This window comes from Paenibacillus sp. FW126-R14 (assembly GCF_058789495.1).
Window position 1 is genome coordinate 1 of sequence record NZ_JBYTBS010000051.1, and the last position, 52,245, is coordinate 52,245.

The 52,245-nt window shown below is 46.2% G+C and carries 55 protein-coding genes and 1 tRNA gene; 42 read left to right on the top strand and 14 right to left on the bottom strand.

Annotated elements, in window-relative coordinates; translation table 11 throughout:
• Positions 1–368: 368 nt before the first annotated feature.
• From AC3WRW_RS25295 to dnaA, 8 genes are all read right to left on the bottom strand, one after another.
• Complete coding sequence (locus AC3WRW_RS25295; RefSeq protein WP_492549012.1) at positions 369–1,436, bottom strand: HD-GYP domain-containing protein; 1,068 nt, start codon at positions 1,434–1,436, stop codon at positions 369–371.
• Positions 1,437–1,519: 83 nt separating this feature from the next.
• Entirely contained in the window at positions 1,520–4,006 is a 2,487-nt protein-coding gene (gene gyrA, locus AC3WRW_RS25300) for a DNA gyrase subunit A (RefSeq protein ID WP_492549013.1), read from the bottom strand.
• Between the two features lie 46 nt (positions 4,007–4,052).
• A complete protein-coding gene (gyrB, locus tag AC3WRW_RS25305) occupies positions 4,053–5,969 on the bottom strand; it encodes a DNA topoisomerase (ATP-hydrolyzing) subunit B (RefSeq protein WP_492549014.1) in 1,917 nt (638 codons plus the stop codon).
• Between the two features lie 68 nt (positions 5,970–6,037).
• Positions 6,038–6,286 (bottom strand): extracellular matrix regulator RemB, encoded by a 249-nt coding sequence (remB, locus tag AC3WRW_RS25310; protein ID WP_127454100.1) that lies wholly within the window; start codon positions 6,284–6,286, stop codon positions 6,038–6,040.
• A 5-nt stretch (positions 6,287–6,291) separates the two neighbouring features.
• Entirely contained in the window at positions 6,292–7,410 is a 1,119-nt protein-coding gene (recF, locus tag AC3WRW_RS25315; RefSeq protein ID WP_492549015.1) for a DNA replication/repair protein RecF, read from the bottom strand.
• 28 nt (positions 7,411–7,438) lie between these two features.
• Positions 7,439–7,654 (bottom strand): S4 domain-containing protein YaaA, encoded by a 216-nt coding sequence (yaaA, locus tag AC3WRW_RS25320; RefSeq protein ID WP_127454096.1) that lies wholly within the window; start codon positions 7,652–7,654, stop codon positions 7,439–7,441.
• Between the two features lie 14 nt (positions 7,655–7,668).
• On the bottom strand, positions 7,669–8,811 hold the full coding sequence (gene dnaN / locus AC3WRW_RS25325) for a DNA polymerase III subunit beta (protein ID WP_492549016.1): 1,143 nt from the start codon (positions 8,809–8,811) through the stop codon (positions 7,669–7,671).
• A gap of 178 nt (positions 8,812–8,989) precedes the next feature.
• Positions 8,990–10,354: a chromosomal replication initiator protein DnaA gene (gene dnaA / locus AC3WRW_RS25330; protein ID WP_492549017.1), complete on the bottom strand. Its 1,365-nt coding sequence runs from the start codon at positions 10,352–10,354 to the stop codon at positions 8,990–8,992.
• Between the two features lie 636 nt (positions 10,355–10,990).
• Between dnaA and rpmH the strand changes: the two genes are divergently transcribed.
• The 12 genes from rpmH to AC3WRW_RS25390 all read left to right on the top strand — a co-directional run bounded on the left by rpmH (position 10,991) and on the right by AC3WRW_RS25390 (position 21,824).
• Positions 10,991–11,125, top strand: coding sequence for a 50S ribosomal protein L34 (gene rpmH / locus AC3WRW_RS25335; RefSeq protein WP_028557239.1), 135 nt, complete (start codon positions 10,991–10,993; stop codon positions 11,123–11,125).
• Between the two features lie 140 nt (positions 11,126–11,265).
• On the top strand, positions 11,266–11,625 hold the full coding sequence (gene rnpA, locus AC3WRW_RS25340) for a ribonuclease P protein component (RefSeq protein ID WP_492549018.1): 360 nt from the start codon (positions 11,266–11,268) through the stop codon (positions 11,623–11,625).
• A 71-nt stretch (positions 11,626–11,696) separates the two neighbouring features.
• A complete protein-coding gene (gene yidC, locus AC3WRW_RS25345; RefSeq protein ID WP_492549019.1) occupies positions 11,697–12,470 on the top strand; it encodes a membrane protein insertase YidC in 774 nt (257 codons plus the stop codon).
• The gene (jag, locus tag AC3WRW_RS25350; RefSeq protein ID WP_171685566.1) at positions 12,467–13,084 is read left to right on the top strand and encodes an RNA-binding cell elongation regulator Jag/EloR; all 618 of its coding nucleotides are present in this window, start codon (positions 12,467–12,469) and stop codon (positions 13,082–13,084) included. Before yidC ends, jag begins: the two co-directional genes overlap by 4 nt.
• A gap of 71 nt (positions 13,085–13,155) precedes the next feature.
• Positions 13,156–14,532: a tRNA uridine-5-carboxymethylaminomethyl(34) synthesis GTPase MnmE gene (gene mnmE / locus AC3WRW_RS25355; protein WP_492549020.1), complete on the top strand. Its 1,377-nt coding sequence runs from the start codon at positions 13,156–13,158 to the stop codon at positions 14,530–14,532.
• A gap of 48 nt (positions 14,533–14,580) precedes the next feature.
• Entirely contained in the window at positions 14,581–16,470 is a 1,890-nt protein-coding gene (gene mnmG / locus AC3WRW_RS25360; RefSeq protein WP_492549021.1) for a tRNA uridine-5-carboxymethylaminomethyl(34) synthesis enzyme MnmG, read from the top strand.
• Positions 16,471–16,473: 3 nt separating this feature from the next.
• The gene (rsmG, locus tag AC3WRW_RS25365; protein ID WP_492549022.1) at positions 16,474–17,202 is read left to right on the top strand and encodes a 16S rRNA (guanine(527)-N(7))-methyltransferase RsmG; all 729 of its coding nucleotides are present in this window, start codon (positions 16,474–16,476) and stop codon (positions 17,200–17,202) included.
• Between the two features lie 240 nt (positions 17,203–17,442).
• Positions 17,443–18,258, top strand: a complete 816-nt coding sequence (gene noc, locus AC3WRW_RS25370) for a nucleoid occlusion protein (protein WP_492549023.1) — start codon at positions 17,443–17,445, stop codon at positions 18,256–18,258.
• A 168-nt stretch (positions 18,259–18,426) separates the two neighbouring features.
• Positions 18,427–19,185, top strand: a complete 759-nt coding sequence (locus AC3WRW_RS25375) for a ParA family protein (RefSeq protein WP_127454079.1) — start codon at positions 18,427–18,429, stop codon at positions 19,183–19,185.
• Positions 19,182–20,054: a ParB/RepB/Spo0J family partition protein gene (locus AC3WRW_RS25380; protein ID WP_492549024.1), complete on the top strand. Its 873-nt coding sequence runs from the start codon at positions 19,182–19,184 to the stop codon at positions 20,052–20,054. Before AC3WRW_RS25375 ends, AC3WRW_RS25380 begins: the two co-directional genes overlap by 4 nt.
• A 102-nt stretch (positions 20,055–20,156) precedes the next feature.
• Positions 20,157–21,317 (top strand): aminotransferase class V-fold PLP-dependent enzyme, encoded by a 1,161-nt coding sequence (locus AC3WRW_RS25385; RefSeq protein ID WP_492549025.1) that lies wholly within the window; start codon positions 20,157–20,159, stop codon positions 21,315–21,317.
• 15 nt (positions 21,318–21,332) lie between these two features.
• The gene (locus AC3WRW_RS25390) at positions 21,333–21,824 is read left to right on the top strand and encodes a DUF4446 family protein (protein WP_492549026.1); all 492 of its coding nucleotides are present in this window, start codon (positions 21,333–21,335) and stop codon (positions 21,822–21,824) included.
• On the opposite strand, the gene yyaC is transcribed toward AC3WRW_RS25390, so the two are convergent.
• The gene (yyaC, locus tag AC3WRW_RS25395) at positions 21,799–22,422 is read right to left on the bottom strand and encodes a spore protease YyaC (RefSeq protein ID WP_492549027.1); all 624 of its coding nucleotides are present in this window, start codon (positions 22,420–22,422) and stop codon (positions 21,799–21,801) included. The genes AC3WRW_RS25390 and yyaC overlap by 26 nt on opposite strands.
• Before the next feature lie 98 nt (positions 22,423–22,520).
• On the opposite strand from yyaC, the gene AC3WRW_RS25400 reads away from it, so the two are divergent.
• The 5 genes from AC3WRW_RS25400 (at position 22,521) to AC3WRW_RS25420 (ending at position 24,669) form a co-directional block, all read left to right on the top strand.
• Positions 22,521–22,757: a putative Se/S carrier protein gene (locus AC3WRW_RS25400; protein WP_492549056.1), complete on the top strand. Its 237-nt coding sequence runs from the start codon at positions 22,521–22,523 to the stop codon at positions 22,755–22,757.
• Positions 22,758–22,773: 16 nt separating this feature from the next.
• Positions 22,774–23,616: a mechanosensitive ion channel family protein gene (locus AC3WRW_RS25405; RefSeq protein WP_492549028.1), complete on the top strand. Its 843-nt coding sequence runs from the start codon at positions 22,774–22,776 to the stop codon at positions 23,614–23,616.
• An 18-nt stretch (positions 23,617–23,634) separates the two neighbouring features.
• The gene (locus tag AC3WRW_RS25410) at positions 23,635–23,850 is read left to right on the top strand and encodes a DUF951 domain-containing protein (protein WP_171685556.1); all 216 of its coding nucleotides are present in this window, start codon (positions 23,635–23,637) and stop codon (positions 23,848–23,850) included.
• A gap of 71 nt (positions 23,851–23,921) precedes the next feature.
• Positions 23,922–24,009 (top strand) — tRNA-Ser (locus AC3WRW_RS25415).
• A gap of 225 nt (positions 24,010–24,234) precedes the next feature.
• Positions 24,235–24,669, top strand: coding sequence for a hypothetical protein (locus AC3WRW_RS25420; protein WP_492549029.1), 435 nt, complete (start codon positions 24,235–24,237; stop codon positions 24,667–24,669).
• A 42-nt stretch (positions 24,670–24,711) separates the two neighbouring features.
• Here AC3WRW_RS25420 and AC3WRW_RS25425 read toward each other — a convergent pair whose 3' ends face one another.
• Positions 24,712–26,082, bottom strand: a complete 1,371-nt coding sequence (locus tag AC3WRW_RS25425) for a right-handed parallel beta-helix repeat-containing protein (protein WP_492549030.1) — start codon at positions 26,080–26,082, stop codon at positions 24,712–24,714.
• 195 nt (positions 26,083–26,277) lie between these two features.
• Between AC3WRW_RS25425 and AC3WRW_RS25430 the strand changes: the two genes are divergently transcribed.
• The 5 genes from AC3WRW_RS25430 to AC3WRW_RS25450 all read left to right on the top strand — a co-directional run bounded on the left by AC3WRW_RS25430 (position 26,278) and on the right by AC3WRW_RS25450 (position 31,203).
• Entirely contained in the window at positions 26,278–27,519 is a 1,242-nt protein-coding gene (locus AC3WRW_RS25430) for a hypothetical protein (RefSeq protein ID WP_492549031.1), read from the top strand.
• Positions 27,520–27,596: 77 nt separating this feature from the next.
• On the top strand, positions 27,597–28,310 hold the full coding sequence (locus AC3WRW_RS25435) for an ABC transporter ATP-binding protein (protein WP_492549057.1): 714 nt from the start codon (positions 27,597–27,599) through the stop codon (positions 28,308–28,310).
• Complete coding sequence (locus AC3WRW_RS25440) at positions 28,297–29,049, top strand: ABC transporter permease (protein ID WP_492549032.1); 753 nt, start codon at positions 28,297–28,299, stop codon at positions 29,047–29,049. Before AC3WRW_RS25435 ends, AC3WRW_RS25440 begins: the two co-directional genes overlap by 14 nt.
• Before the next feature lie 13 nt (positions 29,050–29,062).
• Complete coding sequence (locus AC3WRW_RS25445; RefSeq protein WP_492549033.1) at positions 29,063–30,490, top strand: sensor histidine kinase; 1,428 nt, start codon at positions 29,063–29,065, stop codon at positions 30,488–30,490.
• A gap of 17 nt (positions 30,491–30,507) precedes the next feature.
• On the top strand, positions 30,508–31,203 hold the full coding sequence (locus tag AC3WRW_RS25450; RefSeq protein WP_492549034.1) for a response regulator transcription factor: 696 nt from the start codon (positions 30,508–30,510) through the stop codon (positions 31,201–31,203).
• Positions 31,204–31,269: 66 nt separating this feature from the next.
• Here AC3WRW_RS25450 and AC3WRW_RS25455 read toward each other — a convergent pair whose 3' ends face one another.
• A complete protein-coding gene (locus AC3WRW_RS25455) occupies positions 31,270–31,542 on the bottom strand; it encodes a hypothetical protein (RefSeq protein WP_492549035.1) in 273 nt (90 codons plus the stop codon).
• A gap of 16 nt (positions 31,543–31,558) precedes the next feature.
• Complete coding sequence (locus AC3WRW_RS25460) at positions 31,559–31,741, bottom strand: YjzC family protein (protein ID WP_492549036.1); 183 nt, start codon at positions 31,739–31,741, stop codon at positions 31,559–31,561.
• Positions 31,742–31,972: 231 nt separating this feature from the next.
• Here AC3WRW_RS25460 and rpsF point away from each other — a divergent pair, with 231 nt between their 5' ends.
• From rpsF to AC3WRW_RS25515, 11 genes are all read left to right on the top strand, one after another.
• Complete coding sequence (rpsF, locus tag AC3WRW_RS25465) at positions 31,973–32,260, top strand: 30S ribosomal protein S6 (protein WP_492549037.1); 288 nt, start codon at positions 31,973–31,975, stop codon at positions 32,258–32,260.
• Positions 32,261–32,295: 35 nt separating this feature from the next.
• Positions 32,296–32,775, top strand: a complete 480-nt coding sequence (gene ssb, locus AC3WRW_RS25470) for a single-stranded DNA-binding protein (protein WP_492549038.1) — start codon at positions 32,296–32,298, stop codon at positions 32,773–32,775.
• Between the two features lie 23 nt (positions 32,776–32,798).
• The gene (gene rpsR / locus AC3WRW_RS25475) at positions 32,799–33,086 is read left to right on the top strand and encodes a 30S ribosomal protein S18 (protein WP_029196139.1); all 288 of its coding nucleotides are present in this window, start codon (positions 32,799–32,801) and stop codon (positions 33,084–33,086) included.
• Between the two features lie 77 nt (positions 33,087–33,163).
• Positions 33,164–33,502, top strand: coding sequence for a cupin domain-containing protein (locus AC3WRW_RS25480; RefSeq protein ID WP_492549039.1), 339 nt, complete (start codon positions 33,164–33,166; stop codon positions 33,500–33,502).
• 74 nt (positions 33,503–33,576) lie between these two features.
• The gene (locus AC3WRW_RS25485; RefSeq protein ID WP_167054924.1) at positions 33,577–33,888 is read left to right on the top strand and encodes a MazG-like family protein; all 312 of its coding nucleotides are present in this window, start codon (positions 33,577–33,579) and stop codon (positions 33,886–33,888) included.
• Positions 33,889–33,894: 6 nt separating this feature from the next.
• Entirely contained in the window at positions 33,895–34,809 is a 915-nt protein-coding gene (locus AC3WRW_RS25490; RefSeq protein ID WP_492549040.1) for a DUF2232 domain-containing protein, read from the top strand.
• A gap of 18 nt (positions 34,810–34,827) precedes the next feature.
• Positions 34,828–36,792, top strand: a complete 1,965-nt coding sequence (locus AC3WRW_RS25495; RefSeq protein WP_492549041.1) for a DHH family phosphoesterase — start codon at positions 34,828–34,830, stop codon at positions 36,790–36,792.
• The gene (rplI, locus tag AC3WRW_RS25500; RefSeq protein ID WP_492549042.1) at positions 36,789–37,238 is read left to right on the top strand and encodes a 50S ribosomal protein L9; all 450 of its coding nucleotides are present in this window, start codon (positions 36,789–36,791) and stop codon (positions 37,236–37,238) included. Before AC3WRW_RS25495 ends, rplI begins: the two co-directional genes overlap by 4 nt.
• A 104-nt stretch (positions 37,239–37,342) precedes the next feature.
• Entirely contained in the window at positions 37,343–38,707 is a 1,365-nt protein-coding gene (dnaB, locus tag AC3WRW_RS25505) for a replicative DNA helicase (protein ID WP_492549043.1), read from the top strand.
• Positions 38,708–39,308: 601 nt separating this feature from the next.
• Positions 39,309–40,595, top strand: a complete 1,287-nt coding sequence (locus tag AC3WRW_RS25510) for an adenylosuccinate synthase (RefSeq protein ID WP_492549044.1) — start codon at positions 39,309–39,311, stop codon at positions 40,593–40,595.
• Positions 40,596–40,728: 133 nt separating this feature from the next.
• Positions 40,729–41,358 (top strand): hypothetical protein, encoded by a 630-nt coding sequence (locus AC3WRW_RS25515; RefSeq protein ID WP_492549045.1) that lies wholly within the window; start codon positions 40,729–40,731, stop codon positions 41,356–41,358.
• 24 nt (positions 41,359–41,382) lie between these two features.
• On the opposite strand, the gene AC3WRW_RS25520 is transcribed toward AC3WRW_RS25515, so the two are convergent.
• Positions 41,383–41,646 (bottom strand): hypothetical protein, encoded by a 264-nt coding sequence (locus tag AC3WRW_RS25520; RefSeq protein ID WP_492549046.1) that lies wholly within the window; start codon positions 41,644–41,646, stop codon positions 41,383–41,385.
• A gap of 342 nt (positions 41,647–41,988) precedes the next feature.
• On the opposite strand from AC3WRW_RS25520, the gene AC3WRW_RS25525 reads away from it, so the two are divergent.
• The 6 genes from AC3WRW_RS25525 to AC3WRW_RS25550 all read left to right on the top strand — a co-directional run bounded on the left by AC3WRW_RS25525 (position 41,989) and on the right by AC3WRW_RS25550 (position 49,203).
• Positions 41,989–43,464, top strand: coding sequence for a peptidoglycan DD-metalloendopeptidase family protein (locus tag AC3WRW_RS25525; RefSeq protein WP_492549047.1), 1,476 nt, complete (start codon positions 41,989–41,991; stop codon positions 43,462–43,464).
• Between the two features lie 135 nt (positions 43,465–43,599).
• Complete coding sequence (gene yycF, locus AC3WRW_RS25530; RefSeq protein WP_167054906.1) at positions 43,600–44,319, top strand: response regulator YycF; 720 nt, start codon at positions 43,600–43,602, stop codon at positions 44,317–44,319.
• A gap of 2 nt (positions 44,320–44,321) precedes the next feature.
• Entirely contained in the window at positions 44,322–46,154 is a 1,833-nt protein-coding gene (gene walK / locus AC3WRW_RS25535) for a cell wall metabolism sensor histidine kinase WalK (RefSeq protein WP_492549048.1), read from the top strand.
• Positions 46,151–47,440 carry a YycH family regulatory protein gene (locus AC3WRW_RS25540; protein WP_492549049.1) on the top strand — a complete coding sequence of 430 codons (1,290 nt, stop codon included), beginning with the start codon at positions 46,151–46,153 and terminating at the stop codon, positions 47,438–47,440. The genes walK and AC3WRW_RS25540 overlap by 4 nt, the downstream gene beginning before the upstream one ends.
• Before the next feature lie 41 nt (positions 47,441–47,481).
• Complete coding sequence (gene yycI / locus AC3WRW_RS25545) at positions 47,482–48,321, top strand: two-component system regulatory protein YycI (RefSeq protein ID WP_492549050.1); 840 nt, start codon at positions 47,482–47,484, stop codon at positions 48,319–48,321.
• A gap of 81 nt (positions 48,322–48,402) precedes the next feature.
• On the top strand, positions 48,403–49,203 hold the full coding sequence (locus AC3WRW_RS25550; protein WP_492549051.1) for an MBL fold metallo-hydrolase: 801 nt from the start codon (positions 48,403–48,405) through the stop codon (positions 49,201–49,203).
• Here AC3WRW_RS25550 and AC3WRW_RS25555 read toward each other — a convergent pair.
• The gene (locus tag AC3WRW_RS25555; RefSeq protein ID WP_492549052.1) at positions 49,172–49,384 is read right to left on the bottom strand and encodes a hypothetical protein; all 213 of its coding nucleotides are present in this window, start codon (positions 49,382–49,384) and stop codon (positions 49,172–49,174) included. The genes AC3WRW_RS25550 and AC3WRW_RS25555 overlap by 32 nt on opposite strands.
• 176 nt (positions 49,385–49,560) lie before the next feature.
• On the opposite strand from AC3WRW_RS25555, the gene AC3WRW_RS25560 reads away from it, so the two are divergent.
• The 3 genes from AC3WRW_RS25560 (at position 49,561) to rlmH (ending at position 51,612) form a co-directional block, all read left to right on the top strand.
• Entirely contained in the window at positions 49,561–50,781 is a 1,221-nt protein-coding gene (locus tag AC3WRW_RS25560; RefSeq protein ID WP_492549053.1) for a S1C family serine protease, read from the top strand.
• 31 nt (positions 50,782–50,812) lie between these two features.
• The gene (locus tag AC3WRW_RS25565; protein WP_492549054.1) at positions 50,813–50,980 is read left to right on the top strand and encodes a CxxH/CxxC protein; all 168 of its coding nucleotides are present in this window, start codon (positions 50,813–50,815) and stop codon (positions 50,978–50,980) included.
• A gap of 152 nt (positions 50,981–51,132) precedes the next feature.
• Positions 51,133–51,612, top strand: a complete 480-nt coding sequence (gene rlmH / locus AC3WRW_RS25570) for a 23S rRNA (pseudouridine(1915)-N(3))-methyltransferase RlmH (protein ID WP_492549055.1) — start codon at positions 51,133–51,135, stop codon at positions 51,610–51,612.
• Positions 51,613–52,245 lie beyond the last annotated feature (633 nt).

Genomic DNA, 52,245 nt, shown 5'->3' on the forward strand with positions numbered 1-52,245 from the left:
CAGCGTTCGTCCTGAGCCAGGATCAAACTCTCCATAAAAGAAAAGCTGACTTGCTCATTTGACTTGCTAGCGAGATTTTACAATCTCTTTTATAGTCGATTACTCGACTGTGCTTACTCACTCGTTGTTCAGTTTTCAAAGATCAATGTCTTTCTTATCAATCGCTCGCCTCTCAAAGGCGACTTGATTAATATACCACATCAGCCTATTCGATTGCAAGAACTTTTTTTAAGTTTCTTTCGTTCTTTCGTTCGACCGCCGAAGCGACAAGGAGTAATATAGCAAATCCAGAAAAAGAATGCAAGCTTTTTATTCATATTTTTTTGAGATAAAGAAAAACCCGCCATTTTCAGCGGGTTCCTGGCATTTTATACATGTCCGATTACATCCTGAATAAATAAGCTTCTCTCTACAACCAGATTGACAATCGTTCCATTTACGTTCACCCAAGGCCTTGTCGGATGTGAGCGATCCGAGAATACGATCTCTCCGACACGATTATCGCTGAGCTTAACCAATGTTCCATTGCTAATTTGTGTAGACTTGTTTATAAACACCTGGACCAAGGTGGGGTCAACTTTACCGAATGACTCCGTGAAGAGCTGCTCTAGAACTAGATAAGGAGACATCGCTGTTTTGTGGAAGCGTTCGTTGGTCATCGCATTATAAATGTCCGCGATCGCCACGATTTTCGCATACATGTGGATCTTATCGCCTTTCACTCCTAGCGGGTAACCGGAGCCATCCTCACGTTCGTGATGCTGAACGGCTGTTAATTTAACACCCTCGTTGATACCAGAAATATTTTTGAGGATTTGATACCCTATTAGCGTATGCTGTTTAATCTCCTCCATCTCAGACGGCACTAATCGGCCCTTTTTCTCCAGAATGGACGCATCCACTTTGGAAATGCCAATGTCATGCAGGAGGCCGGCTAATGCAATTTGCATTAGATCCTTCTGAGGGAGACCATGCCATCTGGCCAAAGAATAGGAGGTCAAGCTAACCATAATGCTTTTGTGATAAATGTAATCTTGCAGATTGCGGTTTTTGGGAGTAAAAGTAAGTACTTTATAAGTATCGATATGCTGAATAAGTGCTTCTAGTCCGTTACGAATATCTAGGATCGGTAATGTTTGTCCGCCATTGGCAAGTAAGAAAACGCGTTTAAGCAGCTTTAACATATTCTGATACTCAACATAAAAAGGAGGAACGGAATCTGCCTCTTTCGCCTTCGTATCCTCGGTGGCCGCCTCCGGCTCAATGCCGTTCTTCGATTCGATAAAAACAGAAGGGATGAGAAATGCTTTTAGAATCTCAATATCTCTTTCATTGATGACCTTCCCTTTGTAAAAAAGGACATTTCCCAACTTCGTTACTACATGATCGCCTAGTTTTTCACCATATTTTAATTGAGAAACGGCTACTGTCGGCACAATCGCTCACTCACCTTACTTTATCTTATACATGCTATTGTAAAGTAAAAGGGATGGGTTTGTAAGCCCATCCCTGCAATTTATTATTCGGTATCCGTAGATTCCGTTTCTTCCCAATCGCCGTCTTCTTCATTCTCGGACTGCTCTTCATTCTTCTGCACCCGAGCCAAGGTTCCAACTTCATCGTCTTCGCGAATATTGATGAGGCGTACGCCTTGCGTATTACGGCCCATCACTGAGATACCATCCATACTTGTCCGAATAACCGTACCGGAAGCCGTAATGATCATAAGATCCTCGTCTTCCTGCACGACTTTAAGGCCAACGACAGGACCGTTCTTATCCGTGATGTTTAAGGTTTTAATCCCTTTACCGCCGCGTGATTGGATACGGTACTCGGAAACAGGCGTTCGCTTACCGAAGCCTTTGGACGTTACAATCAATACGCTATTATCCTCATGAACAACGTCCATATCGATAACAGCATCCTCCTCATCGAGCTGGATACCTTTTACCCCGGTAGCCGATCTGCCCATGGAACGTACATCTTGTTCAGGGAAATGGATCGACATGCCGAACTTGGTCCCCATGATGATGCCTTGATTGCCGTCTGTTAACTTCACGCCAATGAGATCGTCGTCATCGCGCAAATTAATAGCGATTAGACCGCCTTTGCGAATATTCGAATAATCGTCAATCGGCGTTTTCTTCACGACACCCTGTTTCGTTGCGAAGAACAGATACTGATCCGTTTCGAAGCTTTCAACCGGAATCACCGCATTGATCGTCTCGCCTTGCTCGATTTGAATCAAGTTAATTATCGGTGTGCCTCGTGCAGTTCGGCTCAAATCCGGAATCTCATAAGCTTTCAACCGGTACACTTTCCCTTTATTCGTAAAGAACATCAGGTAATGATGCGTGTTGGTTACGAACAAGTGTTCCACGAAGTCATCGTCTTTGGTTCCCATGCCGACAATACCGCGTCCTCCGCGCTTCTGGTTCTTATACGTAGTTACAGGCAGCCGCTTAATGTAGCCGGTATGCGTAATCGTAATTACGACATCTTCACGCGGGATAAGGTCTTCATCTTCGATGCTTTCCTCGCCAATCGTGATTTCGGAACGACGATCGTCGCCGAATTTCTCTTTGATTTCATTGAGCTCTTCGCTAATGATGGCCAGAATCAGCTGCTCATCGGCAAGAATCGCTTTGAGTTCGGCGATTTTCTTCATGAGCTCCGCATATTCTGCCTCAATCTTCTCACGCTCTAAACCGGTTAAGCGCTGCAGGCGCATGTCCAGAATAGCTTGAGCTTGATCATAGCTCAAGTTAAACGTGTTCATGAGGCCATCTCTAGCTTCTTCCGTTGTTCGGGAAGCACGAATCAATGCAATCACTTGATCCAGGTGATCAAGTGCAATCCGCAAGCCTTCCAAGATATGAGCGCGCGCTTCTGCTTTGCGCAAATCATACTCGGTTCTGCGGCGAATCACTTCTTGTTGGTGCTTGAGATAGTACTGCAGCATCTCGCGCAGATTCAGTACTCTTGGTTGGCCGTTAACAAGCGCCAGCATAATAATACCGAAGTTAGACTGCATCGCCGTCTGTTTAAACAAGTTATTCAGAACGACATTCGGGTTCACGTCACGGCGCAGCTCGATGACGACGCGCATTCCGTTGCGGTCGGACTCGTCGCGAAGATCCGTGATGCCATCGATCTTTTTCTCGCGAACGAGCTCTGCTATTTTCTCAACCAGTCTTGCTTTATTCACTTGATAAGGCAGTTCATTGACGATGATTCTAGCCTTGTTGTTATTTTCTTCAATAACGGTTCTTGCCCGCATGGTGACGGAGCCTCTGCCTGTGGAGTAGGCTTGTCTAATTCCTTCACGGCCCAAAATAAATCCGGCAGTCGGGAAATCCGGCCCTTTGATGGCTTGCATCAAATCCATAGGTGTAACATCCGGATTTTGAATCAGCATCTGGATACCGTCGATGACTTCTCGAAGGTTATGAGGCGGAATGTTCGTTGCCATCCCTACCGCAATACCAGAACTTCCGTTCACGAGCAAGTTCGGAAAACGTGACGGGAGAACAACAGGTTCTTGTTCTTCACCGTCGTAGTTAGGCGCATAATCAATCGTCTCTTTATTGATATCGCGAAGAAGCTCCATCGCGATTTTGGACAAGCGAGCTTCCGTGTAACGCATGGCTGCTGCCATATCGCCATCGATCGACCCAAAGTTACCGTGGCCATCAACGAGCATGTAACGAAGGGAGAAGTCTTGCGCCATACGAACCATCGTTTCATAAACGGCCGAATCTCCATGAGGATGATACTTACCGATAACTTCGCCGACGATTCTCGCGGATTTCTTATATGGTTTATCTGGAGACATGCCTAGCTCAGACATCGCATAGAGGATACGGCGATGAACCGGCTTCAGACCGTCTCTTACATCTGGCAGTGCGCGACTGACAATGATACTCATCGCATAGTCCAAGAAAGAGGTGCGCATTTCGGTAGAAATGTCAATTTCTTTGACTTGCGAATGTAATTCTTCGCTCATGAATGTTCCTCCTGAAAGCTTACATCGTCAACAACGTCTGTGTCGTTTAGATATCTAGATTTTTCACGTAAATAGCGTGTTCCTCGATGAAATCTCTTCTAGGTTCTACGTTATCTCCCATCAAAGAGTCAAAGAGCGTATCCGCTTCAATCGCATCTTCGATCGTCACTTGCAGCAACGTACGGCTCTCCGGATCCATTGTGGTTTCCCATAATTGCTCCGGATTCATTTCACCAAGTCCTTTGTAACGCTGTACATTGACTTTGGCTCCTTCGCCAAACTCTTGCATGATCGCTTCTCTTTGCTTTTCGTTGTAGGCATAACGTACGGTTTTATTTCTCTCCAATTTGAAAAGAGGAGGCTGTGCAATATATACATAACCGGATTCAATCAGCTTTTTCATGTATCTGTAGAAGAACGTAAGAAGGAGTGTACGAATATGCGCTCCGTCAACGTCGGCATCTGTCATGATAATAATTTTGTGATAACGGGCCTTATTGATATCGAAATCATCGCTGATCCCTGTACCAAAAGCCGTAATCATCGCCCGAATCTCCGTATTGGATAAAATCCGATCTAATCTGGCTTTCTCAACGTTCAAAATTTTTCCGCGAAGAGGAAGAATCGCTTGGAAGTGACGATCACGTCCTTGCTTAGCCGATCCACCCGCAGAGTCACCTTCTACGATGTAAATCTCACTGATGGAAGCATCTTTGGATGAACAATCGGCGAGCTTACCTGGCAGAGCGCTGACTTCCAGCGCACTTTTGCGTCGAGTCAATTCTCTCGCTTTACGGGCTGCTTCTCTGGCTCTTGCCGCCTGAATCCCTTTTTCGAGAATGCGCTTCGCCGTCGCTGGATTCTCTTCCATGAAGGTTTGCAGCTTCTCGGCAAATAGCGATTCAACAATACCACGGACTTCGCTGTTACCTAGTTTTGTTTTCGTTTGCCCCTCGAATTGCGGCTCTGGAATCTTCACGGAAATAATCGCCGCAAGTCCTTCGCGGACATCATCCCCTGAAAGGTTAGAATCGCTTTCTTTCAGTGCGTTCGATTTCCGCGCATAATCGTTCAAAATCCGCGTAAGCGCGCTTTTGAAGCCGGATTCGTGCGTACCGCCCTCATGCGTATTAATGTTATTGGCGAAAGAGTAAATGTTTTCTGTATAGCTATCGTTGTACTGAAGAGCGATCTCGATAGAGATGTTATCCTTGGAACCCTCTACGTAGATTGGCACCTCATTAACGACTTCGCGGTTGCGATTCAAGTGTTGAACGAAGGAAATAATACCGCCTTCGTACATATGGGTTGTTGCCGTGTCCGTACGCTCATCGATTAAGTTGATCTCGATTCCTTTGTTCAGGAATGCAAGCTCACGAATACGGGATTGGAGAATATCATAGTCATACTCCGTCGTCTCTTTGAAAATCTCAGGATCCGGTTGGAACGTGACCGTCGTCCCCGTTTCTTCCGTCTCCCCAACCACTTTCACATCATATTGCGGTGTTCCGCGGCGGTATTCTTGTTGATGAATTTGGCCTTTGTTCTTTACTTTCACAGTTAAGTGCTCAGACAGCGCATTAACTACGGAAATACCTACACCGTGCAGACCCCCGGATACTTTATAACCGGAGTCCTCGCCACCGAATTTACCGCCCGCATGCAGAACGGTGAGTACGACTTCAAGCGTTGGACGTTTGAGCTTCGCATTTTCCCCGACCGGAATCCCACGTCCGTTATCAACGACGGTAATACTATTATTTTTATGAACAATTACATCGATTTTCGTACAGAACCCGGCAAGCGCCTCGTCAATACTGTTATCGACAACTTCCCAAACGAGATGGTGAAGTCCACGGGCACTGGTTGAACCAATATACATACCCGGTCTTTTGCGAACGGCTTCTAACCCTTCCAAAACCTGAATCTGACTGTCATCGTACGCATTTTGATTCACAGACATGTTAATCTCCACCTGCTTTTTTATAGTGAGATAAACCTCTTATACTCTTTTATGTGAACAACAAAAGGTTAGTTCGTTAACAAAAGATGCGCTCTTTTCTTGAGCGTGGTAGAGGAGATCGGGGAATAATACACCTTGCTCTTCGTAACGACGAGCGATTTGCATTCTTCTTCACCGATTTTTTCTGTTTTCTTATCCTTAACAGCTTGTTGAATGAATTGTTTCGATATTTTGGAAGATTTCTCTATCGAGATATCGAATATAGCAATCAGTTCGGAAGCTCTAATAATTTTTTCTCCACCCAAATGAATAAACATGCTCCTCAGCTCCTGCCACTTACATTTCCTTTCAAAACATGAAACACGGAAGCATGGTTCAGCTGGTCCAAATGGACACTCTCTAGACCCGTCGTGGTAATAAACGTTTGGACTTTTTCCTGGAATGTGCGGATCAACTGCGTCTGCCTATATTCATCAAGCTCTGAAAGCACATCATCAAGCAATAAAAGAGGATATTCGCCAACTTCCTCATGGATGAGTTCAATCTCCGCCAGCTTAAGAGAGAGTGCAGTGGTTCGCTGCTGCCCCTGAGAGCCGTAGGTTTGGACTTCTTTGTCGTTGATGTAAAAAAGAAGATCGTCACGATGAGGGCCCACAAGTGTAACGCCTCTTCGGAATTCCTGATCTCTGACCAATGATAACTTTATCATAAATTGGTTTAATAAAACAGATTCATCTTCAAATGGCTCTATGTCAAAAGAAGGGGAATAGCGAATGAGCAGCTCCTCGCTGTCATTTGTAATTCCGCGATGGATCGTTTCCGCCCATTGCTGCAGCTTCTTAATAAAGTTTTGACGCTTTTTCATAATTTTAACACCATACAGTGCTAATTGTTCGTTCCAGATGTCCAACATCGCATCCGGCGAGCCTTTTCCAGCGAAATTTTGCTTTAAATAATTGTTGCGCTGAAGCAAAATTTTCTGATATTGCGACAAATCGTAGAGATAGGAGGGCTGCACTTGGCCAATCTCCATATCAAGGAACCGCCGTCTAACACCAGGCGTTCCTTTGACGATTTCCAAATCCTCCGGCGCAAACATAACGACATTAAGCGCACCGATAAAGTTGCTTAGCTTCTTCTGCTCGAGTCCGTTAATCTTTGCTTTCTTGCCTTTGGTTGAAATGGACAGATCCAATTGGCAAGTTCCATACCGCTTTTGAATTTGAGCATGGAGCTGCGTTTGTTCACCGTTCCAGCCGATCAGCTCTTTATCTTGATGGGTACGGTGTGATTTGGTCATAGCCATCACATAGATGGATTCGAGTAAATTCGTTTTCCCCTGTGCGTTGGGTCCAACGAAAATATTTACATTGCTATCCGTCGTCAACTCGATCTGATCGTAATTCCGATAAGACTTAAGCGCGAGTCTGTTCAAAAACATAATTCCTCATCCCCCTGGCTTGGTCCAATCAGGAGCTAACGACTTCGAATTGTCCGAAACCCTCCACGGTAACGATATCCTTCGGTACGAGTTTCCGTCCTCTGCGATTTTCAGCTTGTCCGTTCACTTCAATTTTGGTATCCACAACAAAAAATTTAGCTTGTCCACCTGTGGATATACAGTCCGATAGTTTCAGAAACTGCCCGAGTGTAATGTAATCCGTGTTAATGGCGATCTGTTTCATTCTGGAGCCCCCCCCTAGTTCGTAGTTCGATATGGCAAGATCAGCTGCAACATGTTTGTCGAATCTTGCGGCTTCATGATGATAGGCTGCATAGCTCCAGTGAATCCAATATGAATAAACTCAGAATCAAGAACTTTAAGAGCATCAAGCATATATTTGGAGTTAAAAGAGATTTTCAACAAATCGCCGGCAATATGCTGCAGGGTAATTTGTTCCGTTACTTTGCCGAGCTCGGAGGAGCTGGACGAAATTTCAATGGTTTGGTCTTCGAGCATCATCATTTTCACAATATTCGTCTTATCTTCTTTGGATAAGAGGTAGGCTCGATCGATGGCTTCAGCCAATTCTTTGGTCGGAACGACCATTTCGGTTTGAAAAGACTGAGGAATCAGCTTCGATGTGTCCGGATACGTACCGTCCAAAATACGGGAATAAAATAAAATCGAATGAATTTTGAATAAAACTTGATTGTCCGAAATAACTATATCTATAAGAGAATTTTGATCCGGCAAAATTTTGCTTAATTCATTCAAGGTACGGCCGGAAATAACGATGTTCGGCAAATTATGAGCGTTGTTGTTATCAACCGAAACTTCTCTGGAAGCTAAACGGTGACGGTCGCAAGCGATGAATTTCAGTTTATCGCCCGTGATGTTCCAAAGCACACCTGTAAGAATCGGCGTAGATTCATTCGTGGATACCGCATATGAAGTTTGCTTAATCATCGTTTTGAGCAAATCGCTTGGAAGACGAAGCATTTTGCTTTCTTCGATTTCCGGCAGCAGCGGATATTCGTCCGGATCCAGTCCCATTATTTGAATTTCCGAAGAACCTGAACGAATAATGGTTTGAAAATTAGAACCTACTTCAATTTCAATCAATTGAGCAGGGAGCTTACGAATAATTTCCACGAAAAATTTAGCTGGAAGCACAACGCTGCCGGCTTGATATAACTGAATGATTTTGTTCGTACCGTTTTCGCTAGGCGTAAAGCTTTGAATCGAAATATCTGTGTCGCTTGCCGTGAGGGTTACACCGCTTAAGGTTGCATCTATTTTGATCCCTGTAAGAATGGGGATGGTTGTACGGGATGAAATGGCTTTGGAAACGTGACCAATGGATTCGATTAAATGGTCTTTAAGGATCGTTAATTTCATGACTTCACTCCTGCAGTTCTTTTTTGGGGTGCGTTAGCATATCTTTATATAATAACATTCTTTATTAGTAATAGCAGTAGGGGCTCTGGATATGTGGATATGTGGATGAACCTTATATAAGGCAAGCCTATCCACATGTGCATAGATTGTGTATAGGCTCACCCGGAATCAAATGTTATTAAGAAGGGTTCTTGATGCGCTCCGTAAGATTATGAACGATCTTATAGAGTTCCTGATCCGACTGCAACATTTGCGATATTTTTTCATGGGCATGGATAACCGTTGTATGATCGCGGCCTCCAAAATTATCTCCGATTTTCGGCAATGAGAAGTCCGTCAGCTCTCGTGCCAGGTACATAGCGACCTGTCTAGGGAAAGCTACGGCTTTTGTTCGTTTGCGCGCTTTGAAATCCTCGAGCTTCAATCCATAGAATTCACCAACACGCTGCTGAATATCCTGTATTGTAATGACCTTTGGCCGGTTCGACGGAATGATATCCTTCAAGGCTTCGGCCGTCAGATGCACGCTAATGTCTTGATTAATAAGAGAAGAGTAGGCTACTACACGTATTAGCGCACCCTCAAGCTCACGAATGTTCGTATCGATTTGGTTCGCGATATAAATCATCGCTTCATTCGGAATTTCGAGATTTTCCGCTTTTGCTTTCTTGCGCAAAATGGCAATGCGCGTCTCTAAATCAGGAGGCTGGATGTCGGTAATCAATCCCCATTCAAACCGAGAGCGTAAGCGGTCTTCCAGCGTTGGAATCTCCTTGGGAGGCCGGTCACTGGAGATAATAATCTGCTTGCCTTCTTCATGAAGAGCATTAAATGTATGGAAAAACTCCTCCTGCGTACCTTCTTTTCCAGCGAGGAATTGAATGTCGTCAATCAGCAGCACATCGATGGTTCTATATTTATTTCGAAATCCTTCACCGCGGTTATCCCGGACGGCATTAATGAATTCATTCGTAAATTTCTCTGACGAAATGTACAAAACCCGGGCTCCAGGATTATGTTCAAGGACATAATGGCCAATGGCATGCATTAAATGTGTCTTGCCTAAACCTACGCCTCCATATAGAAAGAGCGGATTGTAGGCTTTAGCCGGCGCTTCGGCAACAGCGAGCGAGGCTGCGTGCGCGAATCGGTTGCCCGATCCAATGACGAACGTGTCGAAGGTGTATCTCGAATTCATCATATTCGTAAAATTTTCTTCGCCGGCGACGATGGCAGGTCCTTTCGGCGGTATAACAGCCGGTTGAGCCGCGGCGGATTGCGCTTTTTGCTCGTCGGTTTCAATGACGAATTTCACGGAGACGTGTTTGCCTGTGAAATCATAAATCGTGCCTTCGATCAGCTTGGTGTAGCGGCTTTCCAACCATTCCTGCGCAAAATTGTTGGGGGCACAAATAACGACAGTAGAATCATTAAAAACTGTCGCTTTCGTTGATTTTAACCAAGTGTCGAAGCTCGGTTTGCTGAGTTTAGTTTGGATGATCGATAGGATTTGCTGCCATAAGTCCGTAGAATGGCCTTCCACAGTAATTCACTCCTTTGAAATCAAACATGTGGCGTAAGGCCAGGTTTTTTGAAAAATGGGTCTGTGTATAACTCATTATGGATGAAACTCTAACTGGAGCGATCCGAATAAAGCTTAGATTGAACGCAATCAGAGTATATTCTGCGCGATTTACGGCGAAATGAACCTTCATGTCTGATGGGGTCAAAAAAGGAAGGCTTTTGTCGTTTTATCCACATTATTAAGAATCGGTTAAAATGACTTATTCTTGCAGAGGGAATTTTGTTCACAATGTTATCCACAGACTGTTGATAAATCGGAGAATTGGTCGTGTATATCCACAACAGAAACATTACCATCTTATCAAAAGATAGCTTGTTAATCAACGGATTGTTTGGTATTATCCACAATTACAACAAGTTGTGCATAGAAATTGTTCACAACACAAGATATTGTTAATATTCTGTTGATTTTCGACAAGCTTCTCTTTTTGGGCGGGAAAATTTATACACAGGTTATTCTTTTTCGAATTTTATATTGGCTGTTTGACTTTTCCTTCTGCACGCTCGGGTAGGTTGACTTTCTTTAGTGATGTATGATTTAATGAGTAGTAGAAATTTTGTAGGATGGATATCCTCAGGTAGGGAGGTGCTATAGATGGGTCCGACGTTTAACCCGAATACGAGAAAGCGTAAGAAAAATCATGGTTTCCGTAAAAGAATGAGCACGAAGAACGGTCGTAAAGTTCTACAAGCTCGTCGTCTTAAAGGAAGAAAAGTTCTTAGCGCGTAAAAAGAGGGCTCCGGAAGGGGCTTTTTTTTTTGCATTGGAGTGAATCGGTTTATATGCCGGCATTTCGGTCAAAAATAGATAAGATGCCATGCGGCTGATCCAGCTTATCTGAATGTTAACGGTCTGGAGCGTACATTTCTGTGGAAAAAGAATATAGATTAGCTAAACGCGAAGATTTCAATAAGATTTACCGGTACGGCAAGTCGATGGCCAATCACCAATTCGTTCTATATTATTTGCCTCAACCCAAAATGGAACATTTCCGCCTTGGCATCTCGGTGAGCAAAAAGGTGGGGAATGCGGTTGTCCGGAACCGCTTGAGGCGAATGGTGAAAGAGATCGTCCGTTTGAAAAAGGAAAATATGATGCCGCATTACGACTACATTTTGCTGGCCAGAAAACCCGTTGTAGACATGGAATATGCGGAGATGGAAAAGAGCATCTGGCACGTAATCCGAAAGGCTTCTTTATTAAAAAGAAACGACACAATAAAAAAGTGAAGCTATATTTCCTTGCACGCTGAAATTGTGTTATAGTTTATGTTGGAAAAGATATTTAGGAGGATCTCATTTTGACTCGTCGACTCTATTTGCTTGCAGCTCTTTCTGCGTTGATCTTATTGTTGTCAGGATGTAGTCCTAGCAGCGCTGCTATGGCACCAATTGATCCCAATACGGCTGGTTTTTTTGTTAAATATTTTGTGTACCCGCTTTCGCAAACGCTCGACTGGTTCGCAGACAAGCTATGGGGTCAATACGGCTTATCCATCTTAGTCGTAACAATCATTATTCGTCTCATTATTTTGCCTCTGACGCTGAAACAGTATAAGAGCTCCAAACGGATGCAAGAACTGCAGCCTGAGATGAAGAAGCTTAAAGAAAAGTATAAAGATGATGCGAAGAAGCAGCAGGAAGAGACAATGAAGCTGTTCCAGTCAAATGGTGTGAACCCGTTAGCCGGATGTTTCCCAATCATTGTTCAGATGCCAATTCTGATTGCGCTTTATCAAGCTATCATGCGTAATGATCACATTCGCGAGCATACTTTTTTATGGATGAATTTAGGCCAGCCTGATCATTATTACGTCCTGCCTTTGATCGCCGCGGCAACTACGTTCGTTCAACAAATGTTTATGTCCTCACAAATGAATCAACAAATGAAAAGCTTACTATACATTTTCCCGGTTATGATCTTCGTGATGTCGATGAATTTCGCAGCTGCTCTACCGCTGTACTGGATCTACGGTAACATCTTCACCATTATTCAGTCTTACTTTATTTATGGTTCTCCTGGAAAGCAAAAAAATCCTGGATCTCAAAATAATAAGGGTGGCCTGTCCAAATGAAAAAAATTGTGGTGACTGGAAAAACTATTGAGTTAGCGGTGAATGCCGGTCTATCTCAATGGCAGGTTTCTGAGGATCGTGTAAAGATTCATATTTTGGAACAGCCCTCGCGAGGGTTGTTCGGGTTTATTGGTTCCAAAGAAGCTAAGGTTGAGCTTGAATTGATACCAGATCCACTAGAGGAAGCCATTGCTTTCTTACAAGATATGTTCGAAGCGATGAAAATTTCCATCACCATAGATACGACAAAGGATCGCGAAGGCTACCTTTTGAATATGAGTGGCTCTGAGTTAGGGATTTTGATCGGTAAAAGAGGACAAACCCTCGATGCGCTGCAATATTTAGTCAATATTGTCGCCAATCGCTATGCGAATTCGCATTTTCGCATTATCTTAGATGCGGAGAATTTCCGCGACAGACGGAAAAAGACGCTGGAGGAGCTGGCTTTGCGGCTGGCGAATCGTGTCATAAAGTCGAAAAAAGAAGTTATTTTGGAGCCCATGAACTCGCAAGAGCGCAAGATTATTCACGCTGAATTGCAAGGGCATCCCGTTGTCAAAACATATAGCAAAGGCGAAGAACCCAATCGTCGGGTTGTCATCGCCGTCAAATAACGTTAACCGCAATGACTTTTGCCTGTCATTGCTTTTTCTTTAAGATGAGGTAAATTCGAGGTGCAAAGACTATGTTAAATGATACGATTGCTGCTATTTCTACGCCACTCGGCGAGGGTGGGATAGCGGTTATTCGTGTGAGCGGAGATGAAGCTGTTCCACTCGTGGAGCGTGTTTTTCGCTCAAAAACGAAATTATCCGATGCTGCGACGCATACGGTACATTACGGATTCATTGTAGAACCTGCTTCTGCCGAAAAGGTAGAGGAGGTTCTCGTTACGTTAATGAAAGCTCCGCGTTCTTTTACGATGGAGGATGTGGTAGAGGTCAGCTGTCACGGGGGCATCGTTTCTGTGAAGAAAGTGCTGGATCTGCTGCTGCAGCAAGGGATTCGATTGGCTGAGCCAGGCGAATTCACGAAGCGTGCTTTCCTGAACGGTCGGATCGATCTAACACAAGCGGAAGCGGTTATTGACTTGATTCGGGCCAAATCGGACCGTGCATTCAAGGTAGCGTTAAAACAGGTTGAAGGAAATTTGTCGAAACAAATCAAGCATTTGCGGTATGTGCTGGTGGAATTAATGGCGCATGTCGAAGTGAATATTGATTACCCGGAGCATGATGTAGAAGAGATGACCAATGCTTTTATCAAAAGCAAATGCGATGCGGTGATGGTTGAGATTGACCGTCTTTTGGTGACCGCTGAACAGGGTAAGATTTTGCGTGAGGGCATTGAGACAGCCATTGTAGGTAGGCCGAATGTCGGAAAATCCTCGCTGTTGAATGAATTGGCGCAGGAGAATCGGGCGATCGTAACGGATATACCGGGCACTACGAGGGATGTCATTGAGGAGTTCGTGAATATTGGCGGTATTCCGCTCAAGCTGCTGGATACAGCGGGTATTCGAGAAACGACAGATATTGTGGAGCAAATCGGGGTCGAGCGATCGAAAACAGCTTTGGCTGAGGCGGATCTTATTCTATTGGTGTTGAACAGCAATGAAGAGCTTCAACTCGATGAGATCGCGCTTATGAAGCAATTAGCTGATAAGCAAACGATCGTTATTTTGAATAAGACCGACTTGAGTCGAAGGCTGGATGTCGAACAGGTCTTAAGTTATTTTCCGCAGGAACGTATTGTCGAGTTGTCTCTGATTGAGAATAAAGGTATCGATCGTTTGGAAAAGGCGATTGCTGCAATTTTCTTTGAGGGTAAGCTAGAATCAAGCGATCTGACGTATGTTAGCAATGTCCGGCACATATCCTTGTTGAAGCAGGCGAAGCGTTCCTTACAGGATGCACTCGATGCTAACGAACAGTATGTGCCGATTGATATGATTCAAATCGATATTCGAGCGGCTTGGGAGCAGCTTGGCGAAATTATCGGTGATTCGGTCGGTGAGTCGCTGATCGATCAAATTTTTACACAATTCTGCTTAGGCAAATGAAAATCGACAGCATTTTCGTTTTCATAAAAGAGGGAGGGACGTTGCTCTATGGGATATCATGCAGGTGATTATGATGTTATTGTTATCGGCGCCGGACACGCAGGTTGCGAATCTGCTCTGGCCTCTGCCCGCATGGGCTGCAATACACTACTATTAACGATTAATCTGGATATGGTTGCTTTCATGCCATGCAATCCATCCATTGGTGGTCCTGCGAAGGGCCACGTTGTTCGGGAAATCGACGCGCTTGGCGGCGAAATGGGCCGCAACATCGACAAAACCTACATTCAAATGCGTATGTTGAATACAGGGAAAGGTCCAGCTGTACATGCGCTTCGTGCTCAAGCGGACAAATTTTCGTATCAGCACAAAATGAAAGAAACAATCGAAGCAACGCCAAACTTAACGTTACGTCAAGGTATGGCTGAAGATCTCATCGTAGAAAATGGCTCTATCAAAGGCGTTATTACGAAAACAGGCGCCGAGTACTACGCAAAAGCAATTGTACTTACGACGGGTACTTACCTAAGAGGTAAAGTTATTATGGGCGAGCTGATGTATGAGAGCGGTCCGAATAACCAACAGCCTTCGGTAAAGCTTTCCGAGTCTTTGCGTAAATTAGGTTTTGATCTCGTTCGTTTCAAAACGGGAACTCCGCCGCGGGTTCATAAAGACTCCATTGATTTCAGCAAAACAGAAATTCAACCAGGCGATGATGAGCCTAAGTTTTTCTCTTTTGAGACGAAATCGGGCTCTAATGAACAATTGCCTTGTTGGTTAACGTATACGTCAGAAGAGACGCACAATATTATTAACTCGAACCTGCACCGTGCTCCGATGTTTTCGGGTGCTATTGAAGGAACGGGCCCTAGATATTGTCCATCTATCGAGGATAAAATTGTTCGTTTTGCTGATAAGCCAAAGCATCAAATTTTCCTTGAACCGGAAGGCCGCAATACATCCGAATACTATGTTCAAGGATTATCTACGAGCATGCCGGAAGATGTACAACTTGGTATTTTGCGCTCAATCCCTGGCCTTGAGAAGGTCGAGATGATGCGTACCGGCTATGCGATTGAATATGATGCGGTAGTTCCTACGCAATTGAAGCCGTCTCTTGAGACGAAGCTTGTTAGCGGGCTTTTTACGGCTGGGCAAATTAATGGAACTTCCGGTTATGAAGAAGCGGCTGGGCAGGGAGTTATGGCCGGGATTAATGCGGCTCGTAAAGTGCAAAACAAAGAGGCGGTCGTTCTGGACCGATCTGAAGGCTATATTGGTGTTCTCATTGATGATCTAGTGACGAAAGGAACGAATGAGCCTTATCGTCTATTAACATCACGCGCCGAATATCGCTTGCTGCTTCGCCATGATAATGCAGATATGCGTTTAACGCCTATCGGTCACGAAATTGGTTTGATTACCGAGGAGCGCTATGCGGCATTTCTAAATAAGAAAGCATTAGTCGATCAAGAAATCGAACGTTTGAATACGGATAAGATTAGACCGGAACCGCATGTCCAGCAGCTGCTTGAAAGCTTGGAGAGTGTGGTATTAAATAATTCCGTTCCGGCTATTGCGCTTCTTCGCCGCCCTGAAATTGAGTATAAGCATATTGAGCAAATGTCTCCTTCGCCTCTTGAGCTGGATGATGAAATGAAGGAGCAGGTCGAAATTCAAGTTAAATATGCGGGCTACATTGAAAAGCAAAGCAATCAAGTAGAACGTTTGCGGAAAATGGAAAAGAAAAAGATTCCTGACGATATCGAATACAGCGAGATTCATGGCATCGCGACGGAAGCTAAGCAAAAGTTGGCTAAAATCCGCCCGATATCCATTGGTCAAGCATCGCGGATTGCAGGTGTCACTCCTTCAGATATTTCGATCCTTCTTGTTTATTTGGAACACTATAACAGAGTCACTGCGGCTAGAGGTTAACATATGGATGCTATACAACAGCAATTTGTTCAATTTTTAGAGAAACAACAGATTACTCTTTCTACTCTACAACTGGATCAATTCGAGAAGTACTACAAGACTCTTGTAGAGTGGAATGAGAAAATGAATCTGACAGGCATTACAGAGAGAGAGCAGGTTTATTTGAAACATTTCTACGACTCTCTTTCTGTTGCTTTTAATTTTGATATGAGCTCCGTGTCTACGATTGCTGATATTGGTTCAGGCGCGGGGTTCCCAAGCATTCCTTTGAAAATCGCTTTCCCTCATCTAAAAGTAACGATCGTGGATTCGTTGAATAAGCGAATACTTTTCTTGAAAGAGCTAGTTTCACAATTAGGTCTGTCTGACACAGAATGTGTTCATGGTAGAGCGGAGGACATTGCTAGATTACCTAAATATCGCGATCAGTTCGATTTGGTAACGGCTAGAGCTGTTGCGAGACTTCAGGTGTTGAATGAGTTCTGTCTTCCTTTTGTGAAAAAGGATGGCACGTTTATCGCCATGAAGGGTTCGGAAATTGAAGATGAATTAAGCGATTCCTCCTATAGCTTATCTGAGCTGAAGGGCAAAGTAGTCAGAGTTCTCAACATGCAGCTGCCAATTGAGGAATCGATGCGGCATTTTGTTGAGATTCATAAGCTCGCAGCTACGCCTGCTAAGTACCCGCGAAAAGCGGGGGTTCCATTGAAAGAGCCTCTAATTAAACGTTAAAATGTTCCACGTGAAACATTTCATTTAAGTTTCACAATTACTAAAAGCAGGAAATTTCGCTTCGATGGAGAATATATAAATAGTAAGAATCTATTCAATTTGAAGTAAGTTTATGTGATTGCACTTGTCATACTTCGCCGTAACTTGACAAGCGTTTTCGTTCTGTAGGACGAAGAGGTCTCTATTCATGGATCGTATTGGTCGCTTAAACTACGGGAAGAGTTGGTGGTAGGGTTTCCTATGAAAGAACAAATTTCAAAGCTATTTGGACTTGCTGATCGTTCGTCGACGGATGAAGTCAAGAACATACCGGTTAATAACATTATTCCAAGTCCATATCAACCTAGGACCTTATTTGATGATGATCGTATTGATGAATTGTGTCAAACGATTCGAACGCATGGCGTTATTCAGCCAATCGTAGTCAGGGTCAAAAACAATATATTTGAGCTTATTGCCGGTGAGCGTCGCTTAAGGGCTGTGAAGAAGCTTGGCCTTGATACAATTCCGGCCATTGTACGGGATTTTAATGACTCGCAAGCTGCTTCTATTGCTCTTATCGAGAATCTGCAGCGCGAAGGTTTGACTGCGATTGAAGAGGCGGCTGCTTACCAACAGTTGATTGAAATGCACGATCTGACGCAGGAGAGCTTGGCTCAGCGCCTTGGCAAAAGCCAATCAACCATTGCCAATAAGATTCGCCTTTTGCATTTAAGCGAGCCTGTTAAAATGGCTTTGATGGAGCGGAAAATCACAGAGCGTCACGCCAGAGCGTTATTAGCTTTGGATCAAGAGGAATTGCAAGTGAAAATTCTTGAAGAAGTGATTGCGAAAGAGCTGAATGTCAAGCAAACAGAAATTAAGATTAACTTCCTAAAGGAAGCAGCGAAAATCAAGAAATCTCGTCGAGTTTCGTTCTCCAAGGATGTTCGTTTAGCTTTGAACACGATTCGTCAATCCGTTGAGATGGTAACCAGCTCAGGGCTGAATATTAATAAGCATGAGCAGGATCATGAGGACCACTACGAAATTATTATTAAAATTCCTAAACGATAACTGAAAATCGAGCATTTATTGCTACCTTAAACGGCGCAAGCCGTTTTTTTGCATCTTATGAGATAAAACTATCAATATAGATGAGGTAACTGGCTGATAGATATGTTAAGATAGATATACTGCTTTTAGAATGGCATTTGGAACATAAGCGATTGAGGTGAAATGGTTTTGTCTAAAATTATAGCAATAACGAATCAGAAGGGTGGCGTCGGCAAGACGACAACTTCTGTGAATTTGGGTGCTTCCTTAGCTTCGCTGGGGAAGAGAGTGCTGCTCGTTGACATCGATCCGCAAGGAAATACGACAAGTGGTATTGGTGTTAATAAGGCAGATGTCGTGAATTGCATCTATGATGTGCTTATTAACGATGTTCACCCCAAAGATGCAACGGTTGATACGAATGTTCCAAATCTGAAGATTGTCCCTGCGACGATTCAGCTTGCAGGCGCTGAGATTGAGCTTGTTCCAACGATTTCAAGGGAAGTTCGCTTGAAAAAGTCATTGCAATTAGTTAAGCATATGTATGATTACATCCTTATCGATTGCCCACCTTCGTTAGGTCTTCTTACGATTAATTCATTAACTGCTGCAGATTCAGTCATTATCCCAATTCAATGTGAATATTACGCGCTTGAAGGGTTAAGCCAACTGTTGAACACGGTTCGCTTGGTCCAAAAGCATCTTAATACAGGGCTTCAAATTGAAGGTGTCTTGTTAACGATGTTTGATGCTAGAACAAACCTCGGCATTCAAGTCATTGAGGAAGTTAAGAAATACTTCCAAACAAAAGTATATCAAACGATTATCCCGCGGAACGTTCGCTTAAGCGAAGCGCCCAGTCATGGACAATCGATTATTACTTACGATCCTAGATCAAAAGGCGCGGAAGTGTATTTAGAGCTTGCGAAGGAAGTGATCTCGATATGACCAAAGGCCTAAACAAAGGTTTAGGTAAAGGCTTGGATGCTTTAATCACGTCATTGCACATTGATGAGAGTGATAAAGTGATCCAAATTCCTTTAACGCAATTGAGAGCTAACCCTTATCAACCTAGAAAGCATTTTAACGAAGATAGCATTAAAGAGTTAGCTGATTCGATTAAAGAACATGGCGTTATTCAGCCCATCATTGTTCGTAAGGTTCTTAAAGGCTACGAAATCATTGCGGGTGAGCGCAGATTCCGTGCTTCTCAAGTATCAGGAATTGCAACAATTCCAGCTGTCGAAAGAACCTTTACAGACCAGCAAGTCATGGAAATTGCACTTATTGAGAATGTTCAGCGGGAAGATCTGAACGCGATGGAGATTGCTTTTGCTTATCAGGGGATCATCGATCAGTTCTCATTAACCCAGGAGGAGCTTTCTGCGAAAGTCGGCAAGAGTCGTTCTCATATCGCAAACTTCTTAAGACTGCTTCAACTGCCAGAATCAATTAAACAATATGTTTCACGTGGAACATTGTCCATGGGTCATGCGAGAGCGATTGTTGGCGTGAAGGATGACAAGATTAAGAAGGAACTAGCTGAAGCGACCATCAGTAAACAATGGAGTGTCCGTGAACTTGAAGAAGCAGTAAAAGCGTTGGAAGAGTCACCTGGACAAGAAAAAGAGAAAACAAAGCAAAAAGAGAAGAATAGAGACCCCTATATTAACCAAGCTGAGGATCAACTTAGAGATATTTATCGTACAACGGTGAAAATCAAAAATCAGCAGGACAAGGGAAAAATTGAACTTCTCTACTATTCAAAAGATGACTTAAACCGTCTGCTAGAATTACTTCAAGGTAAAATCTCTTAAAAGTTAGATAGCATACCGATGGTTTTCTTTCGAGCAGAAAGATCAAACTAAGGTATGCTATATTTATGAGTGGACCTTAGTCCATAGGAGAGGGTGAGACCCATGAAAGGCGTCATGTACTTTGACCAAGCAGCATCATCCTGGCCTAAGCCGCCGGCTGTTATGGATGCGATGATGGCGTGTATGCAGGATTACGCAGCGAATCCCGGAAGGGGAAGCCATCAGATGGCTGTGAAAGCAAGCAGGGTGTTATTTGAAACAAGAAAAAACCTGGCACGCTTGTTTGGAATTAAAAACCCGAACGATCTTTCGTTTGCATTAAATACAACGCATGCGCTTAATCAAGCGATCCAAGGTTTTGTTAAACCGGGAGATCACGTGATCTGCACAAACATTGAGCACAATTCCGTGCGCAGACCATTGGAATATTTGAAGTCTACATCAGGTGTAGAGCTTACGTACCTCAAAAATGATTTAGCCGGTGATATCCAACTAGACCAGCTCAAAAAGGCACTAAGACCGAATACATCGCTCGTTGTTGTCAATCACAGCTCGAATTTATTGGGTACGATTATGCCGGTGGCGGAGATCGGTGAAATATGCCGGGCACATGGCGCCAAGCTGCTCGTAGACGCGGCTCAGAGCGCCGGTATACTGCCTATTAACGTGGTTGATATGAACATTGATATGTTAGCCTTTCCGGGCCATAAAGGGCTTCTAGGGCCTCAGGGGACGGGTGGGTTATACATCCATCCTGACATTGATTTAGAGCCGATATTGCATGGAGGAACAGGCAGTCAATCGGAGGCAATTCAACAGCCAACGGTACGTCCTGATCGTTACGAAGCTGGAACGCAAAATACTGTCGGGATTGCCGGATTGAACGAAGGCGTCAAGTTTGTATTGGCGGAAACCATTGAGAAGATTCATGCCAAAGAATGGCGTCAAACGCAAAGGTTGATGGAAGGCTTGCTGGGAATTGGTGGGGTGACGATTCTTGGTCCCGCACTTGGACAAAATAAAACAGGGATTGTTTCCTTTAATATCGATGAGGCGGATTCATCGGAAGTTGCTTTTATTTTGGATCAATCTTTCCAGATCGCGGTCCGGTCCGGTTATCATTGTTCTCCGCTTGCCCACGAATCGGCAGGTACATTAGCCAAGGGAGCAGTTCGAGCGAGTATCGGATATTTTACAACGGATGAAGAAGTGGAAGCTCTTATTTATGCGGTGAAAGAGATTCAATCGCAGTATGCTAAGTAGAAAGAGGGATCAACCATGGGGGAACTGTTTGGTTTGGATGGCAGTTTTGTCGTCATTGTAAGCTATGTGCTAATCTTATTTTTATTCATTTTCGTCATTATCCTATCTGCTAAATTATCGTCTTTGCGCAAGCGATACACAAAAATGATGAACGGTTCACAGTCAGAAAATATGGAGCAGCTCCTTGTTGAAATGCAACACGCCATCAACGAGCAAAAGGCCGAATCAGCAACGACTTCAGCCCAAGTTGAAATGATTCGTGAATCCTTAAAGAAGATGAAGTCCAAAGTTGCGATTCACCGGTATAATGCCTTCAATGATGGTGGAAGTAATTTGAGCTTCACGATTGCCATATTGGATGAATTCCAAGATGGTGTCGTTTTGACAGGAATACATAGCAGGGAGCAGATGTACTTGTATGCCAAACCGATTCAAAATGGGCAATCCACGTTTACATTGAGTCCTGAAGAGAAAGAAGCTATTAATCAAACTTTAAAGCTGTCTTAGTGCTTGGTGCGAAAGCCTGAGTGCGGCGCAGAGCCAAGTGAAGAGCATCGCCGATAACGTTAGCCATATTCATGACCAAGCTTAGCCGCGTATTCTGCAGAACGAAATATTCCATGAATCCGCCTACGTTTACGATACCGGTCACATGGATATTGCCAACGGGAGGAAGATCCTTGTTTACTCCGGCACCAGGCTTGAGCGGGCCATCAGCAACTTGAATGCAGCCTACGCTGGCTACTTGACCTAAACAAGCATCAACGGCAACGATAAAAGGATTATCGAATTCCCGGTGTACTTTATCAACGGTTTCAGATAAGTTCATGGCATGGACCGGCTCATCTAAAGTGCCGAACAGGTGAAGATTGCGAAGATTAGTCGTACGGTTCAAATGTGAACCCACCAAAGGCCCAAGCGAGTCACCCGTGGAACGATCGGTCCCTACACAGATAACAACGATAGGTTGATAGGTTGGTAGCTTACTGAAAATGGTTTGTAAATGCTTAGAGAGAAGAAAAGGGGTATCGGCATCTGTGTGCTGGATTTTAAGTGGGCCTAGATCCGTGTTTTTTATTCCGTCGAAACCATATTGGAATTTCATCATATCCCTCCAAGTACTTCTTCTTTTTTTACTAGTATATGGATAGATAGAGACATTTATACGTAGGAAAGGAGGGTTTTTCCTTGAATATTTCCGTTATGTTATTAGCTTTCGATTCTACGCAACAAGCCTTGCGTGCTGAGATGCTGCTAGAGTATGCCGATATTGAAATTGATATCCGACCTACTCCGAAGGAAGTTACGGCTGGGTGTGCCCTTTCTATTGAATTTCCGGGTGAGAATTTAGCACAAGTCCGAGAGATTATTGCATCTGAAAACGTAGAAATCAGAGGCATTTATTTTAAAAAAGAAGATAAATATGTTACCATGGAATGAAAAGGGAGGTCTAAAGGTGACCTTTATTACGAATTATTGGACAGATTTGACGAAGTGGATAAGCGAACATTTATCAAAACCTGAAATGCTGGCTTCGATATTTTGGATAATCGTAAAGATTTTACTTATTTATATTGTTTCAAGAGTGTGCATCAAAATTGCCGATAAGACCATTGAACATATGATGGCTGCTAGAGATAAGTCACCGCTGAAGTTTGATAGACGCAGAACGAATACGATAGGAAGCCTTATACATAATTTAATTGCTTATACGGTAAATCTCATCTGCATCATGTTGATACTTGGACAAGTAGGTTTGAATTTAGGACCATTGCTGGCCGGGGCAGGTGTACTTGGGTTGGCGATAGGTTTCGGAGCACAAAGTTTGGTGAAGGATGTTATTACAGGTTTCTTCATCATTTTCGAGGATCAATTCGGCGTAGGGGACGTTATTCAAATTGATTCTTTTAAAGGTACGGTTGAAGAGATCGGAATTCGCGTCACCCGGATTAAAAGCTGGACCGGTGAAGTACATATCATTCCTAACGGAAATATTAAACAAGTCACCAATTTCTCTACTTACAATTCGCTGGCGGTCGTCGATGTAACGATTCCACATCACTTGAATATTGACGATGCTACGCAAGTACTTAAAGAAACGGTTAAGCATGTACAAGAGCTTACGGAAGACATTGTGAAGGAGCCCGAAGTGCTTGGCGTTCAGGTAGTGGGTACAACGGATTTGAAAATCCGAATTATCGCGGAGTGCAAACCAACCCGGCAATTTAATGTGACAAGACTTTTGAACATAGAGATTAAGAAAAGACTCGACAGTGTGCAAATCGATACTAGCAGCTAAAAAGGCGGTGACGGACGTATGGAGAAAAAGCAGTATCAGCTTGGCGATATTGTGCAAATGAAAAAGCCCCATCCGTGTGGCACCAATGAGATGGAAATCATACGGATGGGTATGGATATTCGAATTAAATGCGTAGGCTGTAAACACAGTGTTCTAGTGCCAAGAACGAAGTTCGAAAGCAAGTTGAAAAAGGTGCTTCGATCCAACGCAGATCAAGCGGAAGAAACGACTTAAAATTGATTTGGAAAAGCACTTGCGAGAGTGAAGGATTTTTGATATAATGAATCCTGTTCTCGCGTTTTATTGGAAAGGTACCCAAGAGGCCCAAGGGGGCTGACTCGAAATCAGCTAGGCGTCGCGAGGCGTGCGTGGGTTCGAATCCCACTCTTTCCGTACAAGCTATGACAATGAAGGTCTTCTGCCTATGCAGAAGGCTTTTTTTAATTTTCAGGGATGTCATTGGTTCCACGTGAAACATTTTAGAGGCTTTTTACGTCTGGAAAGATGTAGAGGGCTTTTTTGCTTATGGGCTTATGTCTGTCGTGCAGGGATAAAATGTTGAAAAGAAAGCAAAATAAGCTCATATCTGCGTTTGGCAACATGAAGGAGGTAAGCGTAATGAGAAGTTGGTTGATGATGTTTCTGGTACTGGCCTTAGTCGCTACAGGCTGCGCTAAAAAGAATGAGGGTGCAACCCCTAGTCCAACAACGGGAGCGAGCGTTGCGCCTTCTGGAGGGGCTTCTGGGACGCCTAGCGCGACAAGCGGAACGAGCGGAGGAACAACGGCTACAGCGACGCCAGCGGCTGGCAGCAAGGACACAGCACAGGAAGAGCCTCCTCCTCAAATTACGAAGGAGCAGGCCGATAAGATAAGCATGACAAGTACGTATGATGATTTGGTGAAGGAGACAGGGTCCAAAGGCAAGCTGGTCAAAGATGAGAACGGCAAGAAGACATATGATTTTGCGATTTCTAATCAACCAGGGTACTATATGCAGATCGTCTTTTTTTCGGATGGGAAGATTTCGGAGAAGAGAGTTTACCAGAAATAAGAAGGAGGCCGTGCAGCTTAGCTTAGCTGTACGGCCTTTCTTTTATAAAGAGGAAGTTATCGAATCTGTGCCTTTATCTATCACTTTATCGCCATTGTTTGAACCCAAATTACCGAAAAGTACGGTTTCCCGGCAGTTCGCGTCAGCGATCCGGATAGGGGCTTTGGTGCAGCGAATGAGGCTATTGCCCGCCAGGTGATTACGATCCGAGTATGAGCCGCTTTCTTTTCCATCGGATGCAATTCGAATACCGTCGACTTTCACATCGCGGATCATATTCTGCCCAATCCGGTTATCGTAGGCATTGATGAGAACTAACCCGGAATCACCGATGTTGGCGAGCTGGTTATGGGAGATATGATTACAGCGAGGCCGCTCCAGTTTAGCGTCCGCATTACCGATTAGCTGAATGCCAATATCGTCGATCTCGTTCATGATATTGTTCATAATACTATTAGATACACAGTTTCCTCTAAGACGTATGCCGAACGTATATCCCGTACTTCCGCTTGAATTAGCGAATGCCTCCATGATGTTATCTGAAATCGTATTAAAAGAGCATGGCTTTTCTTTCGGTTTGGAAAGGAGTTCAACCCCGGATTGAAAGCATTTTTGCATGCGATTGCGAGCGATATAACACTGGCGGCTGCCATTGGTCAAAAAAATGGAGGATTGGAACATCGTCGAGAATTGATTATGTACAATCTGATGATCTGCACCATTGCTGCACCAGATGCCGAATCCTTGTGTATCGTAATCCAGCGCTCCGATTAATGAATCGAACAAGCAATTCTCAATAGTAACGCGGCTCGAATCTTGAGATTTGACGCCATTGTCGATCATGGAAAACGTACAATCGGAAATATGGATATCTGTTGCTTGGATCAACGAGATTCCGCTTTCTGCGATAGGAACAGAAGTACCGCCGTATGAGCCGGTTCCTTGAAACGCAAGACTTTGTATGCGCACATGTTGAACAGCAGTTAAATTAAAGAGGCCAAATTTGTTGGAGAACGAACGAATAATACTGTTGCTGCCTGCTCCCATAATCGTAACATTGGAGCTTATGCGCAGCGGTAGTTTAAGCGAGTACATCCCTGGGGGAATGAAGACAATGCCGCCGGAAGCCGCAGCCGTATCGATTGCGCTTTGAATATAGGGAGCGTCGTCTTCATCGTAGCGGCGGTTGCCGCTGGCTCCGAAATCTTTGACATTGTAGATAAGCGTAGAAGCCGCCGCCGCTTGAGCAGTGGAACTGTTCGAGAACAAGTCTCCAGCCGCTAAGGCGAGTCCTGCAGCGCCAAGCGAAGAGAGCAGTTTTCTACGGCTGAAAGAGGTAGAACTCTGATTCTGATGGGAAGGATTCAAATCAGCTAGCTGGCTCTCACGTTGTCTATCGTTATTTTCGTTCAAAAAAATCACCTCACTGCAAGGATGGTAGATATAGTAAATTATAGATGAAAGCTAGTAGAACGGAAAGAGCAAAAATACGGCCGAATAAGAGTTAATAGTTTGTTAATAATCCATTTAGATGTATTCAATAAGCGTATATTACAATACTAGTAAGGAAACGTTTCCCGTACATTGTTTTTTAAAAGGAGAACCGAGATGAAACTTAGTAAAAAATCAGTGACCGTACTTTCATTCACGATTGGAGCCTGTTTATTCGTATCTACCGCATTCGCCGATACCTTGCTTGGATCCGGTTATGACCGGTTGAAAGGCTCAGCCAAAAATACCGCAACTCTCATGGAGAATGATCTGAAAAATTATACGATTGAGACATTGTATACATTAAAAGATAACGATCAAACTCTTTTCCAAAGTTCCAACTCTCAAAAAATGGATGTAGATAAGCAAATGTCGGAAGTCCTTGAGGCAACGAAAACCGCAAAAGGCGAAACGACTTCCAGGTATACTTATACCGATAAAAAGCAGTCCGTTTATAAAAACGGAACGGACAATACTTACTATGTCACAGAATATCCGGCTAATGTGAACAGGAAAGGGCCTGCCGAGTTCAAAAATCCTTTCAAAGAGAAGGGCGCACAAGAAATCGAGAAGATTGTTGACGCCGTGGTTGGCGGTCTGAAAGACTATGTGCAAGTAGAGGAAGGGGCAAATGGCGGAAAAGTATATGCGGGCAGCTTGTCTGAAGCGCAGGTACCGGCTCTCATGAATGCTGTCTCATCCTTTGGCATTAAGCAGATGCTGAACACGGATAAAGAGTTTCCAGAGATAGAGAGCGATGTTTTTGTGAAAAAGGTTATTGGATCGGCGGTTGAAAATAAAGCAGGCTATCTGGAAAATGTAACGGGTGATATTACACTTTCCGGAAAAGATAAAAACGGCGTTCTGCATAACTTGAACCTGAATATCATGGTAAAGCTTTCTGAGATTGGCAATACGAAGATTGCTACGCCGGACCTGACAGGCTCTAATGTTGAAAAGGTGAGCTATACGGGAGGATTTAGCAGCAAGTACGTAGGAACATATAAAAACAATATCGTCATGGAGAAAGACGGCAAGTTCGTAAAAATCGGCGAGAGAACAGTTGAAATCACAAGCGTAGACGACGGTAAAGTGAAAGGAAAATATTCCGAAACCGTAATTCCTGGATTTGAGGGCCAGTATCCGGATAAAGATGCGTTTGATTTTGAGTATAATTCGTCGACATCTACAACGTTTACGTATAAGAATGCTAAGGGCGAACAGAAAAACGGTTCGATCCGTCAAAGCAATGCAGGCAAGATTTATTTTGAAATGAATATTGAGATCATTGACGAGAATTCGTACAGATCGGAATCCAAACCGTATTACGACGGCGAATTAAGTCGCATATTTGAATAAAACAGAAGTTCAGGAGGCTGCGGATGCGGCTTCCTGAGCATTTTTACGGGAGCTGATACAAGTTGACAGTTAAGGCGATGGAAATAAGCGGATTAACGAAGTCATTTAAAAATGGCCGGGGAATCAGCGAGTTGAACTTAGATGTGGATCAAGGCGACATCTTCGGTTTCTTGGGACCAAACGGCGCAGGGAAGACGACAGCCATGAAGATGATAACAGGACTCATGAAGCCGGACCGTGGCGATGTGAAGATTTTCGGCGCCAGCATTACGGAGGACTATGTCAATGCTATGAAGCATGTAGGCTGTATGATCGAAACGGCAGAATCGTATCCCTACTTAAGTGCAAATGAGAATCTGAAGTTGTTCGCAAGATTTTATCCGCAAGTTGATCAGAAGCGAATTGATGAGTGTCTCGAGATAACAGGCATGTTGAAATATAAAAATGAAAAATCTCAAAAATTTTCGCTCGGGATGAAACAAAGGCTGGGGATCGCGGCCGCTATCTTGTCAAAACCAAAGCTGCTCATTTTGGACGAGCCTTTAAACGGACTTGATGTAGAGGGGATGCTGGAAATGAGAAAATTGATCAAACAGCTTTCTCAGGAAGAAGGTACGACCTTTTTTATTTCCAGCCACTTGATCCATGATGTGGAACTAACGTGCTCTAGGATTGGGATTATTTACGGAGGCAAGCTTGTAAACGTAGAATATACCCAGAATATCCTTTCGTATTATTCATCGCTTGAAAACTTTTTTGTTAGTGAGGTGGACAGGAATGGGCGGGTTTAACGCTGCGTTTAGGAATGAATCGGTAAAGTTGCTGAAAAAGAAAAAAATAATGGCAGCCGCCATTTTGTCCGTTCTTGCCGTAATCATTGGGCAGCTTGCTGTCACGACGATTAAACATGGTCTTGGATTAAGGGTTGTAGGGAGCGCTGAATTTCCCATCGTGGTTTTATCGTTTATTACTTATACGTTGTTGCCGCTGTTTGCTATTTTTGTAGCGATCGATATGTTTAACGGCGAGTCTTCATCGAATACAATGAAAATAACGCTTTTAAGACCGGTCTCCCGATTTGGCGTTTTTAGTGCGAAGGTATTAAATTTAGCTTTGTTTATTGCGGGGAACCTTTTGTTTGTTATGCTGCTTTCTCTGCTTGTAGGATTCGTATTTAATCCCTCGTCTGCTAGCTTTATGGGGATCGTAAAGGTGTTCTTATCTTATGGTTTAACATTTTTCCCTGTATTCGTGTTTGCACTTATCGTAGTCCTGTTGTCTAATGTGATTCAGGGAGGACTAGCCGTCTTTTTCCTTTCAATTCTTGTGTTTATCGGGTTCAATTTTCTAGGTATTGTGTTTTCGTCCTATTCAAGTTTTTTCATTACGTCGATGTTTGACTGGTATACGCTATGGCTTTCCGAATCGATTAATATGTTTAAGATATTCCGTCAAATATTAATCATGTCAGGCTGTGGTATCATGTTATTTACAACGGGGTATTATTTGTTTGACAGTAAGGATATATAGGAAAGGAATAAACATGCACTTAACCAAACGTTTTTTCACGATGAATGCGCTGACGGTACTGATTTCCATTGGTTTGACGATGTTGGCCGTAATCATATTCGTGGCTGCGTATACGAAGGTTTTTGGCCGCGAAGCCGGGATGAAGGAGATTCAGAAGGTGTTTGAAGCGAGGGCGGCGATCAGCGAGATCCAAAGAGAAGCGCAGTCCCTCAAATTCGAGCAGCTTAGGGATCATAACTATCAGCAGCAGCTCTCTGATCGGGTTAAAGCTTTGGATGCCAGTGCGATTATTATTATAAATAGAGAAGTTCTGTACGCTACACAAAATTTCAATAAGATCGATATCGAGAAAAGCCTCATGCTGTCCGGAGATGGTTCTAATCGGAGCGAGCTTGAGCTCGATGGGAAGATCTACGCCTTCACCCGAACGGATTATAAACTTGCATCCGGCGATACGGGCATTCTGCTGCTGCTTGCGCCAATTAAGCTGAAGACGAACTTTTATATGCTGCTTGGCGTTTTTACGTTCGGCTTTTTCACCGTTGTTTTTCTGTTGCTGAATTTCTGGGTTTCGTACAAGTTCTCGCGCGGCATTATTATGCCGATTGCCAGATTGAAGGACGCCGCTATAAAGATCAGCGAAGGGGATTTAAGCAACGGGATCGCGGAAGAGGGCGAAGGAGAAGTTAGTGAGTTGTGCAGAGCACTGGAGATTATGAGGATTAGGTTGAAGGAATCGGTCTATTTGCAGCAAAAATATGACGATAATCGGAAGTTTCTTGTTTCAAGCATTTCACATGATTTAAAGACGCCAGTCACCTCCATCAAAGGCTATATTGAGGGCATTATAGACGGGGTAGCCAAGACACCTGAGAAGCTGGAGGAGTATCTGGAAACGGCGCGATCCAAAGCTATTCTGGTGAACGCCATGATTGACGATCTTCTTTTATACTCCAAGCTTGATTTGAACCAGATTCCATATCATTTTGAGAAAAGCGATTTAGCCGGTTATTTTGAGGATTGTGTCGCGGATCATAAGTATGAATGTGAAAAGGCCGGAGTGTCTATAGCGTTAATCACTGAATTAGAAAAGCCTGTCAAAGTTCTCATCGATCGCGAAAGATTCAGGAGGGTCATACAGAACATTCTAGATAATGCTGTGATGTATGCAGACAAGGAGAACGGAAAGATTGCCATTATATTAAGGGAAACACGAACGTCCGCGATTATAGAAATTAAAGATAACGGGAGAGGAATTCCCGAGGACAAGCTTCCCTATATTTTTGAACGATTTTATCAGGTAGATCCCTCAAGAAAAAGCGGCAGCGGACTAGGCCTTGCAATTGCCAAGCAAATTGTAGAAGGGCACGAAGGGACGATATGGGCTAAGAGCGTTGTAGGAGAGGGGACTCGCATGATGATTTCCCTTAAGAAGCTGTAGATTGCCGGGAGGATATGATGAAAAAGATTCTAATTATTGAGGATGACCAAAGCATTGCCAACTTGCAGCGGGATTATCTTGAGTTGAGCGGTTATTCGGTCAAGACGGTAAACAGCGGATTAGCGGGGCTGAGAGCTCTAAAGGAAGAGGAATTTCAGCTCATTATACTGGATATCATGCTGCCGGATAAAGACGGATTCGAGGTTTTGAAAACCGTGCGCGAGCAGGATGATATTCCTGTGCTGCTAGTGTCGGCGCGAGCGGAGGAGATTTACAAAATTAACGGCTTGGGTCTCGGCGCGGACGATTACATCACGAAACCGTTCAGCTCAGGCGAGCTGGTGGCCCGGGTTGGCGCTCATTTGAAAAAATTCGAACGGATGAAAGAGCGGTTCGGGAAGGGGAATGAGGGGAGCACGATCCAGGTTCGAGGCCTCGAGATTCAGAAAGATGCCAGAAGAGTATTTGTGAACGGAAATGAAGTCGTTTTGGCGCAAAAGGAGTTCGAACTGCTTCTATTTCTGCTGCAGAACGCCAACCGGGTGTTTGGCAAAGAGGAGCTTTTTGAGAGAATCTGGGGGATGGATGCGATGAGCGACGCCTCTACGGTAACGGTCCATATTGCCAGAATCAGAGAGAAAATTGAGGAAATCCCGTCTAAACCCCAATACATAGGAACGGTGTGGGGATCGGGATACAGGTTTATGGTTTGACCGCCCAAAAGAAAAGCTGGCCCTAAAGTAGGTGAACTACATAAATAGGGCCAGCTTTTGATTCCTCTAATAGTTCCTATCGCGGTTTCGATAGCTGACGGAGAACCGATCGATGACATAGCCGACAAGCGCCCATGTCGCGATCGTCAACGCATAGATGATAAGCATCCGGAACATGGATATTTCATGGACGTTCGTGAATGTGGATGCAAACCAAGCAGGTACGCTAAGCGCATAGAAAATCATGTAGAAGGCATCATGATCGTGAAATAAATAATGAACTAAGCAAAGGGCCGCGCCGATGAAGGTAAACAGCCAAGTAAACGTGGATGTTCTCATGGTGAATTTCTCCTAGTTAAGGCTTTTTACGGTGCCATTTCCGATTATGGTTGGTGTTAGCCGGAAATCGGTCGCCTTTTTTTAATGTGACTATTTTCGGATTTTCAATTCCCATATGAACGGCATTCTCGCCCATCTCGATGTAAACGCCGTCGTTAGGTACATGATCGCCTTCATTGAATACTGTCCATTCACCCACATGGATCACCTCGTCGGAAGATTTTCAATCAGGCTTAGATTGCCCTTCTGAAGAGGAAGCATGTATGCAGCGCATTGCCATGTTCATCCTTGTGTGAAAGACTTGTAATCTGTCGTGCAATTTGCTATAGTATTCAGGTGCGAGTTTTGAAAAAGAATCCTCGCTCCTTGCTCCTTCCCTTGTGAGAACAAGGTTGACAGGGGCCGCTTAGTCCAAAAGGAGGTGACATACATGCGCAAATATGAACTGATGTACATCATTCGTACTGACGTTGAGCAAGAAGTTGTTCAATCTACAGTAGAAAAGTTCCAAGGCATCATCACGAACGGTGGAGGCGAAGTCTCCAAACAGGACCTGATGGGCAAACGCCGTCTTGCGTATGAGATCAATAAGTTCCGTGACGGGCACTACGTGCTTGTACACTTCAACGCAGAACCTGCTGTTGTAGCCGAACTTGATCGCGTACTTAAGATTACGGATGAAGTTATCCGTCACTTAATCACAAACGACGTAGCTTAATTGCATGCCAGTATTTTCGTCAGGGGGAATGTTCTATGTTGAACCGTGTCATTCTTATCGGTAGATTGACCAGAGATCCAGAACTTCGTTATACGCCAGCCGGTGTAGCCGTTACGCAGTTTACTCTAGCAGTAGACCGCCCTTTCACAAGCGGAGGTTCGAAAGAACGCGAAGCGGACTTTATCAATATCGTCACGTGGAGGCAGCTTGCCGAAACATGCGCGAACTATTTGCGTAAAGGTCGTTTGACAGCTGTGGAAGGCCGAATTCAAGTACGTAATTACGACAACAACGAGGGCAAGAGAGTTTATGTGACCGAAGTGATTGCCGATAATGTGCGCTTCCTTGAATCCAGTAACAGTGCCGGAAGTCGTGAAGACGGTGGATCGAACGCAAACGCTAGCTACGGCGGCGGAAGCAGTGGCAATCGTGGCGGTGGATCGCGCGAGCAGCAGGATCCTTTCATCGATGACGGAAAACCGATCGACATTTCCGATGATGACTTGCCATTCTAAAGTAGAAAGGACTGAACAAACTAATGGCTTTCCAAAAAAGAGATAACAATAGTGAAGATCGCGGCGATCGCAAATTTGCTCCTCGTGGCAAAGGCGGTAAAGGCAAACGTCGTAAAGTTTGTTACTTCACAGTTAACAAAATCAAGCACATTGACTATAAAGACATTGAAACTCTCAAAAAGTTCATCAGTGAGCGCGGGAAGATTCTTCCTAGACGTGTAACTGGTACTTCCGCTAAGTACCAACGTGCATTGACGATCGCTATCAAGCGTTCCCGTACAATCGCATTGTTGCCTTACACAACGGAATAAGATTTGCTTAGAAGGCAGCTGTTTTCACGGCTGTCTTTTTTGTATGCCGAGAAGATGAGGACCGGGAGAGAAAGCACATGAAGATTCGCAAAGAGCAAGCTGAACATTACATATGGGGCGATGCCTGCGATGGCTGGTACTTGGAGCGGGATGCGGACAGAACGATCATTCAAGAGAGCATGCCGCCGGGAACGAGCGAGATTAAGCATCTGCATCAGAAGGCGAAACAGTTTTTCTTTATTTTACAAGGCGAAGCTGTGATGTGGATCGATGGTACGGACATTACGCTCAAGCCGCACGAGGGCTGTACGATTCAGCCTGGCGTGCCGCATCAAATCCGTAATGAGTCAACGGAGGCCGTTGAATTTCTCGTCATCTCTACGCCGTCCACCGCGGGAGATCGTACCGCTCTGTAGGGGCTTTCTTTTCTTGGTCTGTTTTGTGGTATAATTAACACAATAGTCTTTTGTAGGATGGGGAGAGATGACGGTTGCTGAATAGGGAAAAGGATGTAGACCTAGCCAGACGGGCCAAAGTCATTGAGTGGCTCAAGACAGAAGTCGTAGATCACGTAGCACACCTGCTGAAAGGCATATGGGAAGGCAGCCATGTCAAAATTGTCGACGGATTAGCCAGTTTGATTTCAAGCGGCTATATACTTGGGAGAAGATTGGGGATTTCCTATCGCAATTTGGACGAAGCCATTGTAGAGAAAATGAAGAAGCACCGCCAAGAGGGCCATCAACTTGAGGATTGGTATGGCGACATTTCATCGCTCGAAGAACATTTACGTAAGAGGTGAGCCCGGTTGGGGAATCGAAGTTGGCAAAGCATCATCTGGAGTGCGGTGACGATCCTGTCATTGCTGTCTCTAATGACGCCTTTTATTATTTTCACATTCAGTTTTCTCATGATCCCAGTTCTAATGTTGTATGTTAAATCCAGTACCAAGCGTTTTGTCATTAGCTATGTCATAAGCTTGCTCGTCGTTTATTTGCTTACCCAATGGCACGGGATATCCCTCATGTCCGTATCGCTGTTCTTCTTACCACCGGTATTGGTCATGGGTAATTTATATAAACGCAAAGCAGCCGCCAGATCGGTTCTGACAGCAGGAATCATCACGATTTTGGCGGAGTCGCTCCTAAGTCTGCTCATTGGCTACTCCCTCGGATTCGATCCGGTGGCGAAGTTCAAGCATTTCATGGTGGACAGTATCGCGAGCATGCCGCCGGGGATTCGGGACGTTTTGCCCAAAGATCAGGATTGGTATGTGAATTTCATTGTGCAAGTGATTCCGCTGTATCTAATTTTTGTAGCGCTGTTCTACACCTTTGTGACTCACGGCATCAGCCGCTGGCTGCTTAATAAAACAGGTGAAGGCATTCCGGGCTTGCGCCCGATGCGCGAATGGATGCTGCAGAAATCGTTGGTTTGGATTTACCTGATTGTGTTCGTGTTGGATTTGTTCACCAATCCGGCGTCGAATTCGTTGATCCCTACGCTGCTGATGAATGCTATGCCGCTCTTGATGCTGGCATTTGCCGTTCAAGCGATCTGTTTTCTGTTTTTCGTTGCTCATGCGAACAAATGGAAACCTGTACTACCGATCGTTGCGATGATTATCGTTTGTTTCATGCCTCCACTTTTTATCGTATACAGCTTATTAGGGGTATTTGATGTTGCGTTTCCAATCCGTGAACGGTTCAAGAAAAATTTATAGGATTAGGAGCTAGTTCGAATGCCGAAGTTCCTTTTAAAGCGGTGGCACGGTCAACACATCGTGTGGATTTTCGTTCTGCTCATCCTCATGACAGCTACGATCTATATGTTCAAATGGTGGCTGGGCGTTACGGCCTTCCTGATATGCGGGGTTTTGGCGTACTTCACGCTGCAAGCGGAAACGGCTTTCCGCAACGAGCTGAACACGTACGTCGGCACGATTACGCATCGGGTCAAGAAGGCGGGCAACGAGGTGATGAGCGCTCTTCCTATCGGAATTATTTTATATAATGAAGAGAAGCGCATCGAATGGCACAACCCGTTTGTGGCGAGAATGCTGGGGCAAGATTCCGTTATCGGCGAGCCGCTGTACGATTATTTCCCGGACTTGAAGAACCGGAAAGATAAGAGCGAGAAAGTAGATCTGACCATCGGAAAGTTCATTTACCAAGTATGGATCCGGCCCGAAGAAAGGCTGCTCTATTTCCGGGAAATCACAGAACATGCGAATTTGGCGAGGAAGTACGAGGATGAGAAAACGGCGATCGGCATCGTCATGATGGATAACCTGGAGGAGTCGACGCAGGGGCTGGATGATCAGACGCGCAGCATCATGCTGGCGAAAGTGACGGGCGAGATTACGGAATGGGCCCAGAAGCATCAGCTGTATTTGCGCCGGACGTCTTCGGACCGCTTCCTTATTCTGATGGATCAGAAGGCGCTTCGTCAGCTGGAGCAGACCCGGTTTGAAATCCTGGACGATGTGCGGGATTTGACGATCGAGAACAAGCTGCCGATGACGCTGAGTATCGGGATTGCTTCCGGCGCCGAAGAGTTGACGGAGCTTGGCCAAATGGCGCAGATGGGGCTGGATATGTCCTTGGGCCGCGGCGGCGATCAAGTGACGGTCAAGGTGGGCCAGAGACTGTCCTTCTATGGCGGAAGAACGAATGCCGTGGAGAAACGCACACGTGTAAGAGCAAGGGTCATCTCTCACGCTTTGCGTGATTTGATGAAGGATAGCGATAAGGTCATCATCATGGGCCATCGGTTCCCGGATATGGACTGCATCGGGGCATCGATCGGCATCTTGAAGGCCGTGCAAGTAGTCGGCAAGGAAGGCTATATCGTGCTGGAGAGCGTGAATCCGTCGATTCAGAAGGTGATGGAAACGATCGCCGGCGATGAGCGGCTGCACCGCTGGTTCATTACGCCGGAACAGGCGATGCAGATTACAACGCAGCGTACTCTGGCCGTTGTGCTGGATACGCACAAGGCTTCTATGGTAGCCGAGCCAAGGCTGCTCCAGCAGACACACAGGATCGTGGTGGTCGATCACCATCGCCGCAGCGAGGAGTTCATCCATGACGCGACACTGGTCTATATGGAGCCTTATGCGTCCTCTACGTGCGAGCTGGTGACCGAGCTGCTTCAGTACATCAACGAGAAGCTGACGATGGAAGTGCTGGAGGCTACGACGCTGCTGGCCGGCATCGTGGTCGATACGAAGAGCTTCAGCCTTCGGACAGGGGCGAGAACGTTCGAGGCCGCCTCGTATTTGCGCCGGAACGGGGCCGATTCCGCGCTCATTCAGCGGCTGCTGAAGGAGGATCTCGATTCGTATATCGAACGGTCTGAAGTGATTAAGCATACGGAAACGATCCACGAGCACATCGCGTTGGCAGTTGCTGAGCCAAATCGCAAATATTCTCAGTTGATGATCGCGCAAGTTGCTGATACATTGTTGAATATGACGAATATTATGGCTTCCTTTGTCATCGCGGAACGGCCGGATGGACTTGTTGGCATCAGCGCCAGGTCGCTGGGACAGATGAACGTCCAACTGGTGATGGAGCGGCTGGGCGGCGGCGGGCATTTGACCAATGCGGCGACGCAGCTGGATGGCACGACATTAGAGGAAGCAACGAACCGATTGAAGAAAGTACTTGATGAGATGCAGGAAGAGGAGGGACTTTTCGAATGAAAGTCATTTTACTGAAAGACGTTAAAGGCCAAGGGAAAAAGGGCGAAATCAAAGAAGTATCCGAGGGCTATGCACAGAATTTCCTCATTGCGCAGGGGCTAGCGGCTCCCGCGACTACCGGAACGGTGAAGGTGCTGGACAATCAGAAGAAAGCGGAGCAGCGCCGTAAGGATCAAGAGAAAGCCGATGCGAAGACGCTAGGCGAGAAGTTGAACGAAATGACCGTTCAAATCAAGGCGAAAGCTGGTGAAGGCGGTAGATTGTTCGGCGCTATTCCGAGCAAGCAAATCGCAGAGGTGCTGGAGAAGCAATATAAGATCGTGATCGATAAACGCAAAATCGTCCTTGAAGAGCCAATTCGTACGCTTGGCGTAACCAAAGTGCCTGTGAAGCTGCACAGCGAAGTTACAGCTAGCTTGAACGTGCAAGTTCTGGAAGAGAAGTAAGCGACAGAGAAGGCTGATTAGAGTCCCTAGGAGGGGCTCTTCTCTATTGTTTGGTATCAAGCGCAAATCTACTAAACTATGAAAAGAAAGGCGGGTACTGAAGCATGAGCGGAGACAATATGTTTATGGATCGCGTACCCCCTCAAAATATAGAAGCCGAGCAAGCTGTGCTCGGCGCGATTTTGATTAACAGCGACGCTTTGATTACGGCGATGGAACGAATTACAAGCGACGATTTCTACCGGGGAGCGCATCAACGGATTTTTGAGGCGATCGTGGAGCTGGCCGAAGATCAGGAGCCGGTCGATCTGATTACGCTCACGTCGCTACTGCAGAACAAGCAGCAGCTGGAGGAGATCGGCGGCGTTACGTATCTCTCCGAGCTCGCCAATGCGGTGCCGACGGCGGCTAACATCGACTACTACGCGGCTATCGTCGAGGAGAAGTCCATGCTTCGCCGCCTGATCCGCACAGCGACCCAAATCGTCACCAATGGCTACGCCAATGAAGAGGACGTAGGGTCAATGCTGAGCGAAGCGGAGGCGAAGATCCTGGAGATCTCGCAGCGCCGCAGCTCGAGCGGTTTCGTCGTCATTCGCGATGTGCTCATGGAAGTCTTCGAGAAAGTAGAGTCCCTCTACTCGAATAAAGGGGGAGCTACGGGCGTTCCTTCGGGCTTCGTCGATCTGGACAAGATGACGTCCGGCTTCCAGCGCTCCGACTTGATCATTCTGGCGGCGCGTCCTTCCGTAGGTAAAACCGCGTTCGCGCTGAACGTTGCGCAGAACGTCGGGGTGCGCGCCAAGGAAACCGTCGCGATTTTCTCGCTCGAGATGGGCGCGGCGCAGCTCGTTCAACGTATGGTCTGCGCCGAGGCGAACGTCGATGCGAACCGCATGCGGACGGGGTATCTCGAAGGCGACGACTGGGAGAAGCTGACGATGGCCATTGGCGCCTTGTCGGAGGCGAATATTTTCATCGACGATTCGGCCCAGATTACGGTCGCGGATATCCGCGCGAAATGCCGCCGTCTTCAGCAAGAGAAGGGGCTCGGCATGATCTTGATCGACTACTTGCAGTTGATCGCCGGCCGCGGCAAGGGCGACAACCGTCAGCAGGAGGTCTCCGAGATCTCCCGTACGCTGAAGCAAATCGCGCGTGAGCTCAACGTACCGGTCATCGCGCTCTCGCAGCTCAGCCGGGGTGTTGAGCAGCGGCAGGACAAACGTCCGATGATGTCTGACCTTAGGGAATCGGGCTCCATCGAGCAAGATGCCGACATCGTAGCGTTCCTGTACCGGGACGATTACTACGATAAAGAATCCGAGAAGAAAAATATTATCGAGATTATTATTGCCAAACAGCGTAACGGTCCCGTAGGGACGGTAGAGCTGGCGTTTTTGAAGCAGTTCAATAAGTTCGTGAACATGGATCGAAGTCATCAAGAAGCGGCGGCCGCGCAGTATTAGCGGTCTGCTGCTTTTTTTGGTTGAAGGGGAAGCTGCAGGACGCTATTTGGCTAGAAGCAGCACTTTTCGGCAAGGGAAAGGGAACTAGGGTCCTCTATTTCACCATTTCGAGCAACTAACTGGATCATTGAGATGGAATTAGACCCTGTAGTTCCCCTAGGGTGCCAGAAATTCCGCTTTTCACAGAAATAAGGGAGTGGAGTTCCCTCAATCGGTCGTATATCCTTCTTATACGCGCAGTTTCATAGGACTAACCTAATAGTTTGACCAATATCCGAACGATTATACAAGTGCCTTTATTATTGTTCGTTTTTCATTGACTTTGCGTAGGGGGACTGCTACACTAAAGACGGTGAAAAAAACCTTGTTCGTCTGCCTGCACGATTAGTACTCAGCAGGGCAGCTTCGAGTTAAGGTCGTTTTTCATGCCGAAAGGGAGGTCCCCTTCTTGCAGATCACTGCCGGAGAGGCCTGAGTGTTCCTTCGGTGAGTAGTGGACGCTGAATGCTTTAGCGCTTTAACGAGGTCCAATTTTTTCAGTGGTACGAAAGCCATAACGGCTCATTATGGGTGACTCGTCACCGTACGGAGGTAAGTGCATATGTCAACGGTTGTTGTTGTCGGAACGCAATGGGGAGATGAAGGAAAAGGTAAAATCACGGATTTCTTAGCGGAATCCGCTGAGGTTGTTGCTCGTTACCAAGGCGGTAACAATGCAGGCCATACGATCATTATCAGCGGCAAAAAGTATAAGCTGACGATGATTCCTTCCGGTATTTTTTATCAAGAAAAAGCTTGTGTCATCGGGAACGGTATGGTTATTAACCCCGCTGCACTCATTGAAGAAATTAACTACATTCATGATAATGGTTTTTCGACAAAAAATTTAAACATCAGTGATCGCGCGCATGTTATTATGCCGTATCATCTGGTGCTGGACGGTCTGGAAGAAGATCGTAAAGGCGATAGCAAAATCGGCACGACCCGCAAAGGGATCGGACCTTGTTATATGGATAAAGCGGCGCGCAACGGAATCCGGATTGCGGATTTGATGGATGCCGAAGAATTCGAATTGAAGCTTAGACGCATTATTGCTGAGAAAAACGTGTTGATCGAGCAAGTGTACGGTTCCAAAGGCTTGGATGTCGAACCGATTCTTAAAGAGTACCTCGCTTACGCAGAAATCATTCGTCCTTATGTAACGGACACTTCTGTCGTGTTGAACGAGTACATCGATCAAGGACGCAGAGTGCTGTTCGAAGGCGCACAAGGCGTTATGTTGGATATTGACCAAGGCACATACCCGTATGTCACTTCCTCCAACCCGACGGCTGGCGGCGTGTGTATCGGTTCCGGCGTAGGTCCGACGAAGATCCACAACATCATCGGCGTAGCGAAAGCCTATACGACTCGTGTCGGTGACGGTCCGTTCCCAACGGAATTGAATAATGAAATTGGCGATTGGATTCGCGAAAAAGGTTTCGAATACGGTACGGTAACAGGCCGCCCGCGCCGTGTCGGCTGGTTCGACAGTGTCGTTGTACGTCACGCAAGACGCGTTAGCGGCATCACTGGGCTGTCCTTGAACTCTATCGACGTTCTGACAGGACTCGAGACGGTGAAAATTTGCACAGGCTACATGTACCGCGGCGAGCTTATCGAGCACTATCCGGCTAGCTTGAAAGCTATCTCCGAGTGCGAAGCCGTGTACGAAGAGCTTCCGGGCTGGTCAGAAGATGTGTCCGGCGCGCGTTCGCTGAGCGATCTGCCTGAGAATGCAAGACATTACGTAGAGCGGATTTCGCAGCTTACAGGCATTCCAATCGCGATCTTCTCCGTAGGCCGCAACCGCGAGCAAACGAATTTGGTTCGTCCGATCTACGCTTAATCTATAATACAAAATCCTCTAGGCTCATCAGCAGCTTAGAGGATTTCTTTTTGCCTAATGGGATTTAATGGGCGCGAATTCGTCAATACTGGGAGGGAGGAAGCAGATCTATGTGGCAGGAGTGATTGCGAAAATGAAAGTATTAGCGTGGCTGGGGAAGATCGTCATAAGCACTGTTCTTATTACATCCATCACCATGTTTACGACATGGTATGTCGTAAACATGTATGTTGAGGATATATTTCGACAATATCAGATACCGGCATTGGGTAAAAAGGTTCAATTTAGCGATTTTACTTCAAGATTGGCGGAAGAGCTGAATATAGTTATGCGTAAAGACGGAGGGAAGCAAGCTGCCCCGGCGCAAAGCCCTTCAGCAGCAGTAAAGCCTGCTCCTAGTCCCAGCCCGTCTGCAAGCGCGTCTACGGACGCAGAAGCTAATAGCGCATCAACATCCCAAGGCGTTAAGGATGATGCCGTAGCCGTCATGGGCCGGGTGAGCGATGCAAACGAGCATAAGAAAGAGATTGTCCTGTCGACGGAGGACTTCGCTAAGAAGAAAGAAGCGCTGTCCAGCGAGGATAAAATGAAAATATTTTCCCTCGTTATTGCGAAGCTGCCGCAAAGCGAGGTGCAGCATCTGTCCGGTTTGCTGGAGGAGGGGATTACGGCCGATGAGCTCGAGCAGATCAATGAGATGCTCAAAAAGTATTTAAGCGAAACGGAATTAAAGCAGTTGATGGACATCTTGAACAAGTACTAGCATCCCTAGAGGGAGGACTAATGCCTAATGGAGCTGCCCGCCGTATTTGATAATCGTATCTTCGGCCTGACGGTAGCGTGATTTCTCTACGCATACTGTGAGCGCATAGGAGGGCTCGGCTGCCGAGAAGCTATGCAGAGATTGTGCCAGACCGCTGCTAAGCGCATCGTGATGAGGCTCGCCGCCATAGTTGAATTTGATGTCCAGCACGCCTTGAGATCGAAGAATTTCAGCTGTTTTCTCCATCGTAAAGCGATCTGCGAATGTAGCATGCAAGTTAATTTCCATGTCTAAGTTCCCCTTTCAAATTTTCACTCAAATTCGTCATTTCTCGTAATGAGGTACACAATCTCTTGGATTTCTATACAAAAAAATGAAACTTTAACGTCTTCTTTTGGCGCTGGACACGAATCTATCACATGGATATCGAGTATTTTGTTGAAATAGGCAGAGAAAGTGTGTTAAATTTAACAAAAGGAAGACATCCTTTTATGGGTATTATGTCTAATCAAGGTTTATTTATGTATCTGTGGATGCAAAACCGTTCAAAGGGAGAAGATCATGACAGGTTTCAGGGGTATGCGCTTTGTCAAGGATCTCATTAAGAGATTCACGCCGAAGCGAGAAAGCTTGACCGGAAATGAATCAGTATCAGAGAAGCAGCTGGAAGAAGTAACGACAACTACGACGCTAACGGTAATCAAACGACATAAATGGTCTATAGTTCTGGGAGTTGGCGCAATCGCGCTAACAGGGGTAATTACGTTTGCCGGTCATCAGTATGTGCAGGCGAATATGGTAAATGTATATCACGTGATGCTCGACGGCAAAGAAATAGGTGTCGTCAGCGACAATAAATTGATTGATGAATATAAGCAGCAAAGACCGCAAGAAGTACAAAAGAATTTCCCGGATGTTCATGTCGTGCTTAAGACTGACGGAGTCACCTACACGCCTGAAAAGGCTTACAGCCCGCCAACGGATGATGCAGCTGTCATCGCTACACTTAATAAGGCATTAGTGCCCCAACCGGTCGGGGTCGAATTGAGGGTAGACGGCAAAGTCATCGCGATTGTGAAGGATCAGCAGACGGCTGATCGAATTCTTGATCAGGTAAGTGCGCCTTTTGCGCCAAAAGCCAAGGAATCCAGCAAGGTTGCTGCTCTATCTGCAAGCTTGGGCGAGGATATTTCGACGGCTCCGTCGGAGCTCGAGAAGGTGGAATTCGTCCAGCAAGTCGATAAGGTGGAAGTGCCGATCGATCCGGAGGATTTGGCAAAACCCGACGATGTCGTGAAGAAATTGACGACCGGCGATGTGACGCCTGCGAAGTATACGGTTGTTGAGGGAGATTGCGTCTCCTGCATCGCGAAGAAATTAGGAATTACGAAGCAATTTATTTATGATAAAAATCCAGGTCTTCAGGATGATAAGTTGAAGATTGGCAATCAGCTTGATGTAACGGTACTTAAGCCGACGCTGTCCGTCAAAACAACGGAAAAAATCGTGAAGAACCAAGAGATTCAGTACGATACGGAATATGAGAAGGACGATTCGCTTCGCGTTGGCGTTGTTCAACCGATTTCGCCAGGAAAGAACGGGCTGAAGAAGGTAACGATCCAAGTAACGAAAGTCGATGGTTTGATGACGAACGAGCAGCTCGTTGACGAAGAAATCATTGATCAACCGGTTACGGCTAAGGTGAAAAAAGGGACGAAAGTCATTAAAGGCGAAGGCACAGGGAAATTCGCATGGCCTGTCGTTTCCCCGAGTATCTCGAGCACGTTCGGCGTCCGGTGGGGCAAGCTTCACAAAGGTATCGATATTACAGGCAACAAAAGCATCATGACGGCAGACAACGGCAAAGTAACGGAAACCGGCTACAAATCGGATTACGGCAATTATATTATTATTAATCATTTGAACGGTTACGAGACGTTGTATGGCCATCTGAGCAAAATTACGACGACCGAAGGCTCGATCGTTGAAAAAGGCGATAAAATCGGCATTATGGGAAGTACAGGCGATTCTACAGGCGTCCATTTGCATTTTGAAATTCACAAAAACGGCAGCTTGGAAAATCCTTTGAAGTATTTAAATCGTTAACTTACATATGAGGCAAGGTCAAACCGGACAATCGGGGGCCTTGTCTCTTTTTAGTTGAATATATGATAAAATAGAGGGTAGTATGCAAGGAATAGGACGAGGCTGTAGTTTATTCTGAAGTAGGCGGTGGTAGGTTTGTTTGGGAAAATTCTCGTGGTGGACGACGAACAACCGATTGCAGATATTTTGAAATTTAATTTGGAAAAAGAGGGCTATCAGGTGATATGTGCCTATGATGGCGGAAGCGCTGTAGAGCTTGCTTTCTCTGAGCAGCCCGATCTTATATTGCTGGATCTCATGCTTCCCGTAAAGGACGGCATGGATGTGTGCCGGGAGGTTCGTTCGAAGCTGAACACCCCGATTATTATGCTGACGGCCAAAGATACCGAGTTGGATAAGGTGCTTGGCCTTGAAATGGGCGCAGACGACTATGTGACCAAGCCATTCGGCACGAGAGAGCTGCTGGCCCGCGTCAAGGCTCACTTGCGCCGGCAGACGAAAGCGCAGACGGCTCCGAGCGAATCGGACACCCAGCGCAACGGGATGCGGATTCATGCTTTATTCATCGATAACGACATGTACATGGTGTACAAAGACGGGGTGCCGCTCGATTTGACGCATCGCGAGTTCGAGCTGATTCAATACTTGGCCAAAAATTCCGGCAAAGTGATGACGCGCGAGCACCTGCTGCAAGCGGTGTGGGGGTTTGAATATTTCGGCGACGTGCGCACCGTCGATGTTACGATACGCCGGCTGCGCGAGAAGCTGGAGACAGATCCAAGCCGTCCGGAATACATCATGACGCGCAGGGGGCTTGGCTATTTGATGCGCAGCCCTAAAGCCGGAGGCTTCTAAGCATGAGGGGCATCCGCTTCTTCCAATCGATCCAAGCGAAGCTGATTATTGTGTATGTCCTGCTTATCTTGATAGCGATGCAGCTCATTGGGGTGTATTTCTACAAGACGGTGGAGACCTATTTCAAGAACGACTTCTTGGTTTCACGCAACAGCCAGGTCACGCTGCTGGCGGGCTTTGTGGGTTCCTACCTCACAGGCGATCAGGACAGCAAGAACGCTGCCGAAGGCAAGAAAACTTATGCCGATTTAAACGAGTTCGTCAGCAATTTATTTTCGATTAATAATGCCGAAATTCAAATTATAGATGCCAACGGGAACGTCATCTCCACGTCGGTTCCCAACCATCTGAAGCAAAAAAACACGCAGCCGGAAGTGATCAGGGCGCTGCAGGGGATTAAGGACAACCAGCGCATTTTCACCGATGAGGACGGCTATCGGAAGGTGATTATCGCCAAGCCCGTAGGCAGCGGTGTGCGCGTCTTGGGCGCTGTTTATCTGATCGCCTCCATGGAGGATGTCTACAAAACCATCCGTTCGATTAACCGGATCCTCATTTCAGGCACGTTGATTGCTCTGGGGCTAACGGCTATTCTCGGTGTCATCCTTACCAGTACGATTACCAATCCGATTAAAGAGATTACGAAGCAAGCGACAGCGGTTGCGGAGGGGAACTTCGATCAGCAGGTCAATATTCAAGGGACGGATGAGATCGGGCAGCTTGGTCAAACGTTTAATTTCATGATGAACCGGCTCAAGGAGGCGCTGTCTCTCAACGAAGAGGAGAAGGAGAAGCTGGCGTCCATCCTGACGAATATGAACGACGGGGTCATCGCAACGGATGACCGAGGGCATGTCATCGTCCTGAACCGCAGGGCGAAGCAAATCCTGCAGACGGAGGAAGAGACGACAATCGGCCTGGACATCTCGGAGGTGCTCGGGATTCCGCAGGGAACGATACAGGGGCTGCTTCAGGGAGAGGTACGAACGACGCTGCTGGATATTGAGCTGCCCGATGACGATGAACAGTTGTCAGTGCGCATTACGTTCACGCCGATTCACCGCCGGGGCGAAGGGCAGAGCGGCATTATCGCGGTGCTGCAGGACGTGACGGATCAGGAGAAGCTGGAGCAAGCCAGACGCGAATTCGTTGCGAACGTGTCGCATGAGCTGCGCACACCGCTAACGACGATCAAGAGCTATCTGGAGGCGCTTGACGATGGCGCCATTGAGGAACCGCAGCTGGCCTCGCGCTTCATTAGCGTGACGCGCAGCGAGACGGAGCGGATGATCCGCTTGGTGACGGACCTTCTACATTTATCGAGGCTGGATTCCAAGCAGTCGATGATGAGCAAATCGACGACTTTCGTGAGCGAGATGCTGGAGGAAGTGGCCGACCGGTTTTCTTTTCAGCTGCAGCAGCGCAAGATTCAGATCGTTATTCGTGTGGAGAAAGGCGTAACCAACTTGCTGCTCGACCGCGATAAAATTGATCAGGTGCTCGATAACCTGGTCTCGAATGCGATTAAGTACACAGGCGACGAAGGCTCCATCCGGCTGGAAGCACGGAAAATTGAGAAGGATATGCTGGAGATTTCCGTCCAAGATAATGGGATAGGGATTCCGAAGAAGGATTTAACCCGTATTTTCGAACGGTTCTACCGGGTAGACAAAGCGCGCTCGCGGAATATGGGCGGCACAGGTCTTGGCCTGTCCATTGCCCGGGAAATAGTCAAAGCGCACGGAGGCACGATTCAGTTGGAGTCCGAATTAGGACAAGGCACCCGTGTTATATTTACACTGCCGATTCAGCAGGAGGAGGAAGATGAGCTGTGATTGAGAGTTTAAAATCTGTCTTGCTTGTCGTCCTGATCGGCACCTCGCTGTATCAAAGCTTTTTGCTGGCGTCGTACAATCCGCCTAAGATCGAGCCGATCCAACAAAGCAACTACGTGCAAACGGAGACGTTGGGGAAGCAGGCCGAGCTGCAGGATATGCTTTTTCCCGATCAGATCATCGTTCACTTGGGCAACCAGCAGCATTCTGTGCTGTATCCAAGCAATTACTATTACACCAGATTGTTCGATAATATTAAGCAGCGCAGCTTCAAGGGCTTCCGCAAAACATCGATGTACTTGGTCAATGTGAACTGGGAAGAAGTTCGTTCCAAACAGCAGGGCGTTGAGATCCGCTTCCGGGACGGCCTCCCCTTCACCATTCTTCAGCAAGTGCTTCGGATCGAAGGCGAGCTGCCGCCGGATAATGATAAAGTGACGCGGATTTGGATTTACTCGAAAGGCAATAATGAGGATGTTCGCGCTTTCTTCTTTACCGATACGCCAGGTGTCGGGTACGAGGTGATCGGGGCCGATTTTACAAGTAAAGACGTGGAAAATTTCGCGGCTTTCGGGGATGTTACGAATCTGTATAAGACGACGAACAGCGGCGATTACTATTTGCCGATTAAGCCGCTCAGGCTGCCTAGTTTTACGTTCAATTACAGCCAACTAACGGCGGATCAATTGAAGCAAAGCCTTTTCGTAGATCCCGGGATTACCCGCTATCTCAAAGAGCGCGACGGTTCGGAAATCTACACGGACAGCAAACGCGGTTTTCAGCTTAACCGTGATCTGCGATGGATTACGTATTCCGACCCTGTCGCCCCGGTGGAAAGCAAAAGCGAAGTGCTTGAGAACCTGATGGCCGGCATTAAGTTCATTAACCAGCATATCGGCTGGGATGGCAAATATATGGTGGCTCGCACGCCGCAGAAGCAGCGTTTTGACAATCAGACGTTCTTGTTCCGGCAGTATTATGAATCCTTGCCTATTGTGACCACGCAGCCAGAGGGCTATGGTTCATTGAAGATGCAAGTGCAGAAGGGAATCATTTCCGGCTTCGAGCGGTCGATGATTATTCCCGATTTGAAGTCGGTTCAACGGCGCGATGGTGAAATCTTAGCCGGCGATGCGTTGGAAGAGCGGCTGCAGTATTATCAGCGTCGGTCCAGTATCGTTTCTATTTTCCCGGCGTATCATCCGGTTGTTTCGGAAAAGTCGCTCATGCTGGTCCCGGTATGGGCCTTGGAGCTGCGAGACGGCACGTATGATTTCATTGAATAAGGTGAATGAAGCAATACATTCAAGGAAAGGTTGGTGAGATCATGAATTGGAGCAGGGCCAAAACGATCCTGATTTGTTCTTTTTTGCTGCTCAATATGATTCTTGGCTTCCAGCTGTGGTCCACCAATCGCTCCAATCAGACGGAAATTGCGCTGGATACCTCAGGAACCATTGAAGAGATGAACCGTGCGCTCCAAAGTAAAAATATTCGGCTGACCGATGAATTACCGGCGGATGTTACGAAGATGAAGGTTATTACGGTAAAATACGATGATAGTATAAAGCCCGGAGAAGAGAAAGAACTGAAGAAGCCTATCAGCATGAGTACGCTGCTCGGCAAAGGGGCCAGCAAAGAAGTTCAAGCCCAATCGGAAATTCCGAATTTTAACCTGTATCAGTTGGATCCGGCGGTAAGAAAAAAAGGTGTTTATGTATTTGATCAGTTGTATGGCAAGTTTCCGCTCTTCGATGTGACAGTAGAGTTGAATGAGGAAAATGGAGAAATTACCAGTTACCGTCAAGCCTACGTTGAAGTAGAATCAGGAGTGGAACAAACGGAGCAAAAGCTGATTCCCGCCCAGTTAGCGGTACGCAGTCTGGTGGACAATTATTTGAGCGAAGGCTCCATTATTACCGAAGTCAGACTGGGGTATCATGGACAGCCGTACAATTCCCAGACACAACCTATGTATCCGCATTGGCGGATTACGGTTGATAATGGAGATGCAAGAGATATTTATTATTTGCAAGCTTTCAACGGCGCAGTGGAGTCTCCGCAAAAAGGGTCGGATATCGTTCCTTTCGGCATACAGGATGACGGCAAACCTGAACATACGAAAAACCCCGATGACAAGAACAAGCAGGATCAGGATAAGAAGTAAAAATAAAGCGGCTTACATAGACAGCCATAGCACGTTGATTAAATAGCATGTGTACATGTATGCATAGAGGAGCAGGGGAAGATGGGTATTAGGTTTACAGTGCTGTCGAGCGGTTCGACGGGGAATGCGACGGTCGTCGACAATGGGGAGACCAAGGTGCTTATCGATGTGGGCTTCAGCGCCAAGAAGATGGAGGCGTTGATGAAGGAACGCGAGCTCGCAGCGGACAGTATTGACGCTATTGTGATCACCCACGAGCATTCGGATCATATCAAAGGCTTAGGCGCGCTGGCGCGGAAATATGATTTGCCCATCTATGCCAACGAGAAGACGTGGGTGGAGTTGGATCGCCAAATCGGTGTGATCGCGGAAGAGAACAAGCGGGTCATGGAAACCGGCGGCTTCGAAGAATTCGGCACGCTGCGCGTGGAGTCATTCGGAATCTCCCACGATGCGGCGGAGCCGGTGGGCTATTGCTTTTATGAAGGGGAACAGAAGTTAAGCGTCGTTACGGATTTGGGCTACATGAGCGAGAAGGTGAAGGAGAAAATTACCGACTCGGATGCTTTGGTGCTGGAGACGAATCACGATGTGGACATGCTGCGGGTCGGGCACTATCCTTGGAGCATTAAGCGCCGCATTCTCGGGGATAAGGGGCATTTATCCAACGAGGCCGCGGGGGAAGCGCTCTGTGACGTGATGACGAACAAGACGAAATCCGTCTATATGGCACATTTAAGCCGTGACCATAATTTAATGGATTTGGCCAGGCTAACGGTGAATAACATAGTACAAGAGCGCGCCCCCGAGTCTAAGCAGCTGCGGTTAATGGATACGTACTTCGATCGGTCTACGAAATGGGATGTATTGGGTTCGGAGTAAGCGCGGCATCGATTTCTTTGGATTTGAGCTGGATTTCCTGCGGCGTGATCAGGCCCTTATCAATTAGCGTTTGAATAAGAGATGAGAGAATGAGAGATTGGTGGTAGTGGCTGTCTTTGAGATCAGCGAGCTTACCGATCAGGTTAATTTCGTCGATATGGGATGGAATCCGGTTCATCATGTGCATCTCCTTTGACTTTCTGATTTAAAGTTGCTGTTAACTCTAGTAATTCCTTGAGAGATTTGGTTTACTATTATTGTAGGCAAGAACGGAACGAAACATTCCTATTTTTTGCAAATATGATGTTGAGGCAAGAGCGGCATGATCTGCGCCCTGTCAGTAAGGAGGGACATCCTGTGAGTTTGTTTGATGATGATTTCTATTCGACCAAAAGAACCAAGCAGCGCCAGCCTGTGTGGCGTCCTAAGCGTTCGGGAGGACTTGCGGGCTTTACGGAACGCAGACGAAATGTGGCCCTTGTAGCTGGGGTAGGCGGGGCGTTAGCGATGCTTTTGTTAGTCGGAGTAGTTAACGGTTTGGGCAAAAGCGATTTGCATGCCGATGCGATAGCGGTTCCAGCTGTGGCTAGTGCGGAGACGCGCCCTATGAACATCAACGATTCTGTCGTAGCGGCAACGGATAAAATTAAGCCGGCCGTCGTCAGCGTGATCTCCTCTAAGAAGGATGATAAGGGTCAAGAGACCGGGATTGGGATCGGGTCTGGCGTTATTTTTGCCCGGAATGGCGATAAGGTCCGTATCGTGACCAACAGCCATGTGGTCGAGAATGGGAATCAGTATGAAATCGTGAACTTTCAAGGCGAGCATCGCAAAGCTACACTCGTCGGCCGGGATCGGATTACGGATTTGGCCGTTTTGGAAGCGGATGGCAAAGACATTAAAGTGATAGCCGAGTTTGGCGATTCCGAAACGCTGCGCGCGGGGGAATTGGCGATAGCGGTAGGTAATCCGTTAGGATTGGGCTTCTCCCCGACGGTCACACAGGGCATCATCTCATCGCCGAAGCGGACGATCCCAGTATCTTTGTCCCGGGAGGGCACGGACTATGACTGGGAAATGGACGTCATTCAGACCGATGCCGCGATTAACCAAGGCAACAGCGGAGGCCCCCTGGTCAACATTGAAGGCAAGGTCGTTGGCATTAACTCGATGAAAATTTCGGATACGGGCGTGGAGGGGTTAGGTTTTGCCATTCCTATTAACAGCGCGAAGCCGATTATCGACAATCTGATCACGGACCACAAGGTCAAAAGACCGCTGATGGGCGTGTCTACGCAGGAGCTGCAAGCTTTTAAAGGGACGGATGTATTAAAGCTGCCTGCTGATGTGAAAACTGGAGTTATCGTCTTCGATGTGTCCGGTCCCTCCAAAGAAGCGGGTCTCAAGCCGCAGGATGTCATTGTGCAGTTGGATGACCGGAAAATCGATAGTACGATCAGCTTGCGTAAATATTTATACAACGAGAAGCATATCGGCGATAAAGTGAATGTCACTTACTACCGCGGCGGCAAGAAGCTGAATGTAGTGGTCACATTGGTGGAAGCAACCGATAAATAATAGACAGAAACAGCGGATGAGAGGTAGTTGCATGCACGTAGTTTGTAAGGATCATGTGGAAATCGCGATTGATGAGTTTGTCGATGAATACGAGGAAGCGCCGGACGTTGTGGATTTGCTGAAAACCCACTTCGCCAAGTGGGACCCTCCGTCACATTGCGAGCATTGCAAGGAGTTAGCGCGATTTCTGGTTGTATGAGGGAGGCTGATGCCTTCCTTTTTGTTTTGGTGGGGACGGGTTGGATGAGGGAAAGATGATGGAATAGATGACGGAATATGATGAAGTAACAAATGAAGGAAAAGATGAAGGAAAAGATGAAGGAATAGATTAAGGAAAAGGGGCATTCGTTTATGCAGATACAGATTTTAACGGTTGGGAAGTTGAAGGAGCGCTATCTGGTGGATGGGATCGCGGAGTACGTCAAGCGCCTTGGGCCGTACGCCAAGGTGCAGATGATAGAGGTGCCTGATGAGAAGGCACCGGAGAACATGAGCCCTGCTGAGGAGCAGCAGGTGCGGGATCGTGAGGGCGCGCGTCTGTTGACTGCGCTGCGTCCGGATGTATACGTCGTGGCGTTGGCCATCGACGGCGAGATGTGGTCGAGCGAGCAGCTGGCGGGCTCGCTCGATAAGTTGGCCACCTATGGGCGCAGCCAGGTGGCCTTCGTGATCGGCGGCTCGCTGGGGCTCTCGAGCGAGCTGCTGCGCCGTGCGGACGTGCGGCTGAGCTTTGGCCGCATGACGCTGCCGCACCAGCTGATGCGGCTGGTGCTGGTGGAGCAGATTTATCGCGCTATGCGGATAAATCGGGGGGAACCGTATCATAAGTGACGGCGAAATTTATGCAGTTATGGTTATTGAAGTGAACTGTATCATTGTCGCATTTACCTGTACTTATCCAAGAGGTTCGAGCAGACCATGCTTGAACTTTTCTGAATGATTTTCAGATTCTGACTTAATGGAAGATACTTGAACTAGTGTAACGATCATCGACTGTTAGGGAATGTAATATTGGGCTTGTTGAAACATTAGGTCCAGTATGGTTGCTGTGATCTCATTGCTCATATTAATTCGTTTGAGCAGTTAATCTTCTTCAACGACAAAATGATCGTGTACTTCAAGTATGTTCCAAACTTTCTTCACCTCCCGAGAGACTCTTTCTGGTTTTTGGCTCTCAGGTTGATTTTTTCCACACAAAAGTGAAGCTTTGATCAAAGCGTGTAAAAATATTCGGAATTTTCATGCTAGACAGAATAGGGTATGGGCGAGTATAATGATATCGTCGGTATGGAAAAATTGGGGAAGGTAGGTATATCACGGGCGACAGGAATATAATCAGTATATAAAGAGACCGTTGAGGTCATTCAATCAGTATATAAAGAGACCGTTGAGGTCATTCAATCAGTATATAAAGAGACCATTGAGGTCATTCAATCAGTATATAAAGAGACCATTGAGGTCATT

Excerpts from the sequence above, each read along its gene's own strand:
- walK (WP_492549048.1), top strand. The coding sequence starts at position 44,322 with ATGAGGGGCATCCGCTTCTTCCAATCGATCCAAGCGAAGCTGATTATT.
- AC3WRW_RS25550 (WP_492549051.1), top strand. The coding sequence starts at position 48,403 with ATGGGTATTAGGTTTACAGTGCTGTCGAGCGGTTCGACGGGGAATGCG.
- dnaN (WP_492549016.1), bottom strand. The coding sequence starts at position 8,811 with ATGAAATTAACGATCCTTAAAGACCATTTAATCGAATCCATTGGTCAC.
- AC3WRW_RS25420 (WP_492549029.1), top strand. The coding sequence starts at position 24,235 with ATGAGAAGTTGGTTGATGATGTTTCTGGTACTGGCCTTAGTCGCTACA.
- rsmG (WP_492549022.1), top strand. The coding sequence starts at position 16,474 with ATGGATGCTATACAACAGCAATTTGTTCAATTTTTAGAGAAACAACAG.
- AC3WRW_RS25445 (WP_492549033.1), top strand. The coding sequence starts at position 29,063 with ATGCACTTAACCAAACGTTTTTTCACGATGAATGCGCTGACGGTACTG.
- rplI (WP_492549042.1), top strand. The coding sequence starts at position 36,789 with ATGAAAGTCATTTTACTGAAAGACGTTAAAGGCCAAGGGAAAAAGGGC.
- yyaC (WP_492549027.1), bottom strand. The coding sequence starts at position 22,422 with ATGAAATTCCAATATGGTTTCGACGGAATAAAAAACACGGATCTAGGC.
- gyrA (WP_492549013.1), bottom strand. The coding sequence starts at position 4,006 with ATGAGCGAAGAATTACATTCGCAAGTCAAAGAAATTGACATTTCTACC.
- AC3WRW_RS25385 (WP_492549025.1), top strand. The coding sequence starts at position 20,157 with ATGAAAGGCGTCATGTACTTTGACCAAGCAGCATCATCCTGGCCTAAG.
- remB (WP_127454100.1), bottom strand. The coding sequence starts at position 6,286 with ATGTTTATTCATTTGGGTGGAGAAAAAATTATTAGAGCTTCCGAACTG.
- AC3WRW_RS25400 (WP_492549056.1), top strand. The coding sequence starts at position 22,521 with ATGTTATTAGCTTTCGATTCTACGCAACAAGCCTTGCGTGCTGAGATG.
- yaaA (WP_127454096.1), bottom strand. The coding sequence starts at position 7,654 with ATGAAACAGATCGCCATTAACACGGATTACATTACACTCGGGCAGTTT.
- AC3WRW_RS25495 (WP_492549041.1), top strand. The coding sequence starts at position 34,828 with ATGCCGAAGTTCCTTTTAAAGCGGTGGCACGGTCAACACATCGTGTGG.
- AC3WRW_RS25440 (WP_492549032.1), top strand. The coding sequence starts at position 28,297 with ATGGGCGGGTTTAACGCTGCGTTTAGGAATGAATCGGTAAAGTTGCTG.
- gyrB (WP_492549014.1), bottom strand. The coding sequence starts at position 5,969 with ATGTCTGTGAATCAAAATGCGTACGATGACAGTCAGATTCAGGTTTTG.
- noc (WP_492549023.1), top strand. The coding sequence starts at position 17,443 with ATGAAAGAACAAATTTCAAAGCTATTTGGACTTGCTGATCGTTCGTCG.
- rpsF (WP_492549037.1), top strand. The coding sequence starts at position 31,973 with ATGCGCAAATATGAACTGATGTACATCATTCGTACTGACGTTGAGCAA.
- yycI (WP_492549050.1), top strand. The coding sequence starts at position 47,482 with ATGAATTGGAGCAGGGCCAAAACGATCCTGATTTGTTCTTTTTTGCTG.
- mnmE (WP_492549020.1), top strand. The coding sequence starts at position 13,156 with ATGTTAAATGATACGATTGCTGCTATTTCTACGCCACTCGGCGAGGGT.
- AC3WRW_RS25380 (WP_492549024.1), top strand. The coding sequence starts at position 19,182 with ATGACCAAAGGCCTAAACAAAGGTTTAGGTAAAGGCTTGGATGCTTTA.
- rpsR (WP_029196139.1), top strand. The coding sequence starts at position 32,799 with ATGGCTTTCCAAAAAAGAGATAACAATAGTGAAGATCGCGGCGATCGC.
- rpmH (WP_028557239.1), top strand. The coding sequence starts at position 10,991 with ATGGGTCCGACGTTTAACCCGAATACGAGAAAGCGTAAGAAAAATCAT.
- AC3WRW_RS25480 (WP_492549039.1), top strand. The coding sequence starts at position 33,164 with ATGAAGATTCGCAAAGAGCAAGCTGAACATTACATATGGGGCGATGCC.
- jag (WP_171685566.1), top strand. The coding sequence starts at position 12,467 with ATGAAAAAAATTGTGGTGACTGGAAAAACTATTGAGTTAGCGGTGAAT.
- AC3WRW_RS25520 (WP_492549046.1), bottom strand. The coding sequence starts at position 41,646 with ATGGAAATTAACTTGCATGCTACATTCGCAGATCGCTTTACGATGGAG.
- rlmH (WP_492549055.1), top strand. The coding sequence starts at position 51,133 with ATGCAGATACAGATTTTAACGGTTGGGAAGTTGAAGGAGCGCTATCTG.
- ssb (WP_492549038.1), top strand. The coding sequence starts at position 32,296 with ATGTTGAACCGTGTCATTCTTATCGGTAGATTGACCAGAGATCCAGAA.
- AC3WRW_RS25565 (WP_492549054.1), top strand. The coding sequence starts at position 50,813 with ATGCACGTAGTTTGTAAGGATCATGTGGAAATCGCGATTGATGAGTTT.
- AC3WRW_RS25515 (WP_492549045.1), top strand. The coding sequence starts at position 40,729 with ATGAAAGTATTAGCGTGGCTGGGGAAGATCGTCATAAGCACTGTTCTT.
- AC3WRW_RS25510 (WP_492549044.1), top strand. The coding sequence starts at position 39,309 with ATGTCAACGGTTGTTGTTGTCGGAACGCAATGGGGAGATGAAGGAAAA.
- AC3WRW_RS25430 (WP_492549031.1), top strand. The coding sequence starts at position 26,278 with ATGAAACTTAGTAAAAAATCAGTGACCGTACTTTCATTCACGATTGGA.
- AC3WRW_RS25555 (WP_492549052.1), bottom strand. The coding sequence starts at position 49,384 with ATGATGAACCGGATTCCATCCCATATCGACGAAATTAACCTGATCGGT.
- AC3WRW_RS25435 (WP_492549057.1), top strand. The coding sequence starts at position 27,597 with ATGGAAATAAGCGGATTAACGAAGTCATTTAAAAATGGCCGGGGAATC.
- AC3WRW_RS25410 (WP_171685556.1), top strand. The coding sequence starts at position 23,635 with ATGGAGAAAAAGCAGTATCAGCTTGGCGATATTGTGCAAATGAAAAAG.
- mnmG (WP_492549021.1), top strand. The coding sequence starts at position 14,581 with ATGGGATATCATGCAGGTGATTATGATGTTATTGTTATCGGCGCCGGA.
- AC3WRW_RS25450 (WP_492549034.1), top strand. The coding sequence starts at position 30,508 with ATGAAAAAGATTCTAATTATTGAGGATGACCAAAGCATTGCCAACTTG.
- AC3WRW_RS25455 (WP_492549035.1), bottom strand. The coding sequence starts at position 31,542 with ATGAGAACATCCACGTTTACTTGGCTGTTTACCTTCATCGGCGCGGCC.
- AC3WRW_RS25390 (WP_492549026.1), top strand. The coding sequence starts at position 21,333 with ATGGGGGAACTGTTTGGTTTGGATGGCAGTTTTGTCGTCATTGTAAGC.
- dnaB (WP_492549043.1), top strand. The coding sequence starts at position 37,343 with ATGAGCGGAGACAATATGTTTATGGATCGCGTACCCCCTCAAAATATA.
- recF (WP_492549015.1), bottom strand. The coding sequence starts at position 7,410 with ATGTTTTTGAACAGACTCGCGCTTAAGTCTTATCGGAATTACGATCAG.